Origin of the sequence: Streptomyces sp. AA1529, assembly GCF_000280905.1 — a bacterium.
In the GTDB taxonomy this organism is placed as follows: domain Bacteria; phylum Actinomycetota; class Actinomycetes; order Streptomycetales; family Streptomycetaceae; genus Streptomyces.
In genome coordinates, this window is record NZ_ALAP01000030.1 from 1 (window position 1) to 57,671 (window position 57,671).

At 72.6% G+C, this 57,671-nt stretch carries 44 protein-coding genes, 1 tRNA gene and 1 pseudogene (1 of these 46 running past the window's edge); 27 read left to right on the forward strand and 19 right to left on the reverse strand.

Annotated features, from left to right (window positions below):
* Nucleotides 1-305: 305 nt before the first annotated feature.
* The 4 genes from A949_RS0108280 to A949_RS0108295 form a co-directional block, all read right to left on the reverse strand.
* The gene (locus A949_RS0108280) at nt 306-614 is read right to left on the reverse strand and encodes a hypothetical protein (protein ID WP_019355539.1); all 309 of its coding nucleotides are present in this window, start codon (nt 612-614) and stop codon (nt 306-308) included.
* A gap of 287 nt (nt 615-901) precedes the next feature.
* Entirely contained in the window at nt 902-1,714 is an 813-nt protein-coding gene (locus A949_RS0108285) for a DUF6551 family protein (RefSeq protein ID WP_019355540.1), read from the reverse strand.
* 559 nt (nt 1,715-2,273) lie between these two features.
* Nucleotides 2,274-2,347 (reverse strand) — tRNA-Pro (locus tag A949_RS0108290).
* Between the two features lie 104 nt (nt 2,348-2,451).
* Nucleotides 2,452-3,396 carry a metallophosphoesterase gene (locus A949_RS0108295; RefSeq protein WP_019355541.1) on the reverse strand — a complete coding sequence of 315 codons (945 nt, stop codon included), beginning with the start codon at nt 3,394-3,396 and terminating at the stop codon, nt 2,452-2,454.
* A 229-nt stretch (nt 3,397-3,625) separates the two neighbouring features.
* Here A949_RS0108295 and A949_RS0108300 point away from each other — a divergent pair, with 229 nt between their 5' ends.
* On the forward strand, nt 3,626-4,090 hold the full coding sequence (locus A949_RS0108300; RefSeq protein ID WP_019355542.1) for a GatB/YqeY domain-containing protein: 465 nt from the start codon (nt 3,626-3,628) through the stop codon (nt 4,088-4,090).
* A gap of 363 nt (nt 4,091-4,453) precedes the next feature.
* On the opposite strand, the gene A949_RS0108305 is transcribed toward A949_RS0108300, so the two are convergent.
* Nucleotides 4,454-6,808: a transglycosylase domain-containing protein gene (locus tag A949_RS0108305; RefSeq protein WP_019355543.1), complete on the reverse strand. Its 2,355-nt coding sequence runs from the start codon at nt 6,806-6,808 to the stop codon at nt 4,454-4,456.
* 440 nt (nt 6,809-7,248) lie between these two features.
* On the opposite strand from A949_RS0108305, the gene A949_RS0108310 reads away from it, so the two are divergent.
* Nucleotides 7,249-7,599, forward strand: coding sequence for a WhiB family transcriptional regulator (locus A949_RS0108310; RefSeq protein ID WP_019355544.1), 351 nt, complete (start codon nt 7,249-7,251; stop codon nt 7,597-7,599).
* Between the two features lie 195 nt (nt 7,600-7,794).
* Here the strand turns inward: A949_RS0108310 and A949_RS0108315 are convergent, their stop codons facing one another.
* A complete protein-coding gene (locus tag A949_RS0108315; protein ID WP_019355545.1) occupies nt 7,795-9,375 on the reverse strand; it encodes an ArsA-related P-loop ATPase in 1,581 nt (526 codons plus the stop codon).
* 71 nt (nt 9,376-9,446) lie between these two features.
* Nucleotides 9,447-10,445, reverse strand: a complete 999-nt coding sequence (locus A949_RS0108320; RefSeq protein ID WP_037706024.1) for an ArsA-related P-loop ATPase — start codon at nt 10,443-10,445, stop codon at nt 9,447-9,449.
* Between the two features lie 172 nt (nt 10,446-10,617).
* Here A949_RS0108320 and A949_RS37170 point away from each other — a divergent pair, with 172 nt between their 5' ends.
* The 4 genes from A949_RS37170 (at nt 10,618) to A949_RS0108345 (ending at nt 13,335) form a co-directional block, all read left to right on the forward strand.
* Entirely contained in the window at nt 10,618-10,779 is a 162-nt protein-coding gene (locus A949_RS37170) for a DUF4177 domain-containing protein (RefSeq protein ID WP_019355547.1), read from the forward strand.
* A complete protein-coding gene (locus A949_RS0108330) occupies nt 10,776-11,240 on the forward strand; it encodes a RidA family protein (RefSeq protein WP_019355548.1) in 465 nt (154 codons plus the stop codon). The genes A949_RS37170 and A949_RS0108330 overlap by 4 nt, the downstream gene beginning before the upstream one ends.
* Nucleotides 11,241-11,626: 386 nt before the next feature.
* Nucleotides 11,627-12,508, forward strand: coding sequence for an NUDIX hydrolase (locus tag A949_RS0108340; protein ID WP_019355549.1), 882 nt, complete (start codon nt 11,627-11,629; stop codon nt 12,506-12,508).
* Nucleotides 12,505-13,335 (forward strand): MBL fold metallo-hydrolase, encoded by an 831-nt coding sequence (locus A949_RS0108345; protein WP_019355550.1) that lies wholly within the window; start codon nt 12,505-12,507, stop codon nt 13,333-13,335. The genes A949_RS0108340 and A949_RS0108345 overlap by 4 nt, the downstream gene beginning before the upstream one ends.
* 245 nt (nt 13,336-13,580) lie before the next feature.
* Here A949_RS0108345 and A949_RS0108350 read toward each other — a convergent pair whose 3' ends face one another.
* Complete coding sequence (locus A949_RS0108350) at nt 13,581-14,255, reverse strand: Crp/Fnr family transcriptional regulator (RefSeq protein ID WP_019355551.1); 675 nt, start codon at nt 14,253-14,255, stop codon at nt 13,581-13,583.
* A 265-nt stretch (nt 14,256-14,520) separates the two neighbouring features.
* Here A949_RS0108350 and nth point away from each other — a divergent pair, with 265 nt between their 5' ends.
* From nth to A949_RS0108365, 3 genes are all read left to right on the forward strand, one after another.
* Nucleotides 14,521-15,669, forward strand: coding sequence for an endonuclease III (gene nth / locus A949_RS32860; protein WP_019355552.1), 1,149 nt, complete (start codon nt 14,521-14,523; stop codon nt 15,667-15,669).
* Nucleotides 15,670-15,710: 41 nt separating this feature from the next.
* A complete protein-coding gene (locus A949_RS0108360) occupies nt 15,711-16,403 on the forward strand; it encodes an NUDIX hydrolase (protein WP_051019426.1) in 693 nt (230 codons plus the stop codon).
* Between the two features lie 210 nt (nt 16,404-16,613).
* A complete protein-coding gene (locus A949_RS0108365) occupies nt 16,614-17,813 on the forward strand; it encodes a MarP family serine protease (protein WP_019355554.1) in 1,200 nt (399 codons plus the stop codon).
* Between the two features lie 121 nt (nt 17,814-17,934).
* Here A949_RS0108365 and A949_RS38935 read toward each other — a convergent pair whose 3' ends face one another.
* The 6 genes from A949_RS38935 to A949_RS0108390 all read right to left on the reverse strand — a co-directional run bounded on the left by A949_RS38935 (nt 17,935) and on the right by A949_RS0108390 (nt 26,466).
* Nucleotides 17,935-18,120: a hypothetical protein gene (locus A949_RS38935; RefSeq protein ID WP_078565371.1), complete on the reverse strand. Its 186-nt coding sequence runs from the start codon at nt 18,118-18,120 to the stop codon at nt 17,935-17,937.
* Between the two features lie 129 nt (nt 18,121-18,249).
* On the reverse strand, nt 18,250-19,194 hold the full coding sequence (locus A949_RS0108370; RefSeq protein WP_019355555.1) for an alpha/beta fold hydrolase: 945 nt from the start codon (nt 19,192-19,194) through the stop codon (nt 18,250-18,252).
* Nucleotides 19,191-19,661, reverse strand: coding sequence for a phage holin family protein (locus A949_RS0108375; RefSeq protein WP_019355556.1), 471 nt, complete (start codon nt 19,659-19,661; stop codon nt 19,191-19,193). Before A949_RS0108375 ends, A949_RS0108370 begins: the two co-directional genes overlap by 4 nt.
* A gap of 99 nt (nt 19,662-19,760) precedes the next feature.
* Entirely contained in the window at nt 19,761-21,296 is a 1,536-nt protein-coding gene (gene nhaA, locus A949_RS0108380) for a Na+/H+ antiporter NhaA (RefSeq protein ID WP_019355557.1), read from the reverse strand.
* Between the two features lie 210 nt (nt 21,297-21,506).
* Nucleotides 21,507-23,474 (reverse strand): acetate--CoA ligase, encoded by a 1,968-nt coding sequence (acs, locus tag A949_RS0108385; protein WP_019355558.1) that lies wholly within the window; start codon nt 23,472-23,474, stop codon nt 21,507-21,509.
* 409 nt (nt 23,475-23,883) lie between these two features.
* On the reverse strand, nt 23,884-26,466 hold the full coding sequence (locus A949_RS0108390; RefSeq protein WP_019355559.1) for a bifunctional SulP family inorganic anion transporter/carbonic anhydrase: 2,583 nt from the start codon (nt 26,464-26,466) through the stop codon (nt 23,884-23,886).
* 261 nt (nt 26,467-26,727) lie between these two features.
* Here A949_RS0108390 and A949_RS32865 point away from each other — a divergent pair, with 261 nt between their 5' ends.
* Nucleotides 26,728-27,972 (forward strand): hypothetical protein, encoded by a 1,245-nt coding sequence (locus A949_RS32865; protein WP_086022645.1) that lies wholly within the window; start codon nt 26,728-26,730, stop codon nt 27,970-27,972.
* An 82-nt stretch (nt 27,973-28,054) separates the two neighbouring features.
* Here the strand turns inward: A949_RS32865 and A949_RS0108400 are convergent, their stop codons facing one another.
* Nucleotides 28,055-29,050, reverse strand: coding sequence for an ATP-binding protein (locus A949_RS0108400; protein WP_019355561.1), 996 nt, complete (start codon nt 29,048-29,050; stop codon nt 28,055-28,057).
* A 106-nt stretch (nt 29,051-29,156) separates the two neighbouring features.
* Here A949_RS0108400 and A949_RS0108405 point away from each other — a divergent pair, with 106 nt between their 5' ends.
* Complete coding sequence (locus A949_RS0108405) at nt 29,157-30,050, forward strand: hypothetical protein (RefSeq protein ID WP_019355562.1); 894 nt, start codon at nt 29,157-29,159, stop codon at nt 30,048-30,050.
* A 614-nt stretch (nt 30,051-30,664) separates the two neighbouring features.
* Here A949_RS0108405 and A949_RS0108410 read toward each other — a convergent pair.
* A complete protein-coding gene (locus tag A949_RS0108410) occupies nt 30,665-31,510 on the reverse strand; it encodes an HAD family hydrolase (RefSeq protein WP_019355563.1) in 846 nt (281 codons plus the stop codon).
* Nucleotides 31,511-31,963: 453 nt separating this feature from the next.
* Here A949_RS0108410 and ssd point away from each other — a divergent pair, with 453 nt between their 5' ends.
* From ssd to A949_RS39720, 7 genes and pseudogenes are all read left to right on the forward strand, one after another.
* A complete protein-coding gene (gene ssd / locus A949_RS0108415) occupies nt 31,964-33,112 on the forward strand; it encodes a septum site-determining protein Ssd (RefSeq protein WP_019355564.1) in 1,149 nt (382 codons plus the stop codon).
* Between the two features lie 35 nt (nt 33,113-33,147).
* A complete protein-coding gene (locus A949_RS32870; protein WP_078565374.1) occupies nt 33,148-34,527 on the forward strand; it encodes a TadA family conjugal transfer-associated ATPase in 1,380 nt (459 codons plus the stop codon).
* The gene (locus A949_RS0108425; protein WP_019355566.1) at nt 34,524-35,522 is read left to right on the forward strand and encodes a type II secretion system F family protein; all 999 of its coding nucleotides are present in this window, start codon (nt 34,524-34,526) and stop codon (nt 35,520-35,522) included. Before A949_RS32870 ends, A949_RS0108425 begins: the two co-directional genes overlap by 4 nt.
* 80 nt (nt 35,523-35,602) lie before the next feature.
* Complete coding sequence (locus A949_RS0108430; protein WP_019355567.1) at nt 35,603-36,364, forward strand: type II secretion system F family protein; 762 nt, start codon at nt 35,603-35,605, stop codon at nt 36,362-36,364.
* Between the two features lie 95 nt (nt 36,365-36,459).
* Nucleotides 36,460-36,669: a DUF4244 domain-containing protein gene (locus tag A949_RS0108435; RefSeq protein WP_051019435.1), complete on the forward strand. Its 210-nt coding sequence runs from the start codon at nt 36,460-36,462 to the stop codon at nt 36,667-36,669.
* A 121-nt stretch (nt 36,670-36,790) separates the two neighbouring features.
* The gene (locus tag A949_RS0108440; RefSeq protein WP_026004454.1) at nt 36,791-37,126 is read left to right on the forward strand and encodes a TadE family type IV pilus minor pilin; all 336 of its coding nucleotides are present in this window, start codon (nt 36,791-36,793) and stop codon (nt 37,124-37,126) included.
* 55 nt (nt 37,127-37,181) lie between these two features.
* Nucleotides 37,182-37,379, forward strand: a pseudogene (locus A949_RS39720) (Rv3654c family TadE-like protein); the annotation flags it as partial.
* Nucleotides 37,380-37,555: 176 nt separating this feature from the next.
* On the opposite strand, the gene A949_RS38945 reads toward A949_RS39720, so the two are convergent.
* Nucleotides 37,556-39,988 (reverse strand): DEAD/DEAH box helicase, encoded by a 2,433-nt coding sequence (locus A949_RS38945; RefSeq protein WP_443332988.1) that lies wholly within the window; start codon nt 39,986-39,988, stop codon nt 37,556-37,558.
* Nucleotides 39,989-40,264: 276 nt separating this feature from the next.
* Between A949_RS38945 and bldG the strand changes: the two genes are divergently transcribed.
* The 5 genes from bldG (at nt 40,265) to A949_RS0108470 (ending at nt 47,130) form a co-directional block, all read left to right on the forward strand.
* Complete coding sequence (bldG, locus tag A949_RS0108450) at nt 40,265-40,606, forward strand: anti-sigma factor antagonist BldG (RefSeq protein WP_016473000.1); 342 nt, start codon at nt 40,265-40,267, stop codon at nt 40,604-40,606.
* Between the two features lie 137 nt (nt 40,607-40,743).
* A complete protein-coding gene (locus A949_RS0108455; RefSeq protein WP_019355571.1) occupies nt 40,744-41,319 on the forward strand; it encodes an ATP-binding protein in 576 nt (191 codons plus the stop codon).
* 872 nt (nt 41,320-42,191) lie between these two features.
* Nucleotides 42,192-44,627, forward strand: a complete 2,436-nt coding sequence (locus A949_RS0108460) for a sodium-translocating pyrophosphatase (protein ID WP_019355572.1) — start codon at nt 42,192-42,194, stop codon at nt 44,625-44,627.
* 333 nt (nt 44,628-44,960) lie between these two features.
* Nucleotides 44,961-45,533 carry a hypothetical protein gene (locus A949_RS0108465; protein ID WP_019355573.1) on the forward strand — a complete coding sequence of 191 codons (573 nt, stop codon included), beginning with the start codon at nt 44,961-44,963 and terminating at the stop codon, nt 45,531-45,533.
* Nucleotides 45,534-45,585: 52 nt separating this feature from the next.
* A complete protein-coding gene (locus A949_RS0108470; RefSeq protein ID WP_051019428.1) occupies nt 45,586-47,130 on the forward strand; it encodes a DUF7059 domain-containing protein in 1,545 nt (514 codons plus the stop codon).
* 122 nt (nt 47,131-47,252) lie between these two features.
* On the opposite strand, the gene A949_RS0108475 is transcribed toward A949_RS0108470, so the two are convergent.
* Both A949_RS0108475 and A949_RS0108480 read right to left on the reverse strand, forming a co-directional pair.
* Nucleotides 47,253-47,678 (reverse strand): DUF2752 domain-containing protein, encoded by a 426-nt coding sequence (locus A949_RS0108475; protein ID WP_019355575.1) that lies wholly within the window; start codon nt 47,676-47,678, stop codon nt 47,253-47,255.
* 55 nt (nt 47,679-47,733) lie between these two features.
* The gene (locus tag A949_RS0108480) at nt 47,734-48,132 is read right to left on the reverse strand and encodes a TM2 domain-containing protein (protein ID WP_019355576.1); all 399 of its coding nucleotides are present in this window, start codon (nt 48,130-48,132) and stop codon (nt 47,734-47,736) included.
* Between the two features lie 209 nt (nt 48,133-48,341).
* Between A949_RS0108480 and topA the strand changes: the two genes are divergently transcribed.
* From topA to A949_RS0108500, 4 genes are all read left to right on the forward strand, one after another.
* Nucleotides 48,342-51,287 carry a type I DNA topoisomerase gene (gene topA / locus A949_RS0108485; RefSeq protein WP_026004456.1) on the forward strand — a complete coding sequence of 982 codons (2,946 nt, stop codon included), beginning with the start codon at nt 48,342-48,344 and terminating at the stop codon, nt 51,285-51,287.
* Nucleotides 51,288-51,597: 310 nt separating this feature from the next.
* Nucleotides 51,598-55,014 carry a dTMP kinase gene (tmk, locus tag A949_RS0108490; RefSeq protein WP_237735774.1) on the forward strand — a complete coding sequence of 1,139 codons (3,417 nt, stop codon included), beginning with the start codon at nt 51,598-51,600 and terminating at the stop codon, nt 55,012-55,014.
* Nucleotides 55,015-55,270: 256 nt separating this feature from the next.
* Nucleotides 55,271-56,482, forward strand: a complete 1,212-nt coding sequence (locus A949_RS0108495; RefSeq protein ID WP_019355579.1) for a DNA polymerase III subunit delta' — start codon at nt 55,271-55,273, stop codon at nt 56,480-56,482.
* 249 nt (nt 56,483-56,731) lie between these two features.
* Nucleotides 56,732-57,671: the 5' portion of an alpha/beta hydrolase gene (locus A949_RS0108500; RefSeq protein WP_037706025.1), read on the forward strand. 725 nt of this gene lie beyond the right edge of the window; only the first 940 of its 1,665 coding nucleotides appear in the window; the start codon lies at nt 56,732-56,734; the stop codon falls past the right edge of the window.

Consider the following 57,671-nt stretch of genomic DNA (forward strand, 5'->3'; position numbering starts at 1 on the left):
CTGGCTGCACGCCGGGCCATGCACCCCCGATCCCCAGTAGCCGTCCTCGACCGACTTCTACTCGCGGCGTAGCAACGAGACAGGGCCGCTCCTCTTCGGAGGAGCGGCCCTGTCGTATGTCTGGGGCAGATCTCTAGAAGTCGGCGCCCGGTGGCAGCCGCGACCTCCAATGCGCGCCTTCGGCTACCGGTGTACTTCCACCTGGACGCCATGAATCCCGGCCCGCCCCGAGGCATGTGGGGCGACCATGGCCCGGTCCTGGGCGCTCCCATTCGTGGTGAGGCGCCCGGGAGCAGCGCTTGTATCTACTGGGCAGGCGGAGCCGAGTGCGTGTTCGTCGGAGTGGGCGGCGACTCCGGCACGTCGGCCATCTTGCCCCGCTGAACGACGAGGACCAGAACCACGATAGCGACGCACACGGAAAAGAAAGCGAGAAATACCAGTCGCTGCTTCTGCATCATCGCCACGCGGCCCTTCGTATCCCGGGCGATGATCTGGTATTTGGTGGTCCGGTACTCGAAGAACTTGCTGAACGAATCTTTGGGGAGGTTCTTGACCAACCTTGCTACGGCCAGCATCGTGGCAGCGATACCGGCAACGATGGCGGTCCCCACTGACGGAATTCCGTCAAGGAGTTGGAACACGGCTGCAGACCCTTTTCGATGAGGTCGGCAAGACATGAGCACATCGATGGCTCACTTCACATGTAGATGTAAAAGCCTCGAAACCCGTCCCCAATGGGCATAGTTGTAGTGCAGCTCATTACATACCCATCTGAGCGGGGAGTCGACTGGATCGCAGTACCAAGGACCTATCGGGCACGCGAATTGAGCAGCGAAAGCTCAAGCCAAGCCGGTGACTTGTCGCCTTCGTTCATTGAAGGCGCCGGCTGAACGTTGAGTTACGCCTCGATGCGATTCTCGGCCTTGCGGCCCTTGTTCCACGCGTGCGCGACGAGACGGTAAGCGGTCGAAACACGAGAACCCGTACCGCTGTTGTTGAACCCGCCTCGCGACGACTGGCTAAGGATCTCGGAGCGCCACTTGGCGGCAGAACCCATGGACTGGATCTTCCGAGCGAGTTCCTTGTCGTCGACGAGGTCCCCCCACCGGCCGAGGAACATGCCGATGCCGCCCAGGAGCATGCCGTCCCAGGTTTCCGCTGAACGCTCCCAGGAGTCCTCGGCTACGGTGAGTGTCCGGTCGAAGACGGATGACCCGTAGCGGTCGACGATCTGCAGGACGCCGGACACGGCGCCCACCCCGTTCGTGGACGTGGAGCCCAACGTAAGTCCGTGCTTGTCGAGGATCCGGTCCGTGTCGACGAAGAGGGGGACGCCACCGGTGAGCCCCACGTGGTACTCGTCGATGGGACGAGGCTTGTGGGACTCTCGATTCTTGATCAGGAAGAGGATGGCTTCCTGTGCCTGCGACAGGCCGTGATGGACCTCCGCCATGATGGCCGGGATGCCGGCGAGAGCGCAGGCGCGCCACCGGTGCTGACCATCAACGATGTACAGGTCTCCGTTGGGGCGTTCCGACACGATGATCGAACCGAGGGCCTCGCGCACCATGTTGTTGGCGATGTTCTGCGCGCGCTTCTCGCCGAGAGTCCTCTGAGCCTGCGGATCGATGTTGAGGTTCTTGATGGAAACCTCGACACCGTAGTCGACGTCATGCTCAGGCAGCTCGAACGAATACCGAGCCTTAGGCATAGCTGTGCCTCTTCCAGCGCTGCGTTAGGGGGAGTTTGCGGCTAGAGCCGGGATTTTGGGATACAGCGCGGCATGAAGGTTATCACGCCTGATCTCCTTGCCCCTTCGAGGCGATCCCCTCTCGGGCGGTACGGCAGCGAAGTGCCGCCAGGACAGCAACTGTTCATGCCCTCTGTTGTTCTTCCGGGGGCAGAGCGGACTTGTTCGCCCTGCACTCAGACCCGCGTAGAGCCACGGGATAGAACGGAACCGTGTCCCTCGCGTCCCCGTCGCACGAGGGGGACGCCGGGTCGCGGCGCGATGGTGTCCAAGGTCCGTTTGCTCGATCTTCGCTCGCTGGGGACAGCCGCGCCGTTGGCGAGGCCGTCTAGCGTCCACTCTGCCACCCGACTGTTCCAGGCCGGAGAGAGTACCCGGGGCGTGAGCGGTGCCCTCCCGGGAGCCAGGTTGGGGGGGATCTCCAAGATCTTCTCCCGGATTTCTCCCGAGAGTCTTGGAGCAACGCAACAGGCCCGGTCTTCCTTAGCAGAAGACCGGGCCTGACCTGCTGTTTCTTCAGTCGGGGTGGCGGGATTTGAACCCACGACCTCTTCGTCCCGAACGAAGCGCGCTGCCAAGCTGCGCTACACCCCGAAGCAACGACGACTACTTTAGCCCAGGGGAGCGCTGAGGCGAAATCGGGTTTCGCTGGGAGGTCCGTCCCGGGGCGGGAAGCGGTCCGGGGAGGGGGCGTGGGGTCAGTTCTCGCGGGGGGTGAGGGTGAGGAGGGTCGCTTCCGGGGGGCAGGCGAAGCGGACCGGGGTGTAGCGGCTGGCTCCGCATCCCGCGCTGACGTGCAGGTACGACTCGTGCCCGCCCGCGCGGTGGGTGGAGAGGCCCTTGACCCGGTCGGTGTCGATGTCGCAGTTGGTGACGAGCGCCCCGTAGAAGGGGACGCAGAGCTGGCCGCCGTGGGTGTGGCCGGCCAGGATCAGCGGGTAGCGGTCGGCGGTGAAGGCGTCGAGGACGCGCAGGTACGGAGCGTGGACGACGGCGAGGGAGAGGTCCGCGTCCGCCTCGGGGCCGCCGGCGACCTCGCCGTAGCGGTCCCGCTTGATGTGCGGGTCGTCCAGTCCGGTCAGCGCGACCTCCTGGCCGCCGTCCAGCTTGATGCGGCCCCTGGTGTTGGAGAGGCCGGCCCAGCCGACCGAGTCGAAGGCGTCGCGCAGCTCCTCCCACGGGTTGTGGACGACGCCGACTGCGGGCGGATTGCCGTTCAGGCCGTGCCTGCCGGACGTCTTCTCCATGAGGTACTTGGCGGGGTTGCGCAGCCTGGGGCCGTAGTAGTCGTTCGAGCCGAAGACGTAGGCGCCCGGGTACTCCATCAACGGGCCGAGGGCGTCGAGGACTTCGGGTACGGCTTCGGGGTCGGAGAGGTTGTCCCCGGTGTTGATCACGAAGTCCGGCCGCAGTCCGGCCAGCTCCTGCAGCCACCGCTGCTTCTTCCGCTGGCCGCTGACCATGTGGATGTCGGAGACCTGCAGGACGCGCAGCGGATGCATGCCGGGGGGCAGGACGGGCACCGAGACCCGTCGCAGGCGGAACGAGCGGACTTCCACACCGGCCGCGTACCCGACGCACGCCGCGCCGAGTGCCGTGATGCCGAGGGCTGTCTTGAGGGGGATCCGGTATCGCGCGCGCATGGCCCCATGGTCGCAGACCGGCAGGCGGGGTCGCGGTGCTGCGAGGTGCCGCTCCCGGCGGGGTGCCCCTCCCTGGCGGAACGGCCGCGGCTTTGCCCTCGGGCCTCGCGGGGTCTTCGCCGGGTTCCTCGCCGTCGGCCCCGCCGCGGGCCCGGCTGGGGGCTCGGGAGGGGTGCGGCCGCCCGGATATCCCCGGCGCTCGGCGGCCGTGTGCTGGCACACTGGCCCCATGACCACGCTCAAGTCCCGGCTGCAGGACGACCTGACCGCAGCGATCAAGGAGCGCGACGAGCTCCGTTCCGCCACTCTCCGGATGACCCTTGCCGCGATCACGAAGGAGGAGGTCGCCGGTACGAGTGCCCGCGAGCTCTCCGACGACGAGGTGCAGAAGGTGATCACCCGCGAGGCGAAGAAGCGGCGGGAGGCGGCCGAGGCGTTCGCGGACGGGGGCCGTACCGAGCAGGCGGAGCGGGAGCGGGCCGAGGGCGAGGTGCTCGCGGACTATCTGCCCGAGCAGCTCACGGACGAGGAGCTGGACGCGCTGGTCGCCGAGGCCGTCGAGGAGGCCCGGGCGGCCGGGGCCGAGGGGCCCAGGGCGATGGGGGCCGTCATGAAGGTCGTGAATCCGAAGGTCGCGGGCCGTGCCGAGGGCGGCCGGGTCGCCGCGGCGGTCAAGAAGCGGCTCGCGGGCTAGGGCTCGCGGGCTAGCTCGGGGTGGTGTGGCCTGGGGGCGGGGGCCTGGTTGCCTGCCGGTGGGCCCGGGCTGCTGTGCTGGTCGGGCGGCTCCTTGGTACGACCAGCAGCATGCCGACGACGTAAGCGGCGCCCTGTACCGGAAGGGGCACCCTCCGCAGGAGGGTGCCCCTTCCTCATGGCCTGTCGGCGGGTCCGGTGCGGAGTGTCCGCCTGCGCCGCCGACCCGCCCGGAGGCCGGTCCGCCCCGGGACGGCCGCAGCCATCACCGGACCCGCCACCCGCGCAGCGGGCCCCGCGCCGCGCGAGCCCGCGTCCCGTACCGGAACCCCGCAGGCCCGCGTCCCGTGCCGGAACCCCGCGGCTACGGGAAGCCGCCCGCTCCCGCGTCCCAGCCGCCGCCTCCGTCGGCGGCTCCACCGCCGTCGGCGCCGCCGCCTCCGTTGCCGTTGCCGCCCGGGAGGCCGCCGCCTCCGACGTCGCCGGTGTCGCCGCCGGGCCCGCCGCCGCCGTTGCCTCCGTTGCCGCCGCCGTTGGCGTCACCGCCGCCGATCAGGTTCGGCGGGACGGTGATGTCCGGCCACGGGTTCCGGGGCTTGTTGTCGCTGCCGTTGTCGTCCGGCTGCGGCGGGGAGGGCGGCTTGGGGGTGCGGTGCTTCTTGCCGCCGTCCCGGATCGGTACGTGGTGGAAGTCGGGTGCGGACTCGCCGGCCAGCGCACCGGCCATCGCGTCCCGCCAGATGGGTCCGGGGACCTCGCCGCCGAAGACCTTGGCGTGCGGGACACCGCCGATGGTGATGTCGACCATCCGCGTGCGGTGGGCCGGGTCGCCGACCCAGACGGCGCCGGACATGTTGGGGGTGTAGCCGACGAACCAGGCGGCGTACCGCTGGTCGGTGGTGCCGGTCTTGCCGGCGCTGTCGCGGCCGTCCAGTCCGGCCTTCTTGCCGGTGCCGTCCTCGACCACGCCGCGCAGCAGCGAGTTGACGGTGTCGGCGGTCTTCGCCTTCATCGCACGCTTGCACGAGGTCTTGGGCACGTCCAGCTTCTCGCCCTGCGCGTCGGTGATCGACTCGATGGCGACCGGGGTGCAGTGCACGCCGCGGTTGGCGAAGGTCGCGTAGCCCTCGGCCATGGTCAGCGGCGACATCTCCTGGGTGCCGAGCGAGATCGACGGCACCTGGTCGATCTTCTTGCCGTCGGCTCGTTCGATGCCCATCTTCTTCGCCATCTTCGTCACCGGGCAGATCCCGGTCTCCTCTATCAGGGAGACGAAGTAGGTGTTGACCGACTTCGCGGTCGCTTCCTTCATCCGGTAGGGGCCGACCTCGGTGCTGTTCTCGTTCTCGACCGGTGCCTTGCCGCGCCATTTGCCGTTGCAGGTGTCGACCGGGGAGGGGTACTGCATGCGGTAGGGCGAGGGGTAGGACTTGTAGGGGCTGATGCCCCCGTCCAGCGCGGCGGCGGCGATCACGGGCTTGAACGTGGATCCCGGCTGGTATCCGGCGCCGCCGCCCATGGAGCTGTCGACCGAGAGGTTTATCTGGGTCTCGTTCTCCTTGGGCTTGAAGCCGTAGGGGCGGGACTGGCCCATGCCCAGGATCTTGCCGGTGCCGGGCTGCACTATCGTCGCCGCGGTCGCGACCTTGTCCGACTGGTTCACATGGGCCTTGATCGACTTCTGGACCGACTTCTGCGCCTTCGGGTCGAGCGTGGTCCTGATCGTGAGGCCGCCGCGGTTCCAGCGCTTGGCGCGCTCCTTGCGGGTCTTGCCGAAGGAATCGTCGGTCAGGAAGACCTGGCGCACGTAGTCGCAGAAGAAGCCCGCGCCCATGGTGGCGGTGATGCAGCCGTTCTTGGGGCTGCTGACGTCCAGCCCGAGGGGCTTCTCCTTGGCGGACTCGGCCTGCTCGCGGGTGATGTCGTGGTGCACGGCCATCTTGTTGAGCACGGTGTTGCGCCGCTTGAGCGCCTCGTCCTCGTTGACGATCGGGTCGTACCGGGACGGTGACTGGACGATGCCCGCCAGCAGCGCCGACTGCTCCAGGTTCAGCTCCTTGGCGGACAGCGAGAAGTATCGTTGCGCCGCCGCTTCGACGCCGTATGCCTGCTGGCCGAAGAAGGTGATGTTGAGGTAGTTCTCCAGGATCTTCTTCTTGCCCAGTTCCTCCTCGACCTGGATCGCGTACTTCAGCTCCTTGATCTTGCGGCCGATCGTCTGCTTGGTGGCCTGGGCGACCTTCTGCGCGTCGTTCCCGGCCTCCTCGACGAAGACGTTCTTGACGTACTGCTGGGTGAGCGTGGAGGCACCTTGGGAGACCTGGCCGGACTGCGCGTTGCGGTTCAGTGCCCGCAGGACGCCCTTGAGGTCGACGGCGCCGTGCTGGTAGAAGCGCGCGTCCTCGATGTCGACGATCGCCTTGCGCAGGTACGGCGAGATGTCCTTCAGGTCGACGACCGTGCGGTCGCGCGAGTAGACCTTGGCGATCTCGCCGCCCTCGTTGTCGAGGATCGTGGTGCGCTGGCTGAGCGGCGGGCGCTTGAGGTTCACCGGAAGCTCGTCGAAGCCCTCCACGGTGCCCTTCGTGGCCAGTCCGAGTGTTCCGACGGCGGGCAGCGCGAGCCCGGCCATCACCATCCCCGCCAGCACACTCACCCCGACGAACTTGGCGATCTGCTGGGGCTTGCTGACTCCGCTGCCCGCGCGCTTCTTAGCCATGGGTAGAAGCGTACGACGCGTCGGCGGCGCGGCACCGGTGGGGAAGCGTGGCAAACGCCGGACAGGGCCGTGCGGGGCACCTACGCTGGGGTCGCTGTCACTCTGACACCTCGCGTCACCTCACGCCCCTCTGCTTTCCCTCGCTCCCCTCCCACCCCCCCTCTTCCTTTTCCTTCGTGTTCGTCCCTTCTGCGCCCCTGCGGTGCGCGCGTGGGCGGCGCCCCGGAGCTGCTCTTCGCTCGTGTGTCCGCCGCAGTGCTCCCAGGTCACTCCGTTGGGTGATGTCCTGCGCACGCATAGTCCGTTCGGGCCATCCAAGATTGGGCCCGAAGGGGGTGTTGCGTGCTGTGTGCTCTTCCGTAACGTCCTCAACTGGCAACGGTGAATATGCCGTTCGCCGCCGTGGGGGAGCCTCGATTCGGGAGAGGACGGCACCGGCAATGAGCTGGGTAACAGACTGGAGCGCGCAGGCCGCCTGTCGCTCCACGGATCCGGACGAACTGTTCGTGCAGGGCGCCGCGCAGAACCGCGCGAAGGCCGTGTGCACAGGGTGTCCGGTTCGCACGGAATGTCTTGCCGACGCTTTGGACAACCGCGTGGAATTCGGCGTCTGGGGAGGAATGACCGAGCGCGAGCGCAGAGCTCTGCTGCGCCGACGCCCCACGGTCACCTCCTGGCGGCGCCTGCTGGAGACGGCGCGCTCCGAGTACGAGCGCAGCACCGGCGTGCTGCTGCCGGTCGACGTGGAGCTCGAGGCGGAGGAACACGAACGGTACGCAGCGGTGGGCTGATCACCAGGAGGAACGGTCCTGCGCCGAGCGTCGGCCGATCCGCCCTGCCCGGCTCCGCCCTGGTCGGTTCAGGACGGTCCGGTTCAGGTCCGTCGGCCCCGGTCGGCTCGCGAGCCCGGGCCCGGCTGCGGCGGGACCGTCCGGCCCGGTCGGCTCGTGTCGAGCCGGCGGGTGCGTTCGGGCTGGCCGGCCGCGTCAGTCCGCTGCGGCGCCGGACGCTTCGGCTCCGGCCGCGGCGTCAGCACGTTCGCGCTGGTGGGCGAGACGGGTGCCGATGGTGCGCAGGCCGTCCAGGTCGTGTACGTCTCCGGGCAGCGCGGTCACCTGGGCCACCGGCACGTCCGGATGCGCGGCCGTGAAGCGGTCGCGCGTGCGCTGCTCGCGGTCCAGCAGCCGCATACGGTCGGCGTGCAGCCGCAGCAGCCCCGCGGCCAGCACGGCGAGCTCGTCGTCCACGGCGCCGTCCGCGACCGGGACGCCGTCCCGACGCACGGCCTCGGGGCCCGTGCTCTCGGGGCTCATGCCCTCGTGACCTGCGTCCTCGGGACGAGCGTCCTCGTGCGGGCGGGCGCTGTCGCCCGACGGCTGATCGGCGGCCGACCGCGCGTCGGGGACCGCTCGCTCCGCGGTTCCGGGCCGCCGCGTGCCGGTCTGCCGGGCCCCGGCTCGCGCCGTCCTGTGTCGGTCGTTCGCCTCGAGTGCGGTGCCGGATCCGGCTGTGCCTGGGCTCGGGGAGGCGGGGGAGCCGTCCTCGGGATCCGCCGGACCGGCCGATGGAGCGCCGCGATGCAGACCCTTCCCCCGCTCGCGATCCACAATGCCGCCGTCCTCGAGATTTTCCGCGGCCGCGAGGGCCCGCTCGGCGCTCAGCCAGGACGCGCGGCTGTCGTGCACCCGGTTGAGCACCAGCCCGGCCAGCGGCATCCGGTCCGCGGACAGCCGCTCCACGAAGTACGACGCCTCGCGCAGCGCGTCCCGCTCCGGCGCCGCCACGACGAGGAAGGCGGTTCCGGGGGCCTGGAGCAGCCGGTAGGTGGCGTCCGCGCGGGTGCGGAAGCCGCCGAACATGGTGTCCATGGCGGCCACGAAGGTCTGCACGTCCCGCAGCAGGCCGGCGCCCAGGAGCTTGTCGAGGGCGCCGGTGAAGAGCGAGAGCCCGGCCATGCCGAGGTTCACGACCTTCATCCCGGCCCGGCCGCCGACCCGTGCGGGCGCCATCATCAGCTTGATGAACTTCCCGTCCAGGAACGAGCCGAGGCGCTTGGGCGCGTCCAGGAAGTCCAGAGCCGACCGGGACGGCGGGGTGTCGACGACGATCAGGTCCCATTCGTCGCCCGCGCGGAGCTGACCGAGCTTCTCCATCGCCATGTACTCCTGGGTCCCGGCGAAGCCGGTGGAGAGCGACTGGTAGAAGGGGTTCTCCAGGATGGCCTTGGCGCGGTCGGGGTCGGCGTGCGTCTCGACGATCTCGTCGAACGTGCGCTTCATGTCGAGCATCATGGCGTGCAGTTCGCCGCCCGCCGCGCGGTCGACGCCGGGCACCTCGCGCGGGGTGTTGTCCAGCTCGGACAGGCCCATGGACTGGGCGAGCCGCCGGGCGGGGTCGATGGTCAGGACGACGGTCCGGCGGCCGCGTTCGGCGGCGCGCACGCCCAGGGCGGCGGCCGTGGTGGTCTTGCCGACTCCTCCGGAGCCGCAGCAGACGACGATCCTGGTGGTCGGATCGTCCAGCAGCGGGTCGAGGTCCAGCGCGTCGGCGTCCAGCGGCATGGCCATGGATGCCTCTCCTTCCCCGGAGGTCGCGGGTGGTGGCACGGGGGGCTGCGGCGGCTCGGGGTGCCCGGGGCTCACGGGTGCGGGCCGTCCGTCCCGGTGGTCCGCCACTGGCTGTGCAGGGAGCGGGCGAGGCCGTACAGGCCCGCCGGCTCGACGCCCTGACCGAGCAGGCCGAGCTCCCGCACCGGCAGCCCCTGCGCGGACAGTTCGGCGCGCAGCCCGCGTTCCAGTTCGACGCGTTCGGCGTGCTCCCTGCCCTGCTCCAGCAGCGGCGCCACGAGCTGCTCGGCGGCCCCTGTACGGTGCTCGTCCTCGAGCCCGGCGCGGGCGAAGGCGCGGACCAGTTCGTCCGTGCGCCCCCGCGCCGCCCCCACCTGCTCCTCGCCCGGCAGCCGGGGACGCACCATGTTGACCAGCACGGAAGCGGCGGGCAGCCCCGCGGCCCGGAGTTCGGCGATGCCGTCGACCGTTTCCTGGACGGGCATCTCCTCCAGCAGCGTGACCAGGTGCACAGCCGTGTCCGGCGACTTCAGCAGCCGCATGACGCCCTGCGCCTGGTTGTGCACGGGGCCGACCTTGGCGAGTCCGGCCACCTCCTCGTTGACGCCGAGGAAGCGCGCGATGCGGCCGGTGGGCGGCGCGTCCATCACCACGGCGTCGTAGACGGGCCGCTGCTGCCTGTCCGTGCGGCGTACCGCCTCGCACGCCTTCCCGGTCAGCAGCACATCGCGCAGCCCGGGCGCGATGGTGGTCGCGAAGTCGACGGCGCCCAGCCGCTTGAGCGCCCGCCCGGCGCTGCCGAGCTTGTAGAACATCTGGAGGTAGTCGAGCAGCGCCCGCTCGGCGTCGATCGCCAGCGCGTACACCTCGCCGCTGCCGTGCGAGACGGCGATCTTGCGCTCTTCGTACGGCAGCGGTTCCGTCTCGAAGAGCTGCGCGATGCCCTGGCGCCCTTCCACCTCGACGAGCAGCGTGCGCCGCCCGTCCTGCGCCAGCGCCAGCGCGAGCGCGGCGGCGACCGTCGTCTTGCCGGTCCCGCCCTTGCCGGTCACTACGTGGAGCCTGCTCACGGCTGGGAGCCTAATTCGTTGCCTGCGGCTCCGGCGAGACCGGTCGTCGGCGACCCCGGGAACCGGGCGCCGGTGCCGGTCGTGCTCCGGCCCGGGGGCCGCGCGGCAGCGCGTCCCGGAACAGGGTCCTCGCGGCGGTCTCCCCGACGCCGGCGTTCGTTAGGGTCTCCCCATGACGAAGTGGGAATACTCGACCGTGCCGCTCCTCGTGCACGCGACCAAGCAGATCCTCGACACCTGGGGCGAAGACGGCTGGGAACTGGTCCAGGTCGTGCCCGGGCCGAACAACCCCGAGCAGCTCGTGGCCTACCTGAAGCGGGAGAAGCAGGCGTGAGCGCGGCCGAGGACAGGCTCGCGCAGCTCGGGCTCGCGCTGCCCGAGACCGCCACCCCCGCCGGCGCCTACGTCCCGGCGGTGCAGAGCGGCCGGTACATCCACACCGCGGGCCAGGTTCCGCTGGTGTCGGGCACCCTGCCGATGACCGGGAAGGTCGGCGCCGAGGTCACCCCCGAGGAGGCGAAGGACCTGGCGCGCACGGCGGCGCTGAACGCGCTGGCCGCCGTCAAGTCCGTGGCCGGGGACCTCGACCGGATCGCCCGCGTCGTCAAGGTCACCGGGTTCGTCGCCTCGGCGCCGGACTTCACCGGGCAGCCCGGTGTCATCAACGGCGCCAGCGAGCTGCTGGGCGAGGTGCTGGGCGACAAGGGCGTCCACGCGCGCAGCGCCGTCGGAGTGGCGGTCCTGCCGCTGGACGCGCCGGTCGAGGTCGAGATGCAGGTCGAGCTGGCGGACTGAACCGACCGTACGGGCCATCCGGGCGCGTCGGACCGTATGGACCGTACCGGCGCGCCGGGCCATCCGGGCGCGTCGGACCGTATGGACCGTACCGGCGCGCCGGGCCATCCGGGCGCGTCGGACCGTACGGACCGCACCGGCGCTGGACCGCTGCACCGAGAGCCGAACTGCTGCACGGGAGCCGAGGCGCGGCCGGCGCGCCGGGCCGGTCGGACGCATCGGCCTTCGGGGCCGCTCGGCCGGTTCACGCCTCCGGGGCGGGGGCGGGCTGTTCGGGCCCGCCCCCGCCCGGCCGGCACTCGTCGACGGCGTCCGTGCCCGGTACGCCGTCGCGGGTGACCTCGCTGCCTCTCGAACATCGGGGCGGCGGGCCGTAGCATCCGGCCATGTCCTCCTCGTCGTCCACTCCGCCCGGCCGGAACGGCCAGTGGTATCCGCCCGAGTGGCCGGAGCGCATCCGCGCCCTGGCCGCGGGCGAGCTGACCCCGGTGACCCCGCGCAGGGCCGCGACCGTGATGCTCCTGCGGGACACTCCGGACGGCCCCGCCGTCCACATGCTGCGGCGCCGCGCCTCGATGGCGTTCGCGGGCGGCGCATACGCGTATCCGGGCGGCTCCGTCGACCCGCGGGACGCGCGCGGCGCGGACGCGGCGGGGCCGTCGGCCGCCTCGTGGGCCGAGCGGCTGGGGACGGACGAGGCCACGGCGCGGGCGATCGTGTGTGCGGCTGTCCGGGAGACCTTCGAGGAGTCCGGCGTCCTGCTGGCCGGGTCCGACCCGGACAGCGTCGTCGCCGACACCACCGGGGAGGACTGGGAGGCGGACCGCGCGGCGCTGGTGGCCCACGAGCTGTCCTTCGCCGAGTTCCTGGACCGCAGAGGGCTCGTCCTGCGGGACGACCTGCTGGGTGCCTGGGCGCGCTGGATCACACCGGAGTTCGAGGCCCGCCGCTACGACACCTACTTCTTCGTCGCCGCGCTCCCCGAGGGCCAGCGAACCCGCAACGCCTCGACCGAGGCCGACCGGACGGTCTGGGTGCGCCCCCAGGACGCCGCCGCGGGCTACGACCGGGGGGAGCTGCTGATGATGCCGCCCACCATCGCGACCCTGCGCCAACTGGCGCCGCATCCGACGGCGGCCGAGGCCCTGGCCGCGGCCGGAGGGTGCGACCTGGCACCCGTGCTCGCCCGCGCCGGCCTGGAGGGCGGCCAGATCGTGCTGAGCTGGCCCGGGCACGACGAGTTCACCAAGAGGATCGATCCCTCATGACCGACGCGGCAGCACTTCCCGGCCAGCCGCGCGGCGGCGCCCCGGGCGGCCAGGTCAGCAGCCGTGCCCACTGTGTCCTGGCCCCCAACCCGTCGCCCATGACGCTGGACGGCACCAACACCTGGATCGTCGCCGAGCCCGACTCCCCGCTCGCCGTCGTCATCGACCCGGGCCCGCTGGACGACGCGCACCTGCGCCGGGTCGTGGAGGCGGCCGAGCGGCTGGGCAAGCGGGTCGCGCTGACCCTGCTCACCCACGGGCACCCGGACCACGCCGAGGGGGCGGCACGGTTCGCCGAGCTGACCGGCTCACCGGTCCGTGCGCTCGACCCGGCGCTGCGCCTGGGCGACGAGGGGCTCGGCGCGGGGGACGTCGTGGCAACGGGCGGACTGGAACTGCGTGTGGTGCCCACACCGGGGCACACCGCCGACTCGCTCTCCTTCCACCTCCCGGCCGACGCGGCGGTGCTCACCGGCGACACGGTGCTCGGGCGGGGCACCACGGTCGTCGCGCATCCGGACGGCAGGCTCGGCGACTATCTCGACTCGCTGCGCGCGCTGCGCTCCCTGACGGTGGACGACGGTGTCGGCCGCGTCCTGCCCGGTCACGGCCCGGTGCTCGACGACGCGCAGGGGGCGATCGACTTCTATCTCGCGCACCGCGCCAAGCGGCTCGCGCAGGTGGAGACGGCCGTCGAGCAGGGGCATCGGACGGCTGCCGAGGTGGTGGCCCAGGTCTATGCGGACGTGGACAGATCACTGTGGCCGGCTGCGGAGCTGTCGGTGCGGGCCCAGCTCGACTATCTGTTCGAACATGGGCTGGTGTGAGGTGCCGGGAGGCCGCTGACCGGATACGGGCCGCGCGGCGCCGCGTGCGGCCCGAGCCGCGTCCGCACGCCGTGGGGACAGGCGCACCACTCCGCACGCCGTCAGGGGCGCCCTCCGCAGGAGAACGCCCCTGACCTGCCACCCGGGCGGCGTCACGCCGTACGGATCCGCGAGCGGTTCGGCCGGTCGGTCCCGGGCCGCTGGAGCCGTCGGCCCACCGGTCCGGCGGGCCACTTGTCCGGCGGTCAGCGCGAGCGCTTCGCCAGCCGCTCGATGTCCAGCAGGATCACCGCGCGGGCCTCCAGCCGCAGCCAGCCGCGCCCGGCGAAGTCGGCCAGCGCCTTGTTGACGGTCTCCCGGGAGGCGCCCACCAACTGGGCCAGCTCCTCCTGGGTCAGGTCGTGGACGACGTGGATGCCCTCCTCGGACTGCACGCCGAAGCGGCGGGAGAGGTCCAGGAGCTGCTTGGCCACCCGGCCGGGCACGTCGGAGAAGACCAGGTCGGACATGGAGTCGTTGGTGCGCCGCAGCCGTCGGGCGATGGCCCGCAGCAGTGCCGAGGCCACCTCGGGCCGGGCGTTCAGCCAGGGCTGGAGGTCGCCGTGGCCCAGGCCCAGCAGCCTGACCTCGGTCAGCGCCGAGGCGGTGGCCGTCCGCGGACCCGGGTCGAACAGGGAGAGCTCTCCGATCAGCTCCCCGGGGCCCAGCACCGCCAGCATGTTCTCCCGGCCGTCGGGGGAGGTGCGGTGCAGCTTCACCTTGCCTTCGGTCACCACGTAGAGGCGGTCACCCGGGTCACCCTCGTGGAAGAGGGCCTCGCCGCGAGCGAGCGTCGTCTCCGTCATGGAGGCGCGCAGCTCGGCGGCCTGCTCCTCATCGAGCGCCGCGAAGAGCGGGGCGCGCCGCAGAACGTCGTCCACGAGTTCTCTCCTTGTCGACCTGCCCATGGGATCCGTGGAACCCATGATGCCGGACGGTGAAACCATGCGATCAGTCACAGCAATCAGCCATAAGTTTGACGTACGCATGCTGTCGCCCCCAACGCGGGGCGCGCTAGGGTCCCGGATCCGCCGCCTGTGCCACGAATGTCGGTGAGCCCCTTTACGCTGGCCGAGTGTCCAATACCCCGGGAAGCGCACGGACAGAGAGGGGGCTGGGCGGGTGACGGCGACGGAGGATTCCGCTGTGAGCGAACAGGAGGCGGCCGCGGCCCCGGCACGGAAGGCTGCTGCCGGGAAGGCCGCCGGGGGAACCGGCACCGCCAAGCCCGTCAAGGCGGCCGGGAAGGCCCCGGCGGCGAAGCGGACGACCGCCGCGAAGCAGGCCCCGACCGGCGAGGCTCCCGCGCGGAAGACCTCCGCGGCGAAGAAGGCGGCCCCCGCGGCGAAGGCGAAGAAGGCGACCCCCGCGAAAAAGGCGACCGCGAAGAAGGCCACCCCCGCGAAGAAGGCAACCGCGAAGAAGGCCACCCCCGCCAAGGCCGCCGCCGCGAAGGCGTCCGGGAGCAAGCCGGAGTCGCAGGCGGCCCGGGCGAAGCGGGCCGCGCGGATCAACAGCGCACTGGCCGAGGTGTACTACTACGCGCACCCCGAGCTGGATTTCGAGAACCCGTTCGAGCTTCTGGTGGCCACGGTCCTCTCGGCGCAGACCACGGATCTGCGCGTCAATCAGACGACTCCCGCGCTCTTCGCCGCGTACCCCACCCCGGAGGACATGGCGGCGGCCGATCCGGAGGCGCTGGAGGAGCTGATCCGTCCCACCGGCTTCTTCCGCTCCAAGGCCAAGTCCCTGCTCGGCCTCTCCGCGGCGCTGCGGGACGACCACGGCGGCGAGGTCCCCGGCTCGGTGGACGAGCTGGTGAAGCTGCCCGGTGTCGGCCGCAAGACGGCGTTCGTGGTGCTCGGCAACGCCTTCGGCGTCCCGGGGCTGACCGTCGACACCCACTTCGGCCGGCTGGTGCGCCGCTGGAAGCTCACCGAGCAGACGGACGCGGTCAAGGTCGAGCAGGAGATCGACGACCTGCTGCCGGAGAGCGAGTGGACGATGTTCTCGCACCGCACGATCTTCCACGGCCGCCGCGTGTGCCACTCCCGCAAGCCCGCCTGCGGTGCCTGCCCCATCGCCGAGCTGTGCCCGTCCTACGGGGAAGGCGAGACGGACCCGGAGAAGGCGAAGAAGCTGCTCAAGTACGAGATGGGCGGTCAGCCGGGGCAGCGGCTCAAGCCGCCGGCCGACTACCCGGGGCGTCCCGCGCCCCCGCTGCCCTCCCGGGCCCCGGCCACCGGTTCGGCCGCCACTCCCGACGCGGATTCCGCCCCCGGGGCGGCTCGGTGACGGGTCCCGGCCGGTCCTCGGACCATGCGGCGGAGTGCCCGGTGGCAGGTGGCCCCCCGCCCTCGGTGCCGATCGAGGTCAGCGCCAAGGGGCTGCCGCCGTGGCTCGTTCCGGTGAGCGACGCGGCGGCGGGGGTCGAGGCGAGCCAGCTCAGCCGCTTCCTGCCGCCGCGCGACGGCGGCGGCCGGCCGTCCGCCGTGCTCGTGCTGTTCGGGGACGGTCCGCGCGGCCCCGAGCTGCTGCTGATCGAGCGTGCCTCCAGCCTGCGCTCGCACGCCGGGCAGCCCTCCTTCCCGGGCGGGGCACTGGACCCGGAGGACGGCGATCCGGAAGGGGACGGCAGGCTGCGCGCCGCGCTTCGCGAGGCCGAGGAGGAGACCGGACTCGACCCCTCGGGCGTACAGGTGTTCGGGATACTGCCCAGCCTCTACATCCCCGTGAGCGGATTCGTCGTCACGCCGGTGCTCGGCTGGTGGCACCGCCGCACTCCGGTGGCGCCGGTGGACCCGGCGGAGACGGCCCGGGTCTTCACCGTCCCGGTCTCGGACCTCACCGACCCGGGCAACCGCGTGATGGCCGTGCACCCGGCCGGACACGTCGGCCCCGCCTTTCTGGTGGGCTCCGCGCTGGTGTGGGGGTTCACGGCCGGTCTCATCGACCGCATCCTGCACTACGCCGGGTGGGAGCGCCCCTGGGACCGCGGCCGCCGGGTCCCGCTCGACTGGAAGGCGTGACGCCCGCGATCGACGACCCGCGTGCCCCTCGCATCCGCGCCCGCATGAGACGGTGTCTCTTCCGCTCTCCGGGTGCCGCCGCCGCACGGCGACCGCCCGGCCCCGGCCCTGGCGCAGGGGCGGCGCTCGGACCGGTCCGGCCCGCGTGTCGAGTGCTGCCGGAGCGGGGGGAATGGACTGCCGGGATGGACCCGAGGCGAGGCTGATTCGGTGAACGTGCTGGACGTACTGCTGATCGTGGCTGCGGTGTGGTTCGCGCTCGTCGGCTACCGCCAGGGCTTCGTCGTCGGCATCCTGTCCGTCCTGGGATTCCTCGGGGGCGGTCTGATCGCGCTGCTCGTCCTGCCCCTGCTCTGGGACCAGTTCACCTCGGGCGACCGGCCGGGGACGGGATGGGCGATAGCCGCGGTGATCATCGTGATCATCTGTGCCTCCGTCGGCCAGGCCCTCACCACCCATCTGGGCAACAGGCTGCGGCAGTACATCACCTGGACCCCGGCCCGGGCCCTGGACGCGACGGGCGGCGCGTTCGTCAACGTCGTCGCGATGCTGATCGTCGCCTGGCTGATCGGCTCCGCGCTGGCCGGCACGTCCCTGCCGACGCTCGGCAAGGAAGTGCGCAACTCCAGGGTGCTGCTCGGCGTCTCGCATGTGATGCCGCAGCAGGCCAACGCCTGGTTCGACGATTTCTCCGCCGTTCTCGCCAAGAACGGCTACCCGCAGGTCTTCTCACCCTTCGCCACGGAGCCGATCCAGGACGTCCCGCCGCCGAGTCCCGAACTGGCGGGCAGCCCCGTCGCGGAGCGGGCCAAGCGCAGCATCGTCAAGGTCGTCGGCACGGCGCAGAGCTGCCGGAAGGAGGTGGAGGGCACCGGGTTCGTCTTCTCGAAGGGCAGGGTGATGACGAACGCGCACGTCGTGGGCGGCGTGCAGCAGCCGACGGTGCAGATCGGCGGCGAGGGGCGGCGCTACAGCGCCCGTGTCGTGCGCTACGACTGGAAGCGGGACATCGCGGTGCTGGACGTTCCCGAGCTGAACGCGCCCGCGCTGCGCTTCGCGAAGCGGGATCCGCACAGCGGCGACGACGCGATCGTGGCCGGCTTCCCGGAGAACGGCGGCTACGACGTCCGCTCCGCCCGGGTGCGCGGGCGGTTGCAGGCGGAAGGCCCCGACATCTACCACCGGGGCACCGTCAGCCGGGACATCTACTCGCTCTACACCGCGATCCGGCCGGGCAACTCCGGCGGCCCGCTGCTCACCCCCGACGGCCGCGTCTACGGCGTGATCTTCGCGAAGTCCCTGAAGGACGACCGCACCGGCTATGCCCTCAGTGTCGACGAGATCCGCGAGGACATCACCCGCGGGCGCACGGACCAGCGGCAGGCGGACACCCAGGGCTGCGCGATCTGACGGCCGGGCCCGGCCCTGCCGCACCACACGCGGGGGCCGGGGGACCGGCCGGACAGCTCTGCCGCTCGCGCGAGGACGGCGCCGACGCCGGCGACAACGCCGGTGAGTGCGGCGGGGCCGGTCAGGAGCGGTTGTGCCGCAGTCTCGCGCCGACCCAGCGTGCGCGGCGACGCAGGATGCGGGGAATGCCCAGTTCTGCGTCGGTGGGATGCAGCCGGGTCGCGGCGCGCGGGAGAGCCCGGCCGCGCGGGTACCTCGGATGGCTGCGGTTACGTGCCACGTCACGGAAGTCGTGCGTCAACCCCATACCGGGTCCCTGCCCCCGCCCCAAGGTCAGTAATCGCCCCGGGATCCGGCAATCGGCCTATGCGCCGGGCACATCTGTGCGGCCGTCCGGCGCCGGGGACGGCGGCACCGCCGGGTTCCGGCCGCCGGCTCAGCGGTCCGGTTCCGGATCGCTCAGCCAGTGCACCAGCTCACCGGTGAAGCCCGCCGGGTCCTCCTCGTGCGGATAGTGCCCCAGCCCGTCGAACAGGCGCCAGCGGTACGGGGCCTCGACGTACTCGCCCGACCCCGCCGCGCTCCGGGTCCGCATCACCGGATCGAGTGAACCGTGCAGATGCAGTGTCGGCACTCGCACCGGACGCTTCATCCGGCGGTAGAACTGCATCCCGTCCGGCCGCGCCAGCGACCGCACCAGCCACCGGTACGGTTCCACCGAGCAGTGCGCCGTGGAGGGTACGCACATCGCCCGCCGGTAATTCTCCACCGCCAGGACGCCCGCGTCCCCGGCCGGGCCGGGCGGCCGGGGGCCGGCCCAGTCCCGGATCAGCCGCTCCACCAGGGCGCCGTCGTCCGCCACGAGCCGGCGTTCGGGCAGCCACGGGCGCTGGAACCCCCAGATGTAGGAGCCGGCCGCCGTCTGCCGGACGTCCCGCAGCATGGCGGCCCGCCAGCGGCGCGGGTGCGGCATCGAGGCGACGACGAGGCGGCGGATCAGCTTGGGCCGCATCACCGCCGCCGTCCACGCCAGGTAGCCGCCCAGGTCGTGCCCGACCAGTGCCGCGTCGGGCTCGCCCAGCGAGCGGATCACCCCGGTCACGTCGAGCGCGAGGTTGGCCGGGTCGTAGCCGCGCGGCGTACGGTCGCTGCCGCCCACTCCGCGCAGGTCCATCGCCACGGCCCGGTAGCCCGCTTCGGCCAGCGCGGGGAGCTGGTGCCGCCACGCCCACCAGTACTGCGGGAAACCGTGCACCAGCAGTACCAGCGGGCCCTCACCCATCTCGGCGATGTGGAACAGCGCTCCGTTGGCTGCCACGTCCCGGTGCGTCCAGGGGCCCTCGGGACGGATCACCGCCGCCGGGCTGTCTGCGAGCGTCATACGGACGAGCGTGTCACACCCTGGAGCTGCGGGTGCTCCTCGCCGCCGTCCCCGGCCGCGCGCGGGTGCGGCTTGGCGTGCGAGAGGACCGCGGCGGTCTGCTTCGCGGAGGCCACCGACTTCTGCGGGCTCTTGCTCTTGGAGACCTTCTTGAACTTGGCCAGCGCCAGCAGCAGCAGGAGCAGCGCGAGGGCGATGAAGGCGCCGCCCACGATCAGGAACGACCAGGCGAGGCCGAGCCCCAGGTTGTGGATGCCGTAGGCGGCGGCGAAGCTCAGCACGGGGAGCGCGAAGAGCAGGAAGACCCCCGCGATCAGGGCGGCGCCGCTGCCCAGCACGCCCCGCTTGACGTCCTGTCGCAGCTCGGCCTTGGCCAGCGCGATCTCGTCGTGCACCAGTGCGGACATCTCCGCGGTCGCCGCTGCGACCAACTGGCCGAGGCTGCGGCCGTCGTCGGCTGCGCTCATCGCTGTCTCCCTTGCGGTAGTGAGGGCCCGCCGCGGTGCGGGCCCGGAGTTCCCTGGCTTGCGTGCGGGGTTCCCTCGCGGTGGCCGGTCAGGCTCCGATCATGCCGGACCATCGTCCGTCACGTCGTGGCCTGTGGCCACTTCGGCGAGCCTGCGGTGCTCCGCCGCCTTCGCCTCGTAGAGCGCCGCCATCCGCAGATGGAAGTCGGGGTTGTGCTCCTCGTACACGTCGGGGACACCGTCGCCGTCCTCGTCGCGGTTCTCGGCGTCCACCAGCGAACGGTGCCTGCGGGCCCGGACCTTGAGCAGGATTCCGGCGAACACCGCGGCCAGTAGGGAGCCGATCAGCACGGCGGCCTTGGCCTCGTCGGCGAGCACGGGATCGTCGGTGAAGGCCAGTTCGCTGATCAGCAGTGAGACGGTGAAGCCGATGCCGGACAGCGCGGCGATGGCCAGTACGTCGGCCCAGCCCAGCTCGCGGTTCAGCTCGGCCTTGGTGAAGCGCACCGCGGCCCACGCGCCGCCGAACACCCCCAGTGTCTTGCCCGCGAGCAGACCGAACACCACGCCCAGCGTCTCCGGCTTGCTGAACACGTCGCCCAGCGCGCCGCCCGAGACCGTCACGCCGGCCGCGAAGAGGGCGAAGACGGGCACGGCCAGTCCGGACGAGAGCGGCCTGACCTGGTGTTCGATGCGGGTGGCCGGTGAGGTCTCCTCGCCGGGGCGCAGGGAGCAGCGCAGCATCAGGCCCATCGCGACCCCGGCGACCGTGGCGTGCACCCCGCTGGCGTGCATCAGCCCCCACACGACGAGGGCGAGCGGGACGTACACGTACCAGCCGCGCACCCCCCGGTGGTGCAGGAACCAGAAGACGGCCAGTCCGGCCACGGCGCCCGCCAGCGCCCCGAAGCTGATGCCCGCCGAGTAGAAGATCGCGATGATGACGATGGCGCCGAGGTCGTCGACGACGGCGAGGGTCAGCAGGAAGGCACGCAGCGCGGAGGGCAGGCCGGTGCCGAGCACGGCCAGCACCCCGAGCGCGAAGGCGATGTCGGTCGCCATCGGGATCGCCCAGCCGCGCAGGTCCCCGCCCCCGGCGGCGAAGGCCAGATAGACCAGCGCGGGGACGGCCATCCCGCACACGGCCGCGACGATCGGCAGGGCGGCGGCCCGCGGATCGCGGAGTTCCCCCGCGACCAGCTCCCGCTTGAGCTCGATCCCGGCGACGAAGAAGAACAGGGTGAGCAGGCCGTCCTTCGCCCAGTCGGCCACCGAGAGGTTCAGATGGAGTGCCTCGGGGCCGAAGTGGAAGTCCTTGACGTCCTGGTAGAAGCCGCCGGCTGCGGTGTTGGCGAGCAGCAGGGCGACGACCGCGGCGGCCAGCAGCAGGGTGCCGCCGACCGTCTCGGTGCGGAGCGCGTCCGCCAGGAACGTACGTTCGCGCAGCGGGAGCCTGCCGAGGAAGACCGAACGGTGAGCGCCGTCCTGCCCGGCGGGCGCCTCGATCCGGTCGGCGGTCTCTCGGTCCTGCCCGGCGGAGTGCTCGGGCCGCGCGGTGGCCTGCGCGTCCTGTCGGGGGGACTGCCCCGGCTGCTGGGGGTCGGTGCCCTGGTCAGGGCGGTGCGGCGGTGTCATGGCGGGGGCCTCCGGAAGGTGGCGCGGACACACCTGTGGTGTGTGCCGACCAGACTTCCCGGCTCGCCCACGGACCTGTCGCCCGGTGGAGGCGACACAGCCAGCCTAACCAAACGGGTGAGGGGCACCCGGTCGGTTGTCCGGATGCCCCTCCCGCCGACGGGGCCGGCAGGGCCCCGTGCGGGTGCGGCGCGGCCCGCGTCGGCGGCGTCAGTCCTCGCTGGCGGCGCTCGGCAGCTTGGACTGGATGAGGTCCATCACAGACGAGTCGGTGAGGGTCTGGGTGTCACCCAGCGTCCGGTTCTCCGCCACGTCGCGCAGCAGCCGGCGCATGATCTTTCCGGAGCGGGTCTTGGGCAGCTCCGCGACCGGCAGGATGCGCTTCGGCTTGGCGATCGGGCCGAGCTGCTTGGCGACGTGCGCGCGCAGTTCCTCGACCAGTTCCCCGTCCTCGGCCGTGCCGCCGCGCAGGATGACGAACGCGCAGATGGCCTGCGTCGTCTGCGGGTCGGTCGCGCCCACGACCGCGGCTTCGGCCACCTTGGGGTGGGAGACCAGGGCGGACTCGACCTCCGTGGTGGAGATGTTGTGGCCGGAGACGAGCATCACATCGTCCACCCGGCCCAGCAGCCACACGTCGCCGTCGTCGTCCTTCTTGGCGCCGTCACCCGCGAAGTACTTGTTCTCGAAGCGCGACCAGTAGGTGTCGAGGAAGCGCTGGTCGTCGCCCCAGATGGTGCGCAGCATCGACGGCCACGGCTCGGTCAGCACGAGGTAGCCGCCGGCGCCGTCGGCCACCTCGTTGGCCTCGTCGTCCACGACGGTCGCCGAGATGCCGGGCAGCGGTACCTGCGCCGAGCCCGGCTTGGCCTCGGTGACGCCCGGCAGCGGGCTGATCATCATGCCGCCGGTCTCCGTCTGCCACCAGGTGTCCACCACCGGTGTGCGGTCCCCGCCGATGTGGTGCCGATACCACACCCACGCCTCGGGGTTGATGGGCTCGCCCACCGAACCCAGGATGCGCAGCGACGACAGGTCGAACTTCGCGGGGATGTCGTCGCCCCACTTCATGCTCGCGCGGATCGCCGTCGGCGCGGTGTAGAGCACGGTGACGCCGTACTTCTGCACGATCTCCCACCAGCGGCCCTTGTGCGGCGAGTCGGGAGTGCCCTCGTACAGCACCTCCGTCGCACCGTTGGCGAGCGGGCCGTAGACGATGTAGGAGTGGCCCGTCACCCAGCCGACGTCGGCCGTGCACCAGAACACGTCCGTCTCCGGCTTGAGGTCGAAGACCGCGTGCGAGGTGTAGGCGACCTGAGTGAGGTAGCCGCCGGTGGTGTGCAGGATGCCCTTCGGCTTGCCCGTGGTGCCCGAGGTGTACAGGATGAACAGCGGGTGCTCGGCGTCGAAGTCCTGCGGCGTGTGCTGCTCGGACTGGCGGCCGACCACCTCGTGCCACCACAGGTCGCGCTCCTCGTGCCAGGCGATGTCCTCCTGGCCGGTCCGCTTGACGACCAGGACGTTGCGGACCTTCTCGGCGCCCGGCCGGGTGAGCGCCTCGTCGACCGCGGGCTTGAGCGCGGACGCCGCGCCCTTGCGGTAGCCGCCGTCGGCGGTGATGACGACCCGGGCGTCCGCGTCCTCGATCCGGGTGGCCAGCGCGTCGGCGGAGAAGCCGCCGAAGACGACCGAGTGCGGCGCTCCGATCCGGGCGCACGCCAGCATCGCGACGACCGTCTCCGGGATCATCGGCATGTACACGGCGACCCGGTCGCCCGCCTGCACACCGAGTTCGGTCAGCGCGTTGGCGGCCTGCGAGACCTCGCGCTGGAGGTCCGCGTAGGTGAGGGTGCGGGTGTCGCCCGGCTCGCCCTCGAAGTTGATGGCGACCCGGTCGCCGTGACCGGCCTCCACATGGCGGTCCACGCAGTTGTAGGCGACGTTGAGCTTGCCGTCCTTGAACCACTTGGCGAACGGTGGATTCGACCAGTCCAGCGTCTCGGTCGGCTCGGTGCCCCAGGACAGCCGCCGTGCCTGTGCGGCCCAGAAGCCCAGCCGGTCGGCCTCGGCCTGCTCGTACGCCGCAGCGGTCACGTTGGCGTTCGCGGCCAGCTCGGCGGGCGGCGCGAACCGGCGCTCCTCCTTGAGCAGGTTGGAGAGGGAAGGACTCTCGTTCATGTCGGCTCCCGTCGGCAAGTGGTGTAGACCAATACCTGATAACTGGCATGCTTAGTGATCGCGGGAGCCCGGTCAACCCCCGGGTGATCCTGGCACCTCGGACCCTGCTGGGTACAGCGGCATTCCGGGAGTGGTTGCGTGTCGTCCCGCGCCACACCGGAGTGTGCCGCGTTCCCGCACGCCGCGGGGCGCCTCCGCGCGACGAAATCGCCCGGCGGCGCCCCCTGTTGCGCGCTGTCCCGTCAGCAGCTCACCCGCGGCGAACCGGCAGTTCTCAGGCGGCTCCGGCGGCCCGTGGAGCCGCCCGGCGCCGACTGCCTCGGCCCCGGCCGGAAGCCCACCGCCCCCTCTCCGGAACCCCGCGGCGCGGCGGGCGGCCCCGGGTACGGCGGCTGATGTCAGCGGCGGCTCACAGGACGACGGGATCGGGCCGGACGGCGGCGAACACCGGATCCGGCGCGAGGACGTCCCCGGCCGGCGCGTCCAGCACATATGTCTGTGCCTCGCCGACGTGGAAGTACATGCCGTGCAGTTCGAGCGTGCCCTCGCCGAGCCGCCGGGCCACGCACGCGTGCGCCGCCAGGTGCTCCAGCTGCTGGACGACGTTGGTCAGGCAGAGCGCCTCGAGCGGGTCGGCCGTCTCCCGGTCCGCGAGGCGCGGGGCGACCCTGGCCGCCGTGCGGAACCGCTCCAGGGACGGGCGGCCGTGCTGCAGCCAGCGGCCGAGCGGCGTCCCGGCGGCCTCCGCGGCGTCCGCCGGGGCGGTGTGCAGCGCCTGCATGGCACCGCAGCCGGAGTGCCCGCACACCGTCACCGAGGCGACCCGCAGCACGTCCACGGCGTACTCGATCGCCGCCGCCACCGACTGGTCGCCGCGCTCCTCGCCGGGCGGCGGGACCAGGTTCCCCACGTTCCGGACGGTGAACAGATCGCCGGGGCCGCTTGAGGTGATCATGCTGGTGACGACGCGCGAGTCGGCGCAGGTGAGGAACAGCTGCGAGGGCCGCTGCCCCTCCCGCGCCAGTCTCGCCAGCTCGTCCCGCACCAGTGGCGCCGTGCTGCGCTGGAAGTTCCGCACCCCGCCCAGCAGCTGCCCGCGGTGGGAGAGGGGCACGTCGTCCGCCCGTCGCCCCATCCGGCCGGGGCCGGCTCCCGGCGCGCTCCCGGTGCCGCTCGCGTCGGACGGGCCCGCGGCTCCGCCCGCCCCCGCCGTCCCGGGCGCGTGCTGCTCGTCGCGCGCCGTGCCGCCGCAGCCGCCGGACCCCGCGCGGCCGGCGGGGGCCACGCCGAGCGGGCCGGGAGGACCGGTGGGGCCGGTGGGGGGACCGTCGTGGCCGGGAGCCGCGGAGGAGTCGTCCGGCCCGGCCGGGACCGGACGGGTGCACTGGTGGTTGCGCCACGGCGTCCACGGCGTGCACACATGCGCGGTCGCGGGTTCCCCGATGTCCGCCCCGCCGCGCCCGCTGACCTCGACCTCGCCCCCTGCGGCCGTGTGCGTGGCCCGCCAGTCCTCCAGCGCCTCGTACGCCGCATGGTCCATGAACGATCCCTCCAGTTCCACGACTGCCTTCGCCCCCTCGGGCACCTGGGCCAGCGCCCGGCTCAGCCGCGGCACCGCGAGAAACGTCAACTGGCCCCGCACCACGACCCGGTAGCCGTCCCTCGGCCGCGCCGCGGGCCCGGGGTCGGCGGCCGCGTCGTGCACCACGTCGATCCGGGCCCGGGCCAGCCGGTGCAGTGCCAGCACCACGGCCACCGCGATACCCGCACCGACCCCTTCCAGTACACCCAGCAGCACCACCGAGACCGATGTGGCACCGAAGACCACCGCCTCGCGGTGGCGGGCCACCTTTCTGATGTGGCCGAGGTTGATCATCCGCACGCCCACGACCATCACCAGCGCCCCCAGCGCCGCCAGCGGGATCAGCTCCAGCACTCCGACCAGCAGCCCGGCCGCCAGCAGCACCCACACGCCCTGCAGCAGGGCCGAGTTCCGGCTGACGGCGCCGGCGGCGATGTTCGCCGTGCTGCGGACCGCGACTCCGGTGACCGGCAGTCCGCCCAGCGCGCCCGACACCGCGTTCGCGACGCCGTGCGCGCGCAGCTCCCGGTCCAGGTCGCTGCGCGGCACCCGGCTCCCGGCCTCGCGCGCGGCCGTGAGCTTGTCGGCCGCGACCGCCGCCAGCAGCGCCTGCACGCTGGCCACCAGGGTGAGCGTCAGGACTGCCGTGCCCAGTCCGAGCACCGGGCCCTCCGGCAGTTCGGGAAGTGCGTGCGAACGCCAGGAGGGCAGGTCGACGCGGGGCAGCCCGGTGCCGGCCAGCACCGCGGCAAGGGTGGCCAGACAGACCGCGGCCAGCGCGGCGGGTACGCGGGCCGCGGCCGCGCCGAACGTGCCCCCGTGCTGCCTCAGCCGGGGCCAGGCGAGCAGCACGACCACGGTCAGGCTGCTGACGGAGAGCGCGGCGGGCTGCACCGCGGTGATCCGGCCGGGCAGTTCCAGCGCGTTGGTGAGCGGCGAGCTGTCGGGATCGCCGCCGAGCATCACGTGGAGCTGGGCCAGCGTGATGGTGCACCCGATCCCGGCCAGCATGCCGTGCACGACCGCGGGGCTCACCGCCAGCGCGGAGCGGGCCACGCGCAGGAAGCCGAGGCCGACCTGGGCGGCCCCGGCCAGGACGGTGATCGCGCAGGTGGTCTGCCAGCCGTACCGCTGGATCAGTTCTGCGGTGATCACCGTCAGCCCGGCTGCGGGTCCTGTGACCTGCAGCGGGGCGCCTCCGAGCCGTCCGCAGACCACTCCGCCCACCGCCGCGGCCACCAGTCCGGACTGGAGCGGTGCTCCGGCGGCCAGGGCGATGCCGAGGGAGAGCGGGAGGGCGATGAGAAAGACGGTGACGGACGCGGAGAGGTCAGCCGACCAGCGCTGACGCGGGGTGGGGTGGTCCGGGGCGGCCCTGGGACCGCTGAGCACCGGGGGGCGGTGGGACATCGCGACTCCTCCCGAGGTCGGCACTGTGCGCGACGTTCTCGTCACTCCCCGTCGGGAGTAAAAGAACAGTAATGCCAAGTAAAGGCTTGGCGAAGTGCGGAGTGGGGCCTGGCGGTCACGGTTCCACCCATCGAGTGAACAGTGCCAAAAAAGCCGCTTGTCCTATTTGTCTTATTAACGTCTCATGTCACTTTTATGAGCGTGGCAACGCCGGTCCCGCCCGGTGACCGACGAGACAAGGCGACAGGACGAGGTGAGCCGATGGCAGCCACGCGAAGAAGACCCGCTCTCACCACCGTGGTCCCGACGGTGCTGGTGGCGCTGTCCCTGGCCGCGGCGGGCTGCTCCGGGGGCGGGAGCGCGCAGCGGGTCGAGGAGTCGCCCGGCGGCGCGCCCGGGTCCCGCCCCCAGACCAAGCCCCGTCTCCTGGGGGACGGTTCGACCTCGCTGACGGGCCGCCAGCCGTTCCAGCCCACACCGCACAAGCTGAAGCCCGGGAAGAAGCCGCCGCAGTTCGTCGTCTTCTCCTGGGACGGAGCCGGAGAGGACGACAAGGGGCTCTTCTCCCACTTCCGCGAGCTCGGCAAGAAGTACGGGGCGGCGCAGACCTACTTCCTCAGCGGCATCTACACGCTGCCGGAGGACGAGGCGAAACGTTACTCCCCGCCGGGTCACGCCCCGGGCGCCGCCGACATCGGCTATCTCAACGACAAGCACGTGCGCGCCACGCTCCGCCAGGTGCGCAAGGCGTGGCTGGACGGCAGCGAGATCGGCACCCACTTCAACGGCCACTTCTGCGGCCCGCAGGGCGTGGGCGCGTGGTCGGTCGAGCAGTGGAAGAGCGAGATCGAGCAGGCCCGCTGGTTCGTCCAGAACTGGAAGACGACCACCGGGTGGAAGAAGGCCCCGGCACTCCCGTTCGACTACAAGCGGGAACTCGTCGGAGGGCGCACACCCTGCCTGGAGGGGCAGGACAACCTGCTGAAGGCGGCCGCGCAGATGGGCTTCCGCTACGACTCCAGCGGCAACGGCACCCAGGTGTGGCCGGACAAGCGGCAAGGCCTCTGGGATCTGCCGCTGCAACAGGTCCCCGTACCCGGAAGGGCGTTCGAGACGCTCTCGATGGACTACAACTTCCTCGCCAACCAGTCCGGCAGCGTCGACGGAGCGGTGGAGAAGCGGCCGCACTGGAAGCGCCAGATGCGCGACGGCCTGCTCCAGGGATTCCGGCGCGCCTATACGGGCAACCGCGCACCGATGATCATCGGCAACCATTTCGAGGACTGGAACGGCGGCATCTACATGGACGCCGTCGAGGACGTCATGAAGACGGTCTGCCGCAAGGACGGCGTCCGCTGCGTCTCGTTCCGCCAACTGACCGACTGGCTCGACGCGCAGGACCCGGGCATGCTCGCCAAGCTGCGCACCCTGCAGGTCGGCGAGAAGCCCGCGGGCGGCTGGCGCAGGTTCCTCGCCGAGGACACCACCGCGGCCGAGGCGAGCTGAGCGGTGCTCCCGTTCCGGGCCCCGGTCGCCCGGAACGGGAGCTCACGGCGCAGTCGTCTGCGGTCGGACGCGTGCGGAGCGGTCAGGCCGGCTGCGGCGTCGCCGCCTCCCGCGAGCCCTCACCCAGTGCGAACGAGGGGTCCACCTGGGCCGCGAGGTCCGCGCCGGTCTTCTCGTTGCCCCAGCTCTCCGCGTTGCGCAGATGGAAGTGCACCATCTGCCGCGTGTACCGCTCCCAGTCCCGCATCCCGTATGCGGCATCGGCCGTCTCGTACAGCGCGGCCAGGGAGCGGGCGTTGTCGTCCTCCAGCTCGGCGAAGGGGCGCGGGCGGCCCTTCTCCATGGCCCGTACCCAGTCCGAGTGGCCGAAGGCCACCAGCAGGTCCTCGCCCACCTCCTGGCGCAGGAAGTCGATGTCGTCCGCGCTCTGCACCTTGTTGCCCACCACGCGCAGGGCGACCCCGAAATCCCGTGCGTAGTCCTTGTACTGGCGGTAGACCGACACGCCCTTGCGGGTGGGTTCGGCCACCAGGAACGTCATGTCGAAGCGGGTGAACATGCCGGAGGCGAAGGAGTCGCTGCCCGCCGTCATGTCGACGACCAGGTACTCCTCGCGGTCGTCCACCAGGTGGTTCAGCAGCAGCTCCACCGCTCCCGTCTTGGAGTGGTAGCAGGCCACGCCCAGGTCGGACTCGGTGAACGGGCCGGTGGCCAGCAGCCGGACGTCCCCGCCGTCCAGTGCGAGAGCGCGTGCGCAGGCGTCGTAGACCGGGTTGTCCTCCTGCAGCCGGAGCAGCCGGGAGCCCTCGCCGGGCGGGGTCGTCTTGATCATCTTCTCGGCGGACGCGATCCGCGGGTTGCTGCCCCGCAGGTACTCCTTGATGAGCGGCAGGTGGGCGCCCAGCGCGGGCAGTGCCGCGGCCTCGGAGTCGTCCAGCCCCAGTGCGGCGGCCAGATGCTGGTTGATGTCGGCGTCGACGGCGACGACGGGAGTGCCCCGGGCGGCGAGATGGCGCACGAACAGCGAGGACAGCGTGGTCTTCCCGCTGCCGCCCTTCCCTACGAAAGCGATCTTCATGTTCAACAGCGTAAGCGGTCCGGAGCACCGCACCGGCGGACGTGAGTGAAGAAGACCACTCGATCGTGGGGTTGGGTCGGCCGGCCGGGTGCGTAGGGTCGTACGCATGAGTAGCACCGCTCGCCCCGACGACGGCGGCACCTCGAACTCCTCGGGTTCCTCGGGTTCCTCGGCCCACGGGCCCGCCGCGGCCGATCCGCTGGCCTCCCTCGCGGCGCTGCCGGGCGTGCCGGAGGCCGTCGAGTCCGTGCGCGGCTCCGTCGACCGGGTCTACGGGCACCGGGTCATGCGCCGCCGCAGCAGCGAGGTCAGCGCGGAGGCCGCCCTGCGCGGAGCCCGTGCCACCGCCGCCTCGGAAGGCGTCGACTGGGCGCTCGAAGAGGTGCGCCGCCGCAGCGACTTCGGCGTGGAACCCGACGCCCGCACGGTCGGCGCGGGTCTGCGGGTGACGGCCGAGGCCGGGCAGCTGCTCGACATCTGGCAGCAGTCCCCGCTGCGCGTCCTCGCCCGGTTGCACCTGGTCGCCGCCGGGGGAGTGGCCCCCGAGGGCACCGTGGGCCGGCCGCGCCGTCCGGGAGAGCCGGTGGACGGCCCGGAGCTCGGCCTGGAGCTGCCCGGGGCCGACGAGGTCGCGGCCCGGCTGGACGGGCTGGCGCAGCTCATCACCGGCGGCACCGCGGCCCCCGCGCTGGTGACCTCCGCCGTCGTGCACGGCGAACTCCAGGTGCTGCGCCCGTTCGGCTCGTACAACGGGCAGGTCGCACGTGCCGCCGAGCGCGTCGTGCTGGTGGGCAGTGGTCTCGACCCCAAGTCCGTCTGCCCCGCCGAGGTGGGCCATGCGGAACTGGGTCGGGAGGCGTATCTGACGGCCCTGCGCGGCTACGCCTCAGGAACACCCGAAGGAGTGACCCAGTGGATCGCGCACTGCGGACGCGCGGTCGAACTCGGCGTCCGCGAGAGCACCGCGGTGTGCGAGGCGATGCAGCGGGGAGCGGCCTGACCGGCTGCCGGGCAGCACGTCCGGCTCTCCGGGCGGCGCCGGGCGCCGCGGCACGACGGACGGCCCGAACACCGCGGCGGCGCGGGACGGACGGGCCGAACGCCGCGGCAGGGTGAGCCGGTGCGGGGGCAGGACGTGGCGGCCGATTCGGACGAGGGGCGGGTCCCGTCGGACGCCGTCGACGGGGGCGAGCCGGTCCCGCGCAGAACGCCGTGGACCGGTGGGACGTGACGGCCGACCGGATCGGGAATGCGAGCGGCCCCGCCGTAGTGGCGGGGCCGTCGCTGGCATGTCCACCGGGTTACCAGTGCGTGCGTGATGATGTCCGAACGTCAGGGCGGAGTCTTTGCCCGTCCCTGAGGGGACCTGCCCGATCGCGGGCTCTGCGTCGCGTGGGTGCCCGGTATTCATGCTTGCGGTCCGTGGGGCCTTCTGCGTGGAACGGGATCCTCTCGGATGCCGTCGGTCTCGCGGGCCGTCGATTCCTTTGTACTCCCCGCCGGGGGTGAGTGGAAGCCCCGCCGTCAGATCTTTACTCTGCCCGTTCTGTGGCGCTCTGACCGGAATATGTGCGCGCCTGCCTGTGGCGGCAGATGTGCTGCGGCGCCCATGTGTCAGGAGCGCCGGAACAGCGGAGCCGGCCGGTTCCGGTTGTTGAGCCACACGAAGCCCGCTGTCGCCGCCGCGGCGCCCACCGCCACCGCTGTCAGCGCCAGCGCCGGCCGCGACGGCATGGACAGCGCGGGGATGCGCTGCCTGAGCCGTACGGGCCGGGAGAACGTCAGCACCGGCCACTCGCGCGCGAGTGCCTCCTTGCGCAGGGCCCGGTCCGGGTTGACGGCGTGCGGATTGCCGACCGCCTCCAGCATCGGCAGGTCCGTCACCGAGTCGCTGTAGGCGTAGCACCGCGCCAGGTCGTACCCCTCGGACTCCGCCAGTTCCCGGATGGCCTCCGCCTTGGTCGGGCCGTAGGCGTAGTACTCGATCTCTCCGGTGAAGCGGCCGTCCTCGACGACCATGCGGGTGGCGACCACCCGGTCGGCGCCGATCATCCGCCCGATCGGTTCGACCACCTCGGCGCCGGAGGACGAGACGATGACCACGTCGCGTCCCGCCAGATGGTGCTTCTCGACGAGGGAGGCGGCCTCGTCGTAGATGATCGGGTCGATCAGGCCGTGGATCGTCTCCGCGACGATCTCTCTGACCTGCTCGACGTCCCAGCCGCGGGCGAGTCCGGAGAGGTACTCCCGCATCCGTTCCATCTGGTCGTGATCGGCGCCTCCGAGGAGATATACGAACTGCGCGTAGGCAGTCCGGAGCACTGCGCGGCGATTGATCAGGCCACCCTGGTAGAAGGACTTGCCGAAGGTGAGCGTGCTCGACTTCGCAATGACCGTCTTGTCCAGATCGAAGAAGGCGGCTGTCCGGGGCATCGCGAGATTTTTCACGGCACCGAGCATAGGCGCCCACCATTCGGCGTAAGCTGGGGCGCGTGGGTTTGCCTGAGAAGGCTCTCGGGTACACCATGGAAGTCACGGATCGTTCGCGACCGTGCTAACCCGGCCCGACTCCTCCCCCCCCGAGTCGGCCGTGGGGACGACCCCCGCTCTCCCCCCCGGCGGGGGTCGTCGCATGTCCGGAGGCATTTCTCGGCCCCGTCCCGCAGTGGGCGGGGCCTTTTCGATCTTTCAGGAGCGGACCCCTGGATTCCCGCTCGGGGTGACGCAGAGTAATCGAAAGACTGCTCTCCGATGGTCACTGGTTTGGGTGAGTGAGTTATTCACACTCTCTGGGTTGTCCACAGTTTTCGACCATGATCCACAAGTTTTTCCGGTTCGCTGCACCGTGAATCCCGTCGGTGTCCGCAGGCGTTTGCGGACGCGAGTGTCCAACTGGCGGGGAGGGCCCGGAGCGTGGCCGAAAACATTCTGATTGTCACCGAGGACGAGGAACTCCTCGATGACCTACTGCGACTGTGCGCAGCCGCCGGGACGGAGCCCCAGGTCGCGCACGGCGGCCCGGCGGGCGGCGCGGGGTGGGCCACCTGGAGCGGCGCAGCCTCCTGGGAGCGGGCGCCCCTGGTGCTCGTCGGCGACGACTGCGCCGGTGCCTCCGGCTTCGGCGCCGCCGACGGTACGCCCGGCGCGGACGGACCGGTCCCGCGGCGGCCCGGAGTACTGCTGATCGGGCGGGACTGGGACGATCCGGGCGTCTGGGAGCGCGGAGTACGCGTCGGTGCGGAGAGCGTGGCCCTGCTGCCCGACGCGGAGAGCTGGCTGACCGGCCGCATCGCCGACGCCCTCGAAGGGGTCGGCAGTACGGCGCTGACCGTGGGAGTCGTCGGCGGCAGGGGCGGAGCCGGGGCCTCCACCCTGGCGTGCGCCCTGGCGGTCACCGCGGCCGCCGCCGGAGAGCGGACGACGCTCGTCGACGCCGACCCGCTCGGCGGCGGCCTGGACATCCTGCTCGGCGCGGAGCGGACGCAGGGGCTGCGCTGGCCCGACTTCGCGGAATCCCGCGGCCGGGTCGGCGGCGCGGCCCTCGCCGACTCCCTCCCCCGGCCGCACGAGGTGAGCGTGCTCAGCTGGGACCGGGGCGAGCGCGCGCTGGTACCCGCCGACGCCATGAAGGCGGTGCTCTCCGCAGCCCGGCGGCGCGGCGGAGTGGTCGTCGTCGATCTGCCCCGCCAGGTCGACGCGACGGTCGCGGAAGCGCTGGTGCAGCTCGACCTCGGGCTCGCGGTCGTCCCCGCGGAACTGCGCGCCGTCGCCGCGGCCCACCGGGTGGCCGCGCGCACCCGACCGGCGGTCCGCGACCTGCGGGCGGTGGTGCGGCCCCCGGGCGGCCCGCAGCGCCGCAACCCGCACGACGCCGGACTCGACGACACGGAGGTCGCCCGGCTGCTGGGACTGCCGCTGGCCGGTGAGCTCCCCTGGGAACGCGGACTGCTCGCGGACGTCGACCGCGGCAGGCCGCCCGGCTCCGCGAAGGACGGCGCCCTGGCCCGCTTCTGCGGCCGGTTCTGGGAGCAGGCGCTCAGCGGCGCGGGAGCGGCGGCATGACCGCGCGGGACGACGGCGCGCGAGCGGCCGCGCCGATGACGGGCGCCGCACCCCGCACGGGCGCGACCGGCGCGGGCACCCGGCTGCTGGACTCGGTGCGGCGCAGCCTCGCCGAAGCGGGCGCCGAGCCGACACCCGCCGGGGTGGCCGCCGCGCTGCGGGCCCAGGGACGGCTGATGGGCGACAGCGCGGTACTGGGGGTCGTGGAGGCCCTCCGCTCCGAACTCGTCGGGGTCGGCCCGCTCGAACCCCTGCTGGCCGACCCCGAGGCCACCGACGTGCTGGTCACCGCGCCCGACCAGGTCTGGGTGGACCGCGGCCGGGGCCTGGAGCCGACCCGGGTGCGCTTCCCCGACGCCGCCGCCGTGCGCAGGCTCGCGCAGCGGCTGGCGACCTCCGCGGGGCGCCGCCTCGACGACGCCCGGCCCTGGGTCGACGCGCGGCTCCCGGACGGCACCAGACTGCATGCGGTACTGCCCCCGGTCGCCGTGGGCTGCACCTGCCTGTCCCTGCGGGTGATGCGCCCCCGCGCCTTCGGCCTGGCGGAACTCGTGACCGCCGGGACGGTGCCGCCGGGCGGGGAACGGCTGCTGCGAGCCGTACTGGACGCCCGCCTCTCCTTCGTCGTCAGCGGCGGCACCGGATGCGGCAAGACGACACTCCTGTCCACCCTGCTGGGGCTGGTCGGCCCCGACGAACGCATCATCCTCGCCGAGGACTCGGCCGAACTGCGCCCCGACCACCCTCATGTCGTACGGCTGGAGGCACACCCGGCCAACCAGGAGGGCGTGGGCCGGGTGGAACTGCGCGATCTGGTGCGGCAGGCGCTGCGCATGCGGCCCGACCGCCTGGTCGTGGGCGAGGTCCGGGGGCCCGAGGTCACCGATCTGCTGGCCGCGCTGAACACCGGTCACGAGGGCGGGTGCGGGACCGTGCACGCCAACGCCGCCGCGGACGTCCCCGCCCGGCTGGAAGCCCTGGCCGGTACCGCGGGCCTCGACCGGGCCGCGCTGCACAGCCAGTTGGCGGCGGCGCTGGACCTGATCGTGCACGTGGTCCGCGGGCGCGACGGCAGGCGGCGGATCGCACAGATCCATGTGCTGGAGCGGGACGCGGCCGGTCTGGTGGCGACGGTACCGGCCGCCGTGTGGAGCGGTCCGGGAGCGCGCGGCCCTCGTGACCCCGCAACCGGGTTCGTCCGGGCGCGCGGCTGGCCGCGGCTGGAGGAGTTGCTCCTGCGGCGGCACGCCGACGGACCGGACGGCGACGGCCTGCCCGCCGAGAGCACGGGCCTCCCCGAAAGTGGCGCCTCCGTGGCGGGACGCGCCCCGGGGCCGCTTCCGGCCGTGGCCGGTGCCGTGGCGGCACCGGTGCCACCGACCGGGCCATGGCCCATGCAGAGGAGCCCCCGATGAGCGGTACCGCAGCCCTCGCGGCGGGGATCGAAGCCCCGGTGACCCATGCGGCGTACGCCGCGGCGATGTGCGCGGGCGCGGCGGCCTGGCTGCTGACCGGGCGCCATGAAGGAGCCCGGCGGGCCAGACTGCTGCTCGCGGGCGGAGCGGAGACACCGGCGCGGCGCCCGGCGGTCGCCCTGCCGGACCGCTGGCGGGAAGCCACCGCCGCGGCCCGTGCACGCTTCGCCGCACGGGCCGGGCACGAGTGGTGGTGCCTGCTGGCAGGAGTGCTGGTGGCGCTGCTGGGCCGGTCCTGGATCCCGGCGTCGGCCGGGCTCGCCGCCGTCCCCCTGGCCCGGCGGTGGCTGCGGCGGCGTGCCGCGGGGCGACTGGCACAGGAGCGCGAGACCGCCGTGGTCCGACTGTGCGGGGCGGTCGCGGGCGAACTGCGGGCCGGGCGGCAGCCGGACGGCGCGCTGCTGGCCGTCGACCGTGCGGCGCTGCGCTGCCTGGGGGATGCGGGGGCAGCGGTGCTCGCCGCGGCCCGGTTCGGTGGCGATGTACCGGCGGCGCTGCGCGAGGCGGCGCTGCTGCCCGGAGCGGAGGGGCTGGCCGGGGCGGCTGCCTGCTGGCAGGTGGCCGTCGAAGGCGGAGCAGGGCTCGCCGAGGGGCTGGAACGGGTCGCCGGAGCGGTGCGCGCACACGGCGAGCAACGTGCGGAACTGCGGGCACAGCTGGCCGGGCCCCGCTCCACCACCCTGGTGCTGGCGCTGCTGCCGGTCTTCGGGCTGGCCCTGGGCACCGCCATGGACGCCGATCCGCTCTGGATCCTCCTGCACACACCGACCGGATTCGGCTGCCTCGTCGTCGGAGCGCTGCTGGAGTGGGCCGGGCTGCTGTGGGTCACCCGCATCGTGCGCGCCGCCGAGGGCGCAGCCGAACCCGCCGCTGTCACTGCTCCCGCCCCCGAGGCGGAGCGGGGCGCACAGCCCGGCAGGAGCTGGTCGAGGTGAGCGCCGGATGGGTCGGCGTTTTCCCCAGGGTGTGGACATGGGTCCCGGCTGCCGCGGGGACGCTGGCGGCAGCGTGGAGCATGGCGCAGGCACTGGCCGCACTCAAGACGGAGGGATCGGTGCGGCGCCGCGCACACCTCCTGTGCGGGGTCCCGGCGGAGCGGAGACCGGGCGGGACCGGCCCCGGACCGAGGGGCCGACGGACGGGCACCGGGAAGCGGTTCACCGCCGGACTGCGCACGAGGCGGGCACGCGAGGGCGCCGCTTCGACGGGCGCCGGTGTGCTGGGACTTCTGCTGATCGGCGGCGCGGCCGGATGGCCGGTGGGTGGCGCGGCCGCCTGGGGGACGTGGCGCCTGCTGCGGCGGCGGGCCGCCGCGCAGGATCCCCGGAGCAGCACGGAGCGGACCGAAGAGGAACAGCTCCCCCTGGTCGCCGAGCTGATCGCGGCCTGTCTGGCAGCCGGGGCCGGTCCCGGCCGCGCCGCCGAGGCCGTCGGGAGCTCGGTCGGCGGCCCGTTGGGGACCCGGCTGGTGCGAGCCGCCGTGGAGCTGCGCCTGGGGGCCGAACCCGCACTGGTGTGGGGGCGGTTCGCCGAGCGGCCCTGGGGCGTGGAGTTCGCGCGGTGCATGGAGCGTGCCGGAGCAGCGGGAGTGCCCGCGGTCGAGTCCGTCGCCCGGCTGGCCGCCGAGCTGCGAGGTGGCCGGGCCCGGGCCGCCGGCAGCCGGGCGAGACGGGCGGCGGTACTGGTCACCGGTCCCCTGGGGCTGTGCTTCCTGCCCGCGTTCCTGGTGGTCGGAGTCGTACCCGTGCTGCTGGGGCTCGCCCGGTCGCTGTGGTGAGCGGCGGCAGGCGGCACACGGGCCGGTCGCGGGCTGTGAGCGGCTCGCTCCGTGCGGACATCGAGAGAGGACATCGGGTGAGGGAGGACGAGCGGATGACGGGAGTCGCGAGGCTGCGTCGGCTGTGGGAGCGCGCGAAGCGGCGGCGCCCCGGCGGCGACAGGGGGATGAGCACGGCCGAGTACGCCATGGGCACCCTCGCAGCGGTCGCGCTGGCCGCAGTGCTCTACAAGGTCGTCACCAGCGGCGCGGTGAGCGCCCAGTTGCAAAGTCTCGTCGAACGGGCGCTCCATGCGCCGTTCTGACCGGGCGCCGGGCCGGGGCCGGAGGTCCGGAGGCGGACGGCCCGGCCGTGGACAGTGGGTCCAGGGCCCCGGCGCGGGCGCTGGAAGGCGGCGGCGGAGGGCCGATCGGTGTGCCGGATATGTGACAGCGGAGGCCGCCGTGGTGATCCCGGCGCTGGTGCTCCTGGTGGCCGGGCTCCTGTGGGGGCTGATGGCCGCGGTGGCCCGGATCCAGTGCGTGGACGCGGCGCGCGCCGGAGCACGGGCGGCTGCCCGCGGCGAACCCGAGGACGCCGTCCGGCAGGCTGCGCGAACGGCCGCCCCGCCCGGCGCTCGGGTGAAGACGGTACGGAAGGGCGAACTGGTGCGAGTCGCGGTGCGTGCACGAACGGCCGGCCCGGGCCCGCTGACCGTGGAGCTGCGCTCGGAGGCGGTCGCGCTGGACGAGAGGAGGGCGGGTGGCAGCCGGATTCCGTGAGGACGGAGGGTCCGCTTCGGTATGGGCGGCACTGAGCGTCGTGGTGCTGTGCGGCGTGTTCGCGGGAGTGCTGGGTTTCGGCCAGGCGGTCTGGATACGGCACCGGGCGGGCGCCGCCGCCGATCTGGCGGCGCTCGCCGCGGCCGACCGTGCGCCGGCCGGCCCGGCCCGGGCCTGTGCGACGGCGCGCCGGGTGGCCCGGGCGCAGCACACGCGGGTGGCCCGCTGCACGGTCCGGGGCGAGGTCGCGGATCTGGAGACACGACTGCGGTGGGGGCCCTGGACGGCGCGAGCGCGTGCCCGTGCCGGCCCGGCCGACCTCCCGGCCGCGGACGGGGCCACCGGCGCGGCGGACGCCGACCGCCCACCGATGCCGTCGGTTGCGCGACCGGAGGAAGGAGGCGCCGGGGAAGCGGGCCCGGCGGCGGTTCAGGTGGCGGAGCGGAGGAGTTCGGTGAGGAGCCGGACGGCACCGCGCTTGTGGAGCGGGTCGTTGGCGTTTCCGCACTTGGGCGACTGGATGCACGAGGGGCAGCCCGCCTCGCACTCGCAGGCGGCGATGGCGTCGCGGGTGGCGGTCAGCCAGCCGCGCGCGGTGTGGAAGGCCCGCTCGGCGAAGCCGGCCCCGCCGGGCTGGCCGTCGTAGACGAAGACGGTGGGAAGGAGCGTGTCCGGGTGCAGGGCGATGGAGACCCCGCCGATGTCCCAGCGGTCGCAGGTGGCGAACAGCGGCAGCATGCCGATGGCCGCGTGCTCGGCGGCGTGCAGCGAACCGGCCAGGATCTCCGGGTCGATCCGGGCGGCGTCGAGCTGGTCCTCGGTGACGGTCCACCACACCGCGCGGGTGCGCAGGGTGCGGGGCGGCAGGTCGAGCTTGGTCTCGCCGAGGACCTCGCCGGTCAGCAGGCGGCGGCGCAGATAGGAGACGACCTGGTTGGTGACCTCGACGGAGCCGAAGCACAGCCGGGCGTCGCCCCAGGGGCGCTCGGCCTCGGTCTTCAGCACGGCGAGAGAGGTGGTGTCACGCGCCATCGTGGTCCACGGCGGCGACGCCTCCTCGACGAGCGCGGCCGAGTCCTCCAGATCGAGCCGGCGCACCACATAGGTGCGGCCCTGGTGCAGATGGACCGCGCCCTCGTGGACGGTGGTGTGTGCGGCACCGGCGTCGACGGTGCCCAGCAGCCGCCCCGTGCCCTCCTCCACCACCTGCACCGGCTTCCCGCCGCTGCCGCGGATGTCGGTCAGGTCGGCGGCCCGCTCCTTGCGGGTCCAGTGCCAGCCGGAGCTGCGGCGCCGCAGCAGCTTGCGCTCTTCGAGCTTGCCCAGCAGCTCCGGCGTCTCCGGCCCGAAGAGGGCGAAGTCGGATTCGGTGAGCGGGAGCTCGGCTGCGGCTGCGCACAGGTGGGGCGCCAGGACATAGGGGTTGTGCGGATCCAGGACGGTGGACTCGACCGGGGTGTGGAAGACGGACTCGGGGTGGTGGACGAGATAGGTGTCCAGCGGCTCGTCCCGGGCGATCATGATGGCCAGCGCGCCCTGACCGGCCCGGCCCGCCCGCCCGGCCTGCTGCCAGAGTGACGCGCGGGTGCCGGGGTAGCCGGTGATGAGGACGGCGTCCAGACCGGAGATGTCGATACCGAGTTCCAGCGCGTTCGTGGCGGCGAGCCCCAGCAGCTCGCCGGTGTGCAGCGCCCGCTCCAGGGCGCGCCGTTCCTCGGGCAGATAACCGCCCCGGTAGGCCGCGATCCGCGCGGACAGCCCGGCAGGCCGCTTCGCGCCCGGTACCGGGTCCCCGGCGCCGTGGGATTCCCCGGCGCCGCGGCTGCCGGGCGTCGCGCCGGTGTCGTGCGCCGCCCCCGGTGCCGGACTCCCGGCGGGGCCGGGGCGGCGGGGCGCGGGGAGAGCGGCGAGGCGGTCCTGGGCGATGAGGGAGATCAGCTCGGCGCCGCGGCGGGAGCGTACGAAGGCGACAGTACGTACCTCCTGGGCCGCCAGATCGGTGAGCAGCTCGGCGGCCTCGGCGGTGGCGGTGCGCCGGACCGGGGCGCCGCGTTCGCCCTCCAGTTCGGTCAACGGCGGCTCCCACAGGGCGAAGACGGTCTCTCCTCGCGGGGAGGTGTCCTCGGTGATCTCGACCGGGCGCACACCGGTGAGCCGGGCCGCTCCCTCGCCGGGCGCCGCCGCGGTGGCGGAGGCCAGCAGGAAGACCGGTTCGGAGCCGTAGCGCGCGCACACCCGGCGCAGGCGCCGCAGCACCTGGGCGACGTGGGAGCCGAAGACGCCGCGGTAGGTGTGGCACTCGTCGACGACCACGTAGCGCAGGGCCCGCAGGAAGGAGGACCACCGGCTGTGGCCCGGAAGCAGGCCGCGGTGGAGCATGTCCGGGTTGGTCAGCACGTAATTGGCGTACAGCCGCACCCATTCGCGCTCTTCCACCGGAGTGTCCCCGTCGAAGACGGCCGCCCGCACTCCGGTGCCCAGCGGGGTGGCCAGATGCGTCACGGCGCGCCGTTGGTCCGCCGCGAGCGCCTTGGTGGGCGAGAGGTACAGCGCGGTGGCGCCGCGTCCGTTCGGGGCCTCCGAACCGTCCAGCAGGGTGCTGAGCACGGGGACGAGATAGGAGAGGGATTTTCCGGAGGCGGTACCTGTGGCAATGATCACGGAGTCGCCGTCGAGGGCGTGGGCGGCGGCGCGGGCCTGGTGTTCCCAGGGGCGGTCGATGCCCGTCTGCTGCACGGCATCGATCACTTCCGGCCGGATCCGGTCGGGCCATTCTGCATGGCGACCGTTTCGCGGGGGCAAGTGCTCCGTATGGGTGACACGCCCGGCGCGGTCCGGCCCCCTGGTGAGACGAGCGAGCACGTCGCGAGGGTCGCCGCGGGAGGCCGAGCGCTGCGGCTCGACTCGCGGGCGTACGCTCGCGGACCGGGTGTGCTGTTCGTTGGCCATCGGTACCGAGTGTGTCACTGGCGAGGCGGACAATGACCGCAAGGCGTCGTCCCCTCCTGCTGGTAAGTGATTGAATGCCTCTGCGGCTGCCGATCCGTCCCCTGCCTTTGGGGGTACCTCCCTCCGTCAGGGCAGGGGGAGGGAGAACCGAGGGGGCTGACCGCTCGATAGCAAGGTGCTGGAGGATCCGTGGACCTGTCCCTGTCGACCCGAACCGTAGGCGATCGCACGATCGTCGAGGTCGGTGGCGAGATTGATGTATACACCGCGCCCAAGCTGCGTGAGCAGTTGGTCGAGCTCGTAAACGACGGCAGCTACCACCTCGTCGTGGACATGGAGGGCGTCGACTTCCTCGACTCCACCGGGCTCGGCGTGCTCGTGGGTGGGCTCAAGCGGGTGCGTGCCCACGAGGGCTCGCTGCGCCTGGTGTGCAACCAGGAGCGCATTCTCAAGATCTTCCGGATCACCGGTCTCACGAAGGTGTTCCCGATCCATTCCTCGGTCGACGAGGCCGTAGCGGCCACTGACTGACATGCCGGACCGCCGGTCCGTCCCCAGTGGGGCGGACCGGCGGCTCATCGGCTGACTGGCGCTTGGGCGCCGGGGCCCGGCTCTCCGAGTCCTCGGACGGACATCGCAGACTTTCAGGGAAGACCGAGGGGGATGGCATGGCCACCGTTGAGCTGCTCTTCAGCGCGCTGCCGGAGCACGTCCGTACGGCGCGGCTGGTGGCTGCCGCCGTGGCGCGGCGGGCCGGCGTCGACGAAGCCGTGCTCGACGAGGTGCGGCTGGCCGTCGGCGAGGCGTGCACCCGCGCCGTCGGACTGCACATGAGCCATGGCCTCAGCAGCCCGGTGCGGGTGTCGCTCATCGAGGACGAGAAGAAGTTCTCGATCGAAGTCGGGGACGAGGCGCCGCACCGGCGTTTCTCGCTGCCCGGCGGCACGCTCGGCGCCGGAGCCTCGGCAGCACCGAAGAACGGTGCCGCGGCCGAGTCCAAGGCCGCCGGAAACGGCAGCGGCCCCACGGGCGGCGCGGCCGGTGGGCTCGTGGAGGCCGAGGGGGCGCTGATGCCCGGAGCCCGCGACGAGATCCCCGAACCGGTTCCCGAGGAGGACGAGGGCGACGGGGAGATGGGGCTCGCGGTGATCAGCGGGCTGGTGGACGACGTCGAGGTGACGACCGACGAGAACGGCGGCGTGATCCGTATGAGCTGGCCCACGACGGAGCCCGTCCTCCCCTGAAATCTGAACCGGACCTGTCCGCGGTCCGGCGCAGGGGTTTCTTGACCCGGTGCCTGTCGGTGGTCCGGTGCATTTTCTCGCGCCCGGTGCCTGTCGGTGGTGCGGTGCCTGCTCTCGGCCCGGGAGCCGGGCTTGTCCCTGCGGAGCCGACCCCTGTCCGTCCCGCGGGCTGTCTGGTCCCGTGGCGGAGCCGTACGGCCTGGGCCGGCCGCTCCTGGGACCGGGCCTCTCATGACGTCTCCGGACCGCCGCCGAACGTCTCCGAACGACTCCGTACGGCTCCTGGGATCGCCTGCCGGGGCGGCCGCCATGCCGAGGACCGAGAACCCGGTACCGAGAGCCCCGGGTCGAGAACCCGCCCCCCGGAGGCAGGCCGGGCCGGGTGCCGGGGCAAGGCCGGGATGCGGGTCGCTGCCGGCGCGCCGACAGCCGGTGCGGAGCTGTCTTCGGCTTCCCGGGACCCGTCCTCCCCGGAAAACTTTCCGGACCTCCACATCCTCGCCCGTCATAGCCCGCCACATCCCGAGGAGATATTCGATCTTCGGTTCACTCGTCAGTGCGGGTTTTTGTGATCTTCATTTCTGATCTTTGAAGATCTGGTTCGATATTTCTGACCAGCCATTAAACCGGCTGCGCCGACCCTCTTCGTTCACCCGATAGATCGTTTTCCTGGGGTCAGTTGAATTTGCGGATTCCCTCGTGCGAGCGAATTATCCGCTTCCTGTGCGGCTGATCTTCGCCGATCCCGGCGAATTCTTGCTGCTGCGCTCTGTTTTGATCTGGTCGCGCTCCCTACAATCCGTCCACATCTTTGCAGCAGGACGCCTGAGCGTGCTTGCGCGCGCCCATGTGCCAAACGTCAAGGAGGACGAATGGCGGGGCATCTCAGCCCACTCCACCAACCCCAGTACCTCGCGGACGCCGCAGAGCTGACCAGTGGCAACCGGGGACTCGCGATCGTGATCGCGGTTGTCGCGCTCGCAGCGCTCGGCGTCGCCATGGTGCTGGTACGACAAGTGCTCGCCGCGGGCGAGGGCACCGACAGCATGAAGAAGATCGCCGCTGCCGTGCAGGAGGGCGCGAACGCCTATCTGGCGCGGCAGCTGCGTACCCTCGGGGTATTCGCGGTGGTGGTCTTCTTCCTGCTCATGTTGTTGCCGGCCGACGATATGCAGCAGCGGATCGGCCGGTCGTTGTTCTTCCTGGTCGGTGCCGGATTCTCGGCGGCGACCGGCTATATCGGCATGTGGCTGGCGGTGCGCAGCAATGTGCGCGTGGCCGCCGCGGCCCGTGAGGCGACCCCGGCGCCGGGCGCCGAGGAGGCGTCCGGCGATCTCACCGCGGTTTCCCACCGGGCGATGAAGATCGCATTTCGCACCGGTGGGGTCGTCGGAATGTTCACCGTCGGGCTCGGGCTCTTCGGTGCCGCCTGCGTGGTGCTCGTCTACGCGGCCGACGCGCCGAAGGTGCTGGAGGGCTTCGGCCTCGGTGCCGCGCTGATCGCGATGTTCATGCGGGTCGGCGGCGGAATCTTCACCAAGGCCGCCGACGTGGGTGCCGACCTGGTCGGCAAGGTCGAGCAGGGCATTCCGGAGGACGACCCGCGCAACGCGGCCACCATCGCGGACAACGTCGGCGACAACGTCGGCGACTGCGCCGGAATGGCGGCCGACCTGTTCGAGTCGTACGCCGTGACCCTGGTGGCCGCGCTCATCCTCGGCACCGCCGTCTTCGGCAACGACGGGCTGGTCTTCCCGCTCCTCGTGCCCGCCATCGGGGTGATCACCGCCATGATCGGCGTGTTCGCCGTGGCGCCGCGCCGCGCCGACCGCAGCGGGATGACCGCGATCAACCGGGGCTTCTTCATCTCGGCCGTGATCTCGCTCGCGCTGGTGGCGATCGCCGCCTTCACCTACCTGCCCTCCAGCTACGCGGACCTCAAGGGCGTCTCGGGAGACGACGCGCAGGAGATCCTCGGGCACAGCGGCGATCCGCGCATGCTGGCCGTCGTGGCGGTCGCGATCGGCATCGTGCTCGCCGCCGTCATCCAGCAGCTGACCGGCTACTTCACCGAGACCACCCGCAAGCCGGTGCGGGACATCGGCCGGACCTCCCTGACGGGGCCGGCGACGGTCGTGCTCTCGGGCATCTCCATCGGCCTGGAGTCGGCCGTCTACACGGCGCTGCTGATCGGACTGAGCGTCTACGGCGCGTTCCTGCTGGGCGGCGGCACCGTGATGCTGGCGCTGTTCGCCGTCGCGCTGGCCGGGACCGGGCTGCTGACCACGGTCGGCGTGATCGTCGCCATGGACACCTTCGGGCCCGTCTCGGACAACGCGCAGGGCATCGCGGAGATGTCCGGCGACGTCGAGGGCGCGGGCGCCCAGGTCCTCACCGATCTGGACGCGGTGGGCAACACCACCAAGGCGATCACCAAGGGCATCGCCATCGCCACGGCGGTGCTCGCCGCCGCCGCGCTCTTCGGCTCGTACCGCACCGAGCTGGCCCAGGCGCTCACCGACGCGGACCAGAGCGCGGGCAAGATGCTGGAGCTCGTGGACATCGCCCAGCCCAGCACGCTGGTCGGGCTGATGTTCGGGGCCGCGGTGGTGTTCCTGTTCTCCGGGCTCGCCATCAACGCCGTCTCGCGTTCCGCGGGTTCGGTCGTCTTCGAGGTGCGGCGGCAGTTCCGGGAGCGTCCGGGGATCATGGACTACAGCGAGCAGCCCGAGTACGGCCGGGTGGTGGACATCTGCACCAAGGACGCGCTGCGGGAGCTCACGACTCCGGGGCTGCTGGCCGTGATGGCGCCGATCCTGGTCGGCTTCACCTTCGGGGTCGGCGCGCTGGCGGCGTTCCTCGCCGGGGCGATCGGCGCCGGCACCCTGATGGCCGTCTTCCTCGCGAACTCGGGCGGTGCCTGGGACAACGCGAAGAAGCTGGTGGAGGACGGCCACCACGGCGGAAAGGGCAGCGAGGCCCACGAGGCCACCATCATCGGCGACACGGTCGGCGACCCGTTCAAGGACACCGCGGGCCCGGCGATCAACCCGCTGCTGAAGGTGATGAACCTGGTGGCGCTGCTGATCGCACCGGCCGTGGTGCAGTTCAGCTACGGCGAGGACAAGAGCGTCGGCGTGCGGGTGGTGGTCTCGCTGGTCGCCGTGGCGGTCGTGGTGGGCGCCGTCTACCTCTCCAAGCGGCGCGGTGTCGCCGTGACGGACGAGAACACGGCCGAGCGGCGCGCCGAGCCCTCCGACCCGCCGGTCGATCCCGCGGATCCGGTGGACCCGGTGGCTGCCTCGTAGCCCCTGGGCTCCGGGCCGGAGCGGACGGCCGGCGGCCGGTTCGCGGCGGTGCCGCCGCAGGGCCGGGGCCAGGGCCGTACGGCGGCCGAGGTGGCCCTCGACCGACGGGCGGGCGGGACGCGTTGGCGTCCCGCCCGCCCGTCGCGTCTCCCGGGGCCGCTTCCGGTGTGCCCACCTGTGTGATGCCGGCCGGGAGCACGGCAGGGCGGGGCGGCGGGAGCGTGTGGGATGTCGCGCCCAACTGTTGGTGCAAATGGCTGCAATAGTAGGCATAAGGTTCTTCCGGCTCGCCGTCACTCCCGCTCTGGCGTGTATGTTCCGGGCCGAACAGCCATGGAAGGGACCGATCCGGTGAACAAGAAGCTCGCGGCGGCGCTGTCCGGCGGTGCGGCGCTCGTACTCGCGCTGACTGGTTGCAGTGACGACAGTGGCAAGACCGACGACTGGGCCAAGCAGGTCTGCGACGACCTCCAGCCCCAGCTCAACAAGATCGATCAGGCCAACGCCTCGATCGCCGACGCGTCCCAGGCGACCAAGTCCCCCGCGGAGGTCAAGAAGGCCGACTCCGCCGGGTTCCAGAAGGTCTCCGACGCGTACCAGGCCATGGCCTCGGCGGTGAAGAAGGCGGGGGCGCCCCCCGTGGACGACGGCGAGACGCTGCAGAAGGACGCGGTCAAGGAACTGGACCACATCGCGGACCAGTACCACGACCTCAAGGTCGCCACCGACAAGCTCCCCACCGACGACAAGTTCGACGAGGGGCTCGACTCCGTGGCCGCCAAGCTCAAGTCCCTGGGGCAGAGCGGCGACAAGGCCCTCCAGGAGCTCCAGAAGGGCGAGGTCGGCAAGGCGATGGGCAAGCAGGAGAGCTGCAAGAAGACGGGTGTGACCAAGGGCGGCTCCTGAGGACACGGCGACCCGCGCCCCCGGCGGCGAAGCGGCCCGGGAGCGAAGGAGAATGGCGCGGGTGAGCACTGACGCACTTCCCGAGCCCACGACCGAGAGCACCCGCAGGGTGCGCGAGGCATTGACCGCCGCGGGATTCACCGCCGACGGGCTTCTGGACCTCCTCGGCGCCCCCGCCTACGCGGCCCTCGCCCGCGGTGAGACCGTTCCGGCGCTGCGCGCCACCCGGGCCGGGGGTCCGCTCGCGACGCTGACCCGCCTCTTCCTGCTGCAGCAGGCCGTGCCGTACCGGAGCGCGCGTGCCGTGCTGCCCGTCGACGCGGTACTGGCCGACCGCTGGCTGGAGCGGGTGCCGGACCCGGCCGCGGCGGAGGGGACCGAGGAGGCGGTACGCGCGACCGTCGACGTGCGCCCCTACAGCGGCCCGGAGGGCCAGGACTGGTGGGTCGTCAGCGACAGCGGGTGTGCCGTCGGTGGCGCGGGCGGCGCGGGCGGTCCCGGGGAGAACGTGGTGCTGGGCGTCGGCGGCGCCTCCACCACGCTGGCCGGGATCATGGTGCCCACCCCGGTCGGCCGCGCGCTGGATCTGGGCACCGGGTCCGGGATCCAGGCGCTGCACGCCGGCCGGTTCGCCACGCAGGTCACCGCCACCGACCTCAATCCGCGGGCGCTGCGCTTCGCCCGGCTGACGCTCGCGCTGTCGGGTGCCGCCGAGCCGGAGCTGCGCGAGGGCTCACTGTTCGAGCCGGTGGCCGGCGAGGAGCCGTACGGTCTGATCGTCTCCAACCCGCCGTTCGTGATCTCCCCGGGCGCCCGGCTGACCTACCGCGACGGCGGCATGGCGGGCGACGACCTGTGCCGCCACCTCGTCGAGCAGGCCGCCCGCCAGCTGGCCCCGGGCGGCCACTGCCAGCTGCTGGCCAACTGGGAGCACCAGGAGGGTGCGGACTGGCGGGACCGCGTCCGGTCCTGGGTGCCGCCGGGGTGCGACGCCTGGATCGTGCAGCGGGAGGTGCAGGACGTCACCCAGTACGCGGAACTGTGGCTGCGCGACGCGGGGGACCACCGGGAGGGCGCGGCCGCGTACGCGGAGCGCTATGACGCCTGGCTGGACGAGTTCGCGGCACGCGGTACCAAGGCGGTCGGGTTCGGCTGGATCACGCTGCGGCGCACGGACGCCGAGTCCCCCTCGGTGTGTGCCGAGGAGTGGCCGCACCCGGTCGAGCAGCCGCTGGGCGAGGTGATCCGGACGTACTTCGAGCGTCAGGACTTCCTGCGCCGGACCGATGACGCGGCGCTGCTGGAGTACCGCTTCCTCCTCGCGGACGAGGTGGTCCAGGAGCAGGTCGGGGCGCCGGGCGCGGAGGATCCGGAGTACGTGGTGCTGCGGCAGAACCGGGGGATGCGGCGGGCGACGACGGTGGACACGGTCGGCGCCGGGTTCGCCGGGGTGTGCGACGGGACGCTGACCGCGGGCCGCATCCTGGACGCCATCGGCCAGCTGCTGGGTGAGGATCCGGCCGAGCTGCGGGCGCGCACACCGGAGTCGATCAGACTCCTGGTCGAACAGGGGTTCCTGATCCCGGTGCTGGACTGACACCCCCGCGGGACGGGCGCCGGACCGCCGGGGAGCCGGGCCTCGGGAATCAGGAGCCGGGGGCCGGGAGCCGGGCTCGCCGACGCCGGTTCCCGCTCCGCCGCCGCAGCGGCCCGCCGGGGTCAGAGCAGGTTCCGGGCCACGGTCCAGGCCACGGCGGCGCTCAGTACGGCCACCTTGCCGCGGGTGCTCATGCGCGGGGCCCAGCGCCGACCGCGCAGCCCCTCGGACAGCCAGCGGCCGGAGAGGCAGACGGCGACGGGCAGGCCGACGGTGAGCAGCGCGGCGTTGTCGTGCAGGGCCGCGGCGACATCGCCGTGCATCAGGTCGTAGACCATCCGCGTGCCGCCGCAGGCGGGGCAGAGCAGTCCGGTGGCCCAGTTGAAGGGGCAGCGGGGCAGCAGATTGCCGGAGGTGTGCGGGTCGGTGCCCCACAGGTAGCAGGCGCCCGCGAGGCCGGCCGCCGCCGTGGCGAGCGGCGGGGTGGCCGGGTGGGAGAGGACGGCGCGGAGTCGGCCCACGGCAGCAGGGACGTTGGTGATCGCCATGTGGCCAGTGCCTCCCCTCGTGTCGCGTCGCCCTCTCCCGGAGCGTTCGGCAGCCTCAGCCACGCAGGATGCGGCCGTCGCTGTCGGTGCGGCTGTCGCTGGTCAGGAAGATGATGCCGTCGACCAGCGACCAGATGCCCAGGCCCCCGCAGGTGAAGAGCTGGGCTATGCCCATGCCCACGTGGCCGGTGTAGAACCGGCCGATGCCCAGGCCGCCGATGAAGAGCTGGAGCACCCCCGCGACGATCTTGGACTTGTCGGAGAGCGGACGTCCGTACGGGTCGTAACCGTACGGAGCGTTCGGGTCTCCGGTGTACTGGCCGGGCATGGCGCCCATCGGCTGCTGCTGCGGGTAGCCGTACGCCGGCTGGCCGGGCTGGCCGGGCGGCTGGTTGTAAGGGTTCTGTCCCGGCTGCTGGGGATAGCCGTAGCCGGGCTGATTCGGGTCGGACACAAGACCTCCGAGGTCGAGCGGTACCTGGTGATGTGCCCCGGACATGTTGCCAGAGCCGTCGAGCGGCGGGACGGCTGGTTGTCGGGTTACCGTTCGAGTGGCGTTGCCGACTTTTCCCGTTTGACATGGGGGCGGGAGGTACCGTCACACTCCGCAGCGATAGCGCTGCGGAGTGATTCCTCGCAACCGACCGGAGAGAAGAGCAGAAGTTGTCCCCGACCCACGAGACAGCAAATGGTGGGCGCCGACTTGTGATCGTCGAGTCGCCTGCCAAGGCCAAGACGATCAAGGGCTATCTCGGCCCTGGCTACGTTGTCGAGGCCAGTGTCGGGCACATCCGCGACCTTCCTGGCGGTGCGGCCGAGGTTCCCGCGAAGTACAAGGGCGAGCCCTGGGCCCGCCTCGGCGTCAACGTCGATCACGATTTCGAGCCGCTGTACGTCGTCAACAGCGACAAGAAGGACCAGGTCAAAAAGCTCAAGGAGCTGCTGGCCGAGTCCGACGAACTGCTGCTCGCCACTGACGAGGACCGCGAGGGCGAGGCCATCGCCTGGCATCTGCAGCAGGTGCTCAAGCCCAAGGTCCCGGTCAAGCGGATGGTCTTCCACGAGATCACCAAGGACGCCATCCAGAATGCCGTCCGCAATCCCCGCGACCTCAACCAGCGGCTGGTCGACGCGCAGGAGACCCGCCGCATCCTGGACCGGCTGTACGGGTACGAGGTCTCGCCCGTGCTGTGGAAGAAGGTCATGCCGCGGCTGTCGGCGGGCCGGGTCCAGTCCGTGGCCACCCGGCTGGTGGTGGAGCGGGAGCGGGAGCGCATGGCGTTCCGGTCCGCCGAGTACTGGGACCTGACCGGCACGTTCGCGACGGGGCAGGCGGGGGATGCCTCGGCGCCGACGGGCTCGGGTGCGGGTTCCGGCACGGGCGCCGCGGGTGACCCGGCGACCTTCGGGGCGCGGCTGACCACGGTCGACGGGCGCCGTGTCGCCCAGGGCCGGGACTTCGGTCCGGACGGCCGGCTCAAGGACCAGTCCGCCGTCCTCCATCTGGACGAGGAGGGCGCCCGCTCGCTGGCGGCAGCCCTGGAGAACACCGAGTTCGCCGTCCGGTCGGTCGAGTCCAAGCCCTACCGCCGCTCGCCCTACGCTCCCTTCCGTACGACGACCCTCCAGCAGGAGGCGAGCCGCAAGCTCGGGTTCGGCGCCAAGTCGACCATGCAGGTGGCGCAGAAGCTGTACGAGAACGGCTTCATCACCTACATGCGTACGGACTCCACCACGCTCTCCGACACGGCCGTCTCGGCCGCCCGCTCCCAGGTCACCCAGCTCTACGGGGCCGACTACCTGCCGGACAGGCCGCGCACCTACGCGGGCAAGGTCAAGAACGCGCAGGAGGCCCACGAGGCGATCCGCCCCTCGGGCGACCGGTTCCGCACGCCTGCGGAAACGGGCCTGACCGGCGACCAGTTCAAGCTCTACGAGCTGATCTGGAAGCGGACCGTCGCCTCCCAGATGAAGGACGCGGTCGGGCAGTCGGTGACGGTGAAGGTCGGCGGCCGGTCGGCGGACGGCCGGGACGCCGAGTTCAGCGCCACGGGCAAGGTCATCACCTTCCACGGCTTCCTCAAGGCGTATGTGGAGGGAGCCGACGACCCCAACGCGGAACTGGACGACCGGGAGCGCCGGCTGCCGCAGGTCGCCGAGGGCGACCCGCTGCGCGCCCAGGAGATGTCCGTCGACGGCCACGCGACCAAGCCCCCGGCCCGCTACACCGAGGCCACGCTGGTCAAGGAGCTGGAAGAACGCGAGATCGGGCGCCCCTCCACCTACGCGTCGATCATCAGCACCATCCTGGACCGGCGTTACGTCTTCAAGAAGGGCACCGCGCTGGTGCCGTCCTTCCTGAGCTTCGCCGTGGTCGGGCTGCTGGAGAAGCACTTCGGCCGGCTGGTGGACTACGACTTCACCGCCCGGATGGAGGACGACCTCGACCGCATCGCCGCGGGCAGCGCGGAGGCCGTGCCGTGGCTGCGGCGCTTCTACTTCGGTGAGGGCGGGGAGGAGACCGGTGCGGCCGCCACGGCGGGCAACGGCGACGGCGACCACCTCGGCGGCCTCAAGGAACTCGTCTCCGACCTCGGCGCCATCGACGCCAAGGGCGTGTCCTCGTTCCCCGTCGGCGAGGGCATCATGCTCCGCGTCGGACGGTACGGCCCCTATGTGGAAGCGCCCAGCCCGCAGGAGGGCGAGCCGGGCCAGCGTGCCGACGTCCCGGACGACCTGCCGCCGGACGAGCTGACCGTCGACTACGCCAAGGAACTGCTGGCCAAGCCCAGCGGCGACTTCGAGCTCGGGACCGACCCGGAGACCGGCCGCCCGATCGTGGCACGGGACGGCCGCTACGGGCCGTATGTGACCGAGGTGCTGCCCGAGGGCACGCCGAAGACGGGCAAGAACGCGGTCAAGCCGCGGACGGCTTCGCTGTTCCGGTCGATGTCGCTGGACACCATCACGCTGCAGGACGCGCTCAAGCTGCTGTCGCTGCCGCGGGTCGTCGGAGTGGACCCCGAGTCCGGCAACGAGATCACCGCGCAGAACGGGCGCTACGGCCCCTATCTGAAGAAGGGCACCGACTCCCGCTCGCTGGAGAGCGAGGAGCAGATCTTCGGCATCACGCTGGAGCAGGCGCTGGAGATCTACTCCAAGCCCAAGCAGCGCGGCAGGGCCGCGGCGAAGCCGCCGCTCAAGGAGCTGGGGACCGATCCGGAGACGGAGCGTCCCGTGGTGGTCAAGGACGGCCGGTTCGGGCCGTATGTGACGGACGGCGAGACCAACGCGACCCTGCGGCGGGACGACGACGTCGAGACCATCACCGCCGAGCGGGGCTTCGAGCTGCTGTCCGAGAAGCGGGCCAAGGGCCCCGCCAAGAAGAAGGCGCCCGCGAAGAAGGCAGCCGCGAAGAAGACGGCGGCGAAGAAGGCGCCTGCCAAGAAGACCGCGGCCAAGAAGACGGCGGCGAAGAAGACCGCCACCAAGACGGCTGCCAAGACCGCCACCAAGACCGCCGCCAAGGCGCCCGCGAAGTCCGCGAAGAAGACGGCCGGCAAGAGCACCGCGAAGAAGACGGCCGCCGAGAAGTCCACGGAGGAGTGAGCCGGCCCGGCGCCGCTCTCCGCTCGGCTCGGCGGCTGCTCCCGGAGCCGTCCCGGAGGGCGGCCCGCGCGACGCCGCCGCACCGTGGCACAGCGCGGACCCCGGGCCCCGGGTCCGCGACGCCGTGCCCCAGGGTCCGCGACGCCGGGCCAGGACGCGGGGAGGTCCGGCTGCCGGGACGTCGGGCTGCCGGGACGGGACCGGGGAGCGCGCGCCGCGCCGGTGCGGTGATGCAGCGGTTGCGGAGCTGTAGCACACAGATGTTCGGGTACGGATCCGGGCGCCGACTCCCTCCCTATACGCTGGCGGGATGAAGTCTTCGCCCCCAACTGCCCCGGACGACGCCCTCGCAGCGGAATCCCGCGAGGGTGCCGTGACCGCGCTGCTGCGTTTCCCCCCGCTGCGGCGGCTGTGGACCGCGCAGTTCACCAGTGGGATCGGCGACATGCTGGGCCTCCTGGTGCTGCTGCTGCTGGCGATGCAGGCGGCGGCCGTGCGCGGCGTGGCGGGAGACCCGGTCTTCGGCGGCGGATACCGCGGAATGGCACTGGTCGTGGCCACGGTCTTCGGGCTGCGGCTGCTGTCCACGCTGCTGTTCGGCGCCGTCCTGCTGGGCCCGGTCTCCGCGCTGGTCAGCGGAGTCAAGGAGCACCGCGGGACGAGAAGCGGAACGCGGACCGGAACGGACTCCGGGACGAACCCCGCACCGCACGCCGATGCGGATCCCGGCGCCGACCCCGAAGCGGACGCCGGGAGGAGCGGTGACCCGGCCCGCGACGCCGGGACCGGCAGCGGCACCGGGTCCGGCGCCGGGAAGAAGATCCTGGACCGGCGGTGGACCCTGTTCGGCGCCGACGCACTGCGCGTCGCCGCACTGATCATCGCACCGCTGTGGGTCGACTGGACGCCCGGCAGCGCGTTCGCCGTCGTGCTCATCACCGTCTTCGTGACGGGTGTCGCCGAGCGGGTCTCCACCGTGACCAGGGACAGCGCGGCCCCCGCACTGCTGCCGGCCGCGCCGCCCGAGGGCACGGCCCTGCGGCCGCTGCCGGACCACGGCGAGGCGCTGCGCCGCCTGTGGCTGCGCTCCGGCTTCGTGGCGCTGCCCGTCGCGGCGGCGGGACTCGTCGTCGTCACCCTGCTCAGCAATCTGCTCGCCACGGGGGTCGACTGGTTCGGCTCGCACCAGGCCGCGCTCGCCTCGTACGTGGCGGCCGGCCTGTTCGCCGCGGCGGCCGCCGTCGGGTACTTCCTCGAACTGCCCGACGGGCAGACCCCGCGCCCCCGTTCCCCGCTGGAGGGCCTGCGCCGGCCCCGGACGGCGGACGGCGGCTCCGACAAGGGGCGCACGGGAGCCGTGCCGCTCCTCGTCGTCGCCGGTGGCGCCGTGGGCGGAGCCATCGCCTCGGCAGTCGCCCTCGCCCCGCTGCAGGCCGCCGACCTGGGCGGCGGCCCCGTCGCCTTCGGGCTGCTCGCGCTGATGCTGACCGGCGGCACCGTCGCCGGGATCCGGCTGGCGCCGCACACGGTGCCGTCCCTCTCCCGGCGCCGGCTGCTCGCGCTCGTCACCGGGCTGACCGGCATCCTGCTGCTGGCCGCCGGACTGGTGCCCGACACCGCGACCGTCATCGCGCTGGCACTGCTGGCCGGGCTCGGCGGCGGCATCGCGGCCAACACCCTGCACACCCTGCTCGACCAGGAGACCGAGGAAGCCCGCCGCGCCCGGACGACCGAGCACCTCCAGGCGGTCGTCCGGCTGTCGCTGGCCGTGGGCGCGATCGTGGCGCCCGTGCTGGCCGCGTTCATCGGCCCGCACCGGGTGGAGAACGGTTCGTTCGTCTTCGACCACGGCGGTGCCTCGTTCACGCTGATGCTGGTCGGCGCGCTGCTGCTGCCCGTCGGGGCGATCCTGCTGGGCCGCACCGACGACCGGCAGGGCGTGCCGCTGCGACGCGATCTGGTGGCGGCGTTCGGCGGCGGTCGCCCCCGGCAGACCCCGGCCGGAAGCGGATTCTTCCTGGTCCTGGAGGGCGGCGACGGCGCGGGCAAGACCACGCAGGTGGACGCGCTCGCCGACTGGATCCGGGCCAAGGGCCACGAGGTCGTCGTCACCAAGGAGCCCGGCTCCACCCCGGTCGGCAAGCGGCTGCGTTCGATCCTGCTGGACATCTCCTCGGCCGGGCTCTCGCACCGCGCCGAGGCCCTGCTGTACGCCGCCGACCGCGCCGAGCACGTGGACACGGTCGTCCGCCCCGCGCTGGAGCGCGGCGCCGTGGTCATCTCGGACCGCTACGTCGACTCCTCCGTCGCCTACCAGGGCGCGGGCCGCGACCTGTCCCCCGCGGAGATCGCCCGGATCAACCGCTGGGCGACCGACGGACTGGTGCCGCACCTGACCGTGCTGCTCGACGTCGCGCCCGAGACCGCCCGCGAGCGCTTCACGGAGGCGCCGGACCGGCTGGAGTCCGAGCCGGTCGAGTTCCACCAGCGGGTCCGGTCCGGTTTCCTCACCCTCGCGGCCGCCGACCCGGCCCGCTATCTGGTCGTCGACGCCGGGCAGGAGCCCGAGAACGTCACCACCGCCGTCCGGCACCGGCTCGACCAGGTGCTGCCGCTCTCCGAGGCCGAGAAGAAGGCCCAGGAAGAGGCACGCAAGCGGGCCGAGGAAGAAGCGCGGCGGCGTGCCGAGGAGGAGGCCCGCCGCAAGGCGGAGGAGGAGCGCAAGGAGCGCGAGCGCCAGGAGCAGTTGGAGAAGCTCCGCCGCGAGGAGGAGGAGCGCAAGCGCCGCGAAGCGGAACTGGCGCGCCAGCGCGAGGAGGCCCGCCGGGCGGAGGAGGCCCGGAAGCAGGCCGAGGAGGCCCGCCGGATCGCCGAGGAGGAACGCGAGCGGCGCGAGGCCGAGCAGCGGGCCCACGAGGAGGAGCAGGAGCGGCTGCGCAAGCGGGCCGAGGAGGAGAAGCGGCTCCGGGCCGAGGCCGAGGAACGTCGCCTGGAGCGGCAGCGCAAGGCCGAGGAAGCCCTGCTGAAGGCCGAGCAGGCGCGGGCCGCCGCGGCAGCCGAGGCCAAGGCCAAGGCCGAGGCGGACGCGGAGGCGGAGGCCGCGGAGCGGGCGCGACGCGAGAAGGCCGCCGCGCACGCCGCGCAGTCCGCCGAGGCACCGGGTGCCGACTCCGGTTCCGGCGCCGATGCGGCATCCGGGGCTTCCGCTTCCGGTACGCCGGCTTCCGGGGACCGCGCACCGGACGGCGCCGAGGCGGACACCGCGCAGATTCCGCAGGTGGGCTCGCGGGACGAGAGCGCCGGTCCGGACGCGGAGGACACCACGCAGTTGCCGCGCCCCGGCAGCGGCCCGTCCGACGACGAGACGACCGTGCTGCCCCGGGTCGCCGACGCGCCCGGCGGGCAGAACGGCGAGGGGGCGGACAGCGACGCGACGACGGTGCTGCCCCGGGTCCCCGAGTCCCAGGACGCGGGCGAGACGGCCGTCCTCCCGCAGGTGGACCCCCGGGAGCGGTACGCGGACGCGGATTCCGCCTCCGGTTCCGGTTCCGCCTCCGGTTCGGACGACGCCGAGGACCGTACCCGGGAGCTGCCCCAGGTCGACGAGGGGGAGCGCCCCCGCCCCTCCTGGGCGGAGGACACCCCCATGGACGACGTCCCCACGCTGGCGGACGAACTGCTGGGCCCGCACGACTCGCAGGACGACGAGGACCGCCGCCGTCGCTGACGGCGGACGGCACGTCGACGGAGGGCGTGACGGCTGACGCCGGACGACTGGCCGACGGGCCCTGGCCGGTCGGCCCGGCCGCCGGCCGCTGAGGGCGTCGGAGGGCCGTCGTCCGGCTGGCCGCGCCGTCGACGGCTCCGGCCGGGTGCACGCAGCACCCGGACGTCACCCCCGGCCCGGCCCTCGGGGGCCGTCCCGCCCCGCCCCCGGCATCCGGCGGACCCGACTGTCACCGGCATCCGCGACAATGGTCCCCATGGCGGTGTGGGACGACCTGGTGGGCCAGGACAGGGCAGCGAAGCAGCTCGCCGCTGCCGCGGGGGACGCGGACGCGTATGTGACGGCGGAGGCCGCGGCGCGCGGCTCCGCGGACCTGTCCGGTTCCGCGATGACCCACGCCTGGCTCTTCACGGGACCTCCCGGTGCGGGCCGCGAGCAGGCGGCCCGCGCGTTCGCGGCGGCCCTCCAGTGCGTCAGCCCGGACCGTGCGCTGGGCGGCAGCCCGGGATGCGGCTTCTGCGAGGGCTGCCATACGACGATGGTCGGCACCCACGCGGATGTCGAGATCGTCCGCACCGATCTGCTGACCATCGGCGTGAAGGAGACGCGTGCGCTGGTGCGCGGGGCGCAGATGTCCCCGTCGGGCGGCCGCTGGCAGGTGATCGTCCTGGAGGACGCCCACCGCCTGACCGAGGGCGCCGGCAATGTGCTGCTGAAGGCCGTCGAGGAACCGGCGCCGCGCACGGTGTGGCTGCTGTGCGCGCCGTCCACCGAGGACGTCCTCCCCACCATCCGGTCCCGCTGCCGGCATCTGGCGCTGCGCACGCCCCCGGTCGACGCGGTGGCGGACCTGCTGGTGCGGCGGGACGGGATCGCGCCGGAGACGGCCGCGTCCGCGGCGCGAGCCACCCAGGGGCACATCGGCCATGCGCTGCGGCTGGCCACCGACGAGCGGGCCCGCGCCAGACGGCAGGCGGTGCTCAAGCTGCCGTCCCGGGTCGACGACGTGGGCAGTGCGCTGCGGGCCGCGCAGGAGCTGATCGACGCCGCGACGGAGGACGCCAAGCAGGTCGCCGAGGAGCTGGACGCCAAGGAGACCGAGGAACTGCGGGCGGCTCTCGGCGCGGCGGAGGGCAAGCGGCTGCCGCGCGGCACGGCGGGGGCGATGAAGGAACTGGAGGACAAACAGAAGCGCCGCTCCACCCGCACCCAGCGCGACTCGCTCGACCTCGCGCTCACCGACCTCACGACGTTCTACCGCGACGTGCTGGCCCGCCAGTTGGGTTCGTCCGTCGCCCTGGCGCACGACGACGCGGCCGGGACGATCGGTCAACTCGCCGCGACGTCCCGCCCGGAGCAGACACTGCGCCGGATCGAGGCGATCCTGGAGTGCCGCCGGATGCTGGACCGCAATGTCGCCCCGCTGCTGGCGGTCGAAGCGATGGCGATGGCGCTGCGCGCCGGCTGACCCCGTGTCCGAAGCGGCCCCGGCGGCGACTGGCGGCCTGTCAGGGTCCCCGGTCACCGGACGACCGCGGCCCACCGGACAGCCGGGTGAGCGGCGCGAGCCGATCGGTACGACCGGAACGGCGGCCCGGCGGGCCGACCGGGGGCGGCGCCGACCGGCGGACTGACGCGCCACAGCGCCCCCGCGGGCGACGGGCCGGTGTTCGGCTGGGTACGCTCCCAGCACGTGCCGCCGCCGGAGGGATGCCCCATGAGTCAGCCACCCGCCTCCCGTATCCGCTACGGGGGCGAGTCCCGCGGCCGTTCCGGGGGCCGGTCCCGCGGCCGTCTCGGGAGCGCCGCGGTCCTCATGGCCACGGCGCTGCTGCTCTCCGGCTGCTCGGACGACGACTCGTCCGAGCCGGGCACCGACCCCTCGGCGAAGGGCACCCACGCGGGCGCCGACGCCTCCCCGCTCGAACCGCTGCCCGCGAAGATCCCCGACGAGCTGCGCCCGTACTACGAGCAGAAGCTGTCCTGGCACGACTGCGGCCCGGCCCAGTTCGAATGCGCCACGCTGCGGGTGCCGCTGGACTACGACAAGCCGGGCGACGACCCCGCCGACGACGCGGCGACCGCGGGCCTGGCGGTGACCCGCACCAAGCAGCAGCGCGGCAAGAAGCCGCCGGAGGGCGGTTCGCTCCAGGTCAACCCCGGCGGCCCGGGCGGTTCGGCGATCGAGTACGTGCAGCAGTCGGTGGCCCTGGCCTATCCGCAGCAGGTGCGGGAGCACTACACGCTGGTCGGCATGGACCCGCGGGGCGTCGGCCGCAGCGAGCCCGTCGAATGCCTCGGCGACAAGCAGATGGACGCCTACACCCGGGTCGACCAGACGCCGGACGACGCCTCCGAGACCGACGCGCTCACCGCCGCGTACGAGAAGTTCGCCAAGGGGTGCGAGAAGCGCACCGGCAAGCTCCTCGGCCATGTCTCGACGGTCGAGGCGGCCCGGGACATGGACGTACTGCGCGGCGTGCTCGGCGACCGCAAGCTCAACTACGTCGGCGCCTCCTACGGCACCTACCTCGGCGCCACCTACGCGGGGCTGTTCCCGGAGCGCTCCGGGCGGCTCGTGCTGGACGGCGCGATGGACCCCTCCCTCTCGGCACGCCGCATCAACCGCGAGCAGACGGCGGGCTTCGACACGGCGT

Coding starts and splice junctions, on each gene's coding strand:
- A949_RS0108460 (WP_019355572.1), top strand. CDS start 42,192: ATGGCGGGGCATCTCAGCCCACTCCACCAACCCCAGTACCTCGCGGAC.
- nhaA (WP_019355557.1), bottom strand. CDS start 21,296: ATGACACCGCCGCACCGCCCTGACCAGGGCACCGACCCCCAGCAGCCG.
- A949_RS0108340 (WP_019355549.1), top strand. CDS start 11,627: ATGTCCTCCTCGTCGTCCACTCCGCCCGGCCGGAACGGCCAGTGGTAT.
- A949_RS0108470 (WP_051019428.1), top strand. CDS start 45,586: ATGGCGCGGGTGAGCACTGACGCACTTCCCGAGCCCACGACCGAGAGC.
- acs (WP_019355558.1), bottom strand. CDS start 23,474: ATGAACGAGAGTCCTTCCCTCTCCAACCTGCTCAAGGAGGAGCGCCGG.
- A949_RS0108400 (WP_019355561.1), bottom strand. CDS start 29,050: ATGAAGATCGCTTTCGTAGGGAAGGGCGGCAGCGGGAAGACCACGCTG.
- A949_RS37170 (WP_019355547.1), top strand. CDS start 10,618: ATGACGAAGTGGGAATACTCGACCGTGCCGCTCCTCGTGCACGCGACC.
- A949_RS0108405 (WP_019355562.1), top strand. CDS start 29,157: ATGAGTAGCACCGCTCGCCCCGACGACGGCGGCACCTCGAACTCCTCG.
- A949_RS0108285 (WP_019355540.1), bottom strand. CDS start 1,714: ATGCCTAAGGCTCGGTATTCGTTCGAGCTGCCTGAGCATGACGTCGAC.
- A949_RS0108300 (WP_019355542.1), top strand. CDS start 3,626: ATGACCACGCTCAAGTCCCGGCTGCAGGACGACCTGACCGCAGCGATC.
- A949_RS0108370 (WP_019355555.1), bottom strand. CDS start 19,194: ATGACGCTCGCAGACAGCCCGGCGGCGGTGATCCGTCCCGAGGGCCCC.
- A949_RS0108375 (WP_019355556.1), bottom strand. CDS start 19,661: ATGAGCGCAGCCGACGACGGCCGCAGCCTCGGCCAGTTGGTCGCAGCG.
- A949_RS0108465 (WP_019355573.1), top strand. CDS start 44,961: ATGGAAGGGACCGATCCGGTGAACAAGAAGCTCGCGGCGGCGCTGTCC.
- A949_RS0108305 (WP_019355543.1), bottom strand. CDS start 6,808: ATGGCTAAGAAGCGCGCGGGCAGCGGAGTCAGCAAGCCCCAGCAGATC.
- A949_RS0108345 (WP_019355550.1), top strand. CDS start 12,505: ATGACCGACGCGGCAGCACTTCCCGGCCAGCCGCGCGGCGGCGCCCCG.
- A949_RS0108425 (WP_019355566.1), top strand. CDS start 34,524: ATGAGCGGTACCGCAGCCCTCGCGGCGGGGATCGAAGCCCCGGTGACC.
- A949_RS0108410 (WP_019355563.1), bottom strand. CDS start 31,510: ATGCTCGGTGCCGTGAAAAATCTCGCGATGCCCCGGACAGCCGCCTTC.
- tmk (WP_237735774.1), top strand. CDS start 51,598: ATGAAGTCTTCGCCCCCAACTGCCCCGGACGACGCCCTCGCAGCGGAA.
- A949_RS0108495 (WP_019355579.1), top strand. CDS start 55,271: ATGGCGGTGTGGGACGACCTGGTGGGCCAGGACAGGGCAGCGAAGCAG.
- A949_RS0108390 (WP_019355559.1), bottom strand. CDS start 26,466: ATGTCCCACCGCCCCCCGGTGCTCAGCGGTCCCAGGGCCGCCCCGGAC.
- A949_RS0108430 (WP_019355567.1), top strand. CDS start 35,603: ATGGCGCAGGCACTGGCCGCACTCAAGACGGAGGGATCGGTGCGGCGC.
- A949_RS0108295 (WP_019355541.1), bottom strand. CDS start 3,396: ATGCGCGCGCGATACCGGATCCCCCTCAAGACAGCCCTCGGCATCACG.
- A949_RS0108455 (WP_019355571.1), top strand. CDS start 40,744: ATGGCCACCGTTGAGCTGCTCTTCAGCGCGCTGCCGGAGCACGTCCGT.
- A949_RS0108310 (WP_019355544.1), top strand. CDS start 7,249: ATGAGCTGGGTAACAGACTGGAGCGCGCAGGCCGCCTGTCGCTCCACG.
- A949_RS0108475 (WP_019355575.1), bottom strand. CDS start 47,678: ATGGCGATCACCAACGTCCCTGCTGCCGTGGGCCGACTCCGCGCCGTC.
- A949_RS32865 (WP_086022645.1), top strand. CDS start 26,728: ATGGCAGCCACGCGAAGAAGACCCGCTCTCACCACCGTGGTCCCGACG.
- A949_RS32870 (WP_078565374.1), top strand. CDS start 33,148: ATGACGGGCGCCGCACCCCGCACGGGCGCGACCGGCGCGGGCACCCGG.
- A949_RS0108315 (WP_019355545.1), bottom strand. CDS start 9,375: ATGGCCATGCCGCTGGACGCCGACGCGCTGGACCTCGACCCGCTGCTG.
- A949_RS0108435 (WP_051019435.1), top strand. CDS start 36,460: ATGACGGGAGTCGCGAGGCTGCGTCGGCTGTGGGAGCGCGCGAAGCGG.
- A949_RS38935 (WP_078565371.1), bottom strand. CDS start 18,120: ATGGGGTTGACGCACGACTTCCGTGACGTGGCACGTAACCGCAGCCAT.